The organism is Corynebacterium pollutisoli (assembly GCF_900177745.1).
GTDB classification, from domain to species: Bacteria; Actinomycetota; Actinomycetes; order Mycobacteriales; family Mycobacteriaceae; genus Corynebacterium; species Corynebacterium pollutisoli.
Window position 1 is genome coordinate 228,940 of sequence record NZ_FXAR01000003.1, and the last position, 46,203, is coordinate 275,142.

Annotated in this window: 45 protein-coding genes (1 of these 45 only partly in view); 28 read left to right on the top strand and 17 right to left on the bottom strand. The window is 69.2% G+C overall.

Features of this window, described 5'->3' with window-relative positions; genetic code table 11:
* The 5 genes from B9Y70_RS05955 to B9Y70_RS05975 all read right to left on the bottom strand — a co-directional run.
* A protein-coding gene (locus tag B9Y70_RS05955) for an FAD-dependent oxidoreductase (protein WP_085549396.1) crosses the window boundary here: on the bottom strand, positions 1 to 350 show its beginning. Its footprint begins 1,501 nt before the window's first position; 350 of the gene's 1,851 nt are visible here — the first part of the coding sequence; its start codon is at positions 348 to 350; the stop codon falls past the left edge of the window.
* Between the two features lie 124 nt (positions 351 to 474).
* Complete coding sequence (locus tag B9Y70_RS05960; protein ID WP_085549337.1) at positions 475 to 1,374, bottom strand: helix-turn-helix domain-containing protein; 900 nt, start codon at positions 1,372 to 1,374, stop codon at positions 475 to 477.
* A gap of 75 nt (positions 1,375 to 1,449) precedes the next feature.
* Complete coding sequence (locus B9Y70_RS05965; protein ID WP_085549338.1) at positions 1,450 to 2,010, bottom strand: inorganic diphosphatase; 561 nt, start codon at positions 2,008 to 2,010, stop codon at positions 1,450 to 1,452.
* A gap of 39 nt (positions 2,011 to 2,049) precedes the next feature.
* Positions 2,050 to 3,612: a hydantoinase B/oxoprolinase family protein gene (locus B9Y70_RS05970; protein ID WP_085549339.1), complete on the bottom strand. Its 1,563-nt coding sequence runs from the start codon at positions 3,610 to 3,612 to the stop codon at positions 2,050 to 2,052.
* Positions 3,609 to 5,573, bottom strand: coding sequence for a hydantoinase/oxoprolinase family protein (locus B9Y70_RS05975; RefSeq protein ID WP_085549340.1), 1,965 nt, complete (start codon positions 5,571 to 5,573; stop codon positions 3,609 to 3,611). Before B9Y70_RS05975 ends, B9Y70_RS05970 begins: the two co-directional genes overlap by 4 nt.
* Positions 5,574 to 5,621: 48 nt before the next feature.
* Between B9Y70_RS05975 and dacB the strand changes: the two genes are divergently transcribed.
* The 14 genes from dacB (at position 5,622) to B9Y70_RS12760 (ending at position 17,618) form a co-directional block, all read left to right on the top strand.
* Positions 5,622 to 6,896: a D-alanyl-D-alanine carboxypeptidase/D-alanyl-D-alanine endopeptidase gene (gene dacB, locus B9Y70_RS05980; protein WP_085549341.1), complete on the top strand. Its 1,275-nt coding sequence runs from the start codon at positions 5,622 to 5,624 to the stop codon at positions 6,894 to 6,896.
* A gap of 243 nt (positions 6,897 to 7,139) precedes the next feature.
* Positions 7,140 to 8,111 carry a hypothetical protein gene (locus tag B9Y70_RS05985; protein ID WP_143337548.1) on the top strand — a complete coding sequence of 324 codons (972 nt, stop codon included), beginning with the start codon at positions 7,140 to 7,142 and terminating at the stop codon, positions 8,109 to 8,111.
* Between the two features lie 124 nt (positions 8,112 to 8,235).
* Positions 8,236 to 9,117, top strand: coding sequence for a tRNA lysidine(34) synthetase TilS (tilS, locus tag B9Y70_RS05990; RefSeq protein WP_085549343.1), 882 nt, complete (start codon positions 8,236 to 8,238; stop codon positions 9,115 to 9,117).
* A gap of 10 nt (positions 9,118 to 9,127) precedes the next feature.
* On the top strand, positions 9,128 to 9,721 hold the full coding sequence (gene hpt / locus B9Y70_RS05995; RefSeq protein ID WP_420838434.1) for a hypoxanthine phosphoribosyltransferase: 594 nt from the start codon (positions 9,128 to 9,130) through the stop codon (positions 9,719 to 9,721).
* Between the two features lie 89 nt (positions 9,722 to 9,810).
* Entirely contained in the window at positions 9,811 to 12,246 is a 2,436-nt protein-coding gene (gene ftsH / locus B9Y70_RS06000; RefSeq protein ID WP_085549344.1) for an ATP-dependent zinc metalloprotease FtsH, read from the top strand.
* Positions 12,247 to 12,248: 2 nt separating this feature from the next.
* Positions 12,249 to 12,821: a GTP cyclohydrolase I FolE gene (folE, locus tag B9Y70_RS06005; protein WP_085549345.1), complete on the top strand. Its 573-nt coding sequence runs from the start codon at positions 12,249 to 12,251 to the stop codon at positions 12,819 to 12,821.
* A 4-nt stretch (positions 12,822 to 12,825) separates the two neighbouring features.
* Positions 12,826 to 13,677 (top strand): dihydropteroate synthase, encoded by an 852-nt coding sequence (folP, locus tag B9Y70_RS06010; RefSeq protein WP_085549346.1) that lies wholly within the window; start codon positions 12,826 to 12,828, stop codon positions 13,675 to 13,677.
* On the top strand, positions 13,670 to 14,062 hold the full coding sequence (folB, locus tag B9Y70_RS06015) for a dihydroneopterin aldolase (RefSeq protein WP_085549347.1): 393 nt from the start codon (positions 13,670 to 13,672) through the stop codon (positions 14,060 to 14,062). Before folP ends, folB begins: the two co-directional genes overlap by 8 nt.
* Positions 14,062 to 14,547: a 2-amino-4-hydroxy-6-hydroxymethyldihydropteridine diphosphokinase gene (gene folK / locus B9Y70_RS06020; protein WP_085549348.1), complete on the top strand. Its 486-nt coding sequence runs from the start codon at positions 14,062 to 14,064 to the stop codon at positions 14,545 to 14,547. The genes folB and folK overlap by 1 nt, the downstream gene beginning before the upstream one ends.
* Positions 14,547 to 15,014 (top strand): DUF3180 domain-containing protein, encoded by a 468-nt coding sequence (locus B9Y70_RS06025; protein ID WP_085549349.1) that lies wholly within the window; start codon positions 14,547 to 14,549, stop codon positions 15,012 to 15,014. Before folK ends, B9Y70_RS06025 begins: the two co-directional genes overlap by 1 nt.
* 10 nt (positions 15,015 to 15,024) lie before the next feature.
* On the top strand, positions 15,025 to 15,855 hold the full coding sequence (locus tag B9Y70_RS06030; RefSeq protein WP_085549350.1) for a DUF6779 domain-containing protein: 831 nt from the start codon (positions 15,025 to 15,027) through the stop codon (positions 15,853 to 15,855).
* A 26-nt stretch (positions 15,856 to 15,881) separates the two neighbouring features.
* The gene (locus B9Y70_RS06035; protein ID WP_159449787.1) at positions 15,882 to 16,559 is read left to right on the top strand and encodes a 6PGD fold domain-containing protein; all 678 of its coding nucleotides are present in this window, start codon (positions 15,882 to 15,884) and stop codon (positions 16,557 to 16,559) included.
* Positions 16,556 to 17,359, top strand: a complete 804-nt coding sequence (locus B9Y70_RS06040) for a pantoate--beta-alanine ligase (RefSeq protein ID WP_085549352.1) — start codon at positions 16,556 to 16,558, stop codon at positions 17,357 to 17,359. The genes B9Y70_RS06035 and B9Y70_RS06040 overlap by 4 nt, the downstream gene beginning before the upstream one ends.
* A gap of 121 nt (positions 17,360 to 17,480) precedes the next feature.
* Positions 17,481 to 17,618, top strand: coding sequence for a hypothetical protein (locus B9Y70_RS12760; RefSeq protein ID WP_159449788.1), 138 nt, complete (start codon positions 17,481 to 17,483; stop codon positions 17,616 to 17,618).
* Between the two features lie 122 nt (positions 17,619 to 17,740).
* Here B9Y70_RS12760 and B9Y70_RS06045 read toward each other — a convergent pair whose 3' ends face one another.
* The 4 genes from B9Y70_RS06045 to B9Y70_RS06060 all read right to left on the bottom strand — a co-directional run bounded on the left by B9Y70_RS06045 (position 17,741) and on the right by B9Y70_RS06060 (position 23,012).
* Positions 17,741 to 18,700, bottom strand: coding sequence for an ArsA family ATPase (locus B9Y70_RS06045; RefSeq protein ID WP_085549353.1), 960 nt, complete (start codon positions 18,698 to 18,700; stop codon positions 17,741 to 17,743).
* Positions 18,691 to 18,954 carry a cory-CC-star protein gene (locus B9Y70_RS06050; RefSeq protein WP_085549354.1) on the bottom strand — a complete coding sequence of 88 codons (264 nt, stop codon included), beginning with the start codon at positions 18,952 to 18,954 and terminating at the stop codon, positions 18,691 to 18,693. The genes B9Y70_RS06045 and B9Y70_RS06050 overlap by 10 nt, the downstream gene beginning before the upstream one ends.
* 2 nt (positions 18,955 to 18,956) lie before the next feature.
* On the bottom strand, positions 18,957 to 20,672 hold the full coding sequence (locus B9Y70_RS06055) for a carbon starvation CstA family protein (protein WP_085549355.1): 1,716 nt from the start codon (positions 20,670 to 20,672) through the stop codon (positions 18,957 to 18,959).
* A 246-nt stretch (positions 20,673 to 20,918) separates the two neighbouring features.
* Complete coding sequence (locus B9Y70_RS06060) at positions 20,919 to 23,012, bottom strand: PhoX family protein (RefSeq protein WP_085549356.1); 2,094 nt, start codon at positions 23,010 to 23,012, stop codon at positions 20,919 to 20,921.
* 211 nt (positions 23,013 to 23,223) lie between these two features.
* Here B9Y70_RS06060 and B9Y70_RS06065 point away from each other — a divergent pair, with 211 nt between their 5' ends.
* Entirely contained in the window at positions 23,224 to 24,399 is a 1,176-nt protein-coding gene (locus B9Y70_RS06065; protein ID WP_085549357.1) for a globin domain-containing protein, read from the top strand.
* Positions 24,400 to 25,016: 617 nt separating this feature from the next.
* Here the strand turns inward: B9Y70_RS06065 and B9Y70_RS06070 are convergent.
* From B9Y70_RS06070 to B9Y70_RS06080, 3 genes are read right to left on the bottom strand one after another with little or no spacing between them, the layout of a single operon-like run.
* Entirely contained in the window at positions 25,017 to 25,520 is a 504-nt protein-coding gene (locus B9Y70_RS06070) for a DUF456 domain-containing protein (protein ID WP_085549358.1), read from the bottom strand.
* Between the two features lie 9 nt (positions 25,521 to 25,529).
* Positions 25,530 to 25,724, bottom strand: a complete 195-nt coding sequence (locus B9Y70_RS06075) for a type II toxin-antitoxin system antitoxin (protein ID WP_085549359.1) — start codon at positions 25,722 to 25,724, stop codon at positions 25,530 to 25,532.
* Positions 25,725 to 26,687: an SPFH domain-containing protein gene (locus B9Y70_RS06080; protein WP_085549360.1), complete on the bottom strand. Its 963-nt coding sequence runs from the start codon at positions 26,685 to 26,687 to the stop codon at positions 25,725 to 25,727.
* Between the two features lie 115 nt (positions 26,688 to 26,802).
* Here B9Y70_RS06080 and lysS point away from each other — a divergent pair, with 115 nt between their 5' ends.
* Together lysS and B9Y70_RS06090 are read left to right on the top strand one after the other, a co-directional pair.
* Positions 26,803 to 28,371 (top strand): lysine--tRNA ligase, encoded by a 1,569-nt coding sequence (lysS, locus tag B9Y70_RS06085; protein WP_085549361.1) that lies wholly within the window; start codon positions 26,803 to 26,805, stop codon positions 28,369 to 28,371.
* Positions 28,372 to 28,869: 498 nt separating this feature from the next.
* Positions 28,870 to 30,291 (top strand): MDR family MFS transporter, encoded by a 1,422-nt coding sequence (locus tag B9Y70_RS06090; protein ID WP_275886735.1) that lies wholly within the window; start codon positions 28,870 to 28,872, stop codon positions 30,289 to 30,291.
* A 52-nt stretch (positions 30,292 to 30,343) separates the two neighbouring features.
* On the opposite strand, the gene B9Y70_RS06095 is transcribed toward B9Y70_RS06090, so the two are convergent.
* The gene (locus B9Y70_RS06095; protein WP_085549362.1) at positions 30,344 to 30,877 is read right to left on the bottom strand and encodes a CAP domain-containing protein; all 534 of its coding nucleotides are present in this window, start codon (positions 30,875 to 30,877) and stop codon (positions 30,344 to 30,346) included.
* Between the two features lie 226 nt (positions 30,878 to 31,103).
* Between B9Y70_RS06095 and B9Y70_RS06100 the strand changes: the two genes are divergently transcribed.
* Together B9Y70_RS06100 and B9Y70_RS06105 are read left to right on the top strand one after the other, a co-directional pair.
* Positions 31,104 to 33,827 carry an ATP-dependent Clp protease ATP-binding subunit gene (locus tag B9Y70_RS06100; protein ID WP_085549363.1) on the top strand — a complete coding sequence of 908 codons (2,724 nt, stop codon included), beginning with the start codon at positions 31,104 to 31,106 and terminating at the stop codon, positions 33,825 to 33,827.
* 158 nt (positions 33,828 to 33,985) lie between these two features.
* Positions 33,986 to 34,156 carry a DUF4236 domain-containing protein gene (locus tag B9Y70_RS06105; RefSeq protein ID WP_082028445.1) on the top strand — a complete coding sequence of 57 codons (171 nt, stop codon included), beginning with the start codon at positions 33,986 to 33,988 and terminating at the stop codon, positions 34,154 to 34,156.
* A gap of 101 nt (positions 34,157 to 34,257) precedes the next feature.
* On the opposite strand, the gene B9Y70_RS06110 is transcribed toward B9Y70_RS06105, so the two are convergent.
* Complete coding sequence (locus B9Y70_RS06110; protein WP_085549399.1) at positions 34,258 to 35,121, bottom strand: HhH-GPD family protein; 864 nt, start codon at positions 35,119 to 35,121, stop codon at positions 34,258 to 34,260.
* Between the two features lie 25 nt (positions 35,122 to 35,146).
* Here B9Y70_RS06110 and B9Y70_RS06115 point away from each other — a divergent pair, with 25 nt between their 5' ends.
* Both B9Y70_RS06115 and B9Y70_RS06120 read left to right on the top strand, forming a co-directional pair.
* Complete coding sequence (locus B9Y70_RS06115) at positions 35,147 to 35,770, top strand: carbonic anhydrase (protein WP_085549364.1); 624 nt, start codon at positions 35,147 to 35,149, stop codon at positions 35,768 to 35,770.
* A 72-nt stretch (positions 35,771 to 35,842) separates the two neighbouring features.
* On the top strand, positions 35,843 to 36,529 hold the full coding sequence (locus B9Y70_RS06120) for a hypothetical protein (RefSeq protein ID WP_085549365.1): 687 nt from the start codon (positions 35,843 to 35,845) through the stop codon (positions 36,527 to 36,529).
* 6 nt (positions 36,530 to 36,535) lie between these two features.
* Here B9Y70_RS06120 and disA read toward each other — a convergent pair whose 3' ends face one another.
* The 3 genes from disA to B9Y70_RS06135 form a co-directional block, all read right to left on the bottom strand.
* Entirely contained in the window at positions 36,536 to 37,600 is a 1,065-nt protein-coding gene (gene disA, locus B9Y70_RS06125) for a DNA integrity scanning diadenylate cyclase DisA (RefSeq protein WP_085549366.1), read from the bottom strand.
* Positions 37,601 to 37,611: 11 nt separating this feature from the next.
* Positions 37,612 to 39,000: a DNA repair protein RadA gene (gene radA, locus B9Y70_RS06130; protein ID WP_085549367.1), complete on the bottom strand. Its 1,389-nt coding sequence runs from the start codon at positions 38,998 to 39,000 to the stop codon at positions 37,612 to 37,614.
* A gap of 74 nt (positions 39,001 to 39,074) precedes the next feature.
* Positions 39,075 to 39,656, bottom strand: a complete 582-nt coding sequence (locus tag B9Y70_RS06135) for a hypothetical protein (protein ID WP_085549368.1) — start codon at positions 39,654 to 39,656, stop codon at positions 39,075 to 39,077.
* A 225-nt stretch (positions 39,657 to 39,881) separates the two neighbouring features.
* Between B9Y70_RS06135 and B9Y70_RS06140 the strand changes: the two genes are divergently transcribed.
* The 7 genes from B9Y70_RS06140 to B9Y70_RS06170 all read left to right on the top strand — a co-directional run.
* On the top strand, positions 39,882 to 40,460 hold the full coding sequence (locus B9Y70_RS06140) for a CarD family transcriptional regulator (RefSeq protein WP_085549369.1): 579 nt from the start codon (positions 39,882 to 39,884) through the stop codon (positions 40,458 to 40,460).
* Positions 40,461 to 40,485: 25 nt separating this feature from the next.
* Positions 40,486 to 41,217 (top strand): 2-C-methyl-D-erythritol 4-phosphate cytidylyltransferase, encoded by a 732-nt coding sequence (ispD, locus tag B9Y70_RS06145; protein ID WP_085549370.1) that lies wholly within the window; start codon positions 40,486 to 40,488, stop codon positions 41,215 to 41,217.
* Positions 41,210 to 41,692 carry a 2-C-methyl-D-erythritol 2,4-cyclodiphosphate synthase gene (ispF, locus tag B9Y70_RS06150; protein WP_085549371.1) on the top strand — a complete coding sequence of 161 codons (483 nt, stop codon included), beginning with the start codon at positions 41,210 to 41,212 and terminating at the stop codon, positions 41,690 to 41,692. The genes ispD and ispF overlap by 8 nt, the downstream gene beginning before the upstream one ends.
* Positions 41,693 to 42,161: 469 nt before the next feature.
* A complete protein-coding gene (nagB, locus tag B9Y70_RS06155; RefSeq protein WP_085549372.1) occupies positions 42,162 to 42,935 on the top strand; it encodes a glucosamine-6-phosphate deaminase in 774 nt (257 codons plus the stop codon).
* A gap of 21 nt (positions 42,936 to 42,956) precedes the next feature.
* Positions 42,957 to 44,351 carry a cysteine--tRNA ligase gene (gene cysS, locus B9Y70_RS06160; protein ID WP_085549373.1) on the top strand — a complete coding sequence of 465 codons (1,395 nt, stop codon included), beginning with the start codon at positions 42,957 to 42,959 and terminating at the stop codon, positions 44,349 to 44,351.
* 4 nt (positions 44,352 to 44,355) lie between these two features.
* Complete coding sequence (rlmB, locus tag B9Y70_RS06165) at positions 44,356 to 45,300, top strand: 23S rRNA (guanosine(2251)-2'-O)-methyltransferase RlmB (protein WP_085549374.1); 945 nt, start codon at positions 44,356 to 44,358, stop codon at positions 45,298 to 45,300.
* 90 nt (positions 45,301 to 45,390) lie between these two features.
* A partial coding sequence (locus B9Y70_RS06170; protein ID WP_085549375.1) for a hypothetical protein occupies positions 45,391 to 46,203 on the top strand: 813 nt, incomplete at its 3' end.

Below are 46,203 nucleotides of genomic sequence, written 5' to 3' on the forward strand. Positions count from 1 at the left end.
CGACGGTCCGGGCGCCAGCCCCACGTGGGGCGGCGGCCGATCTCCTCGCCGGCGACGGACTCGGCGTAGACAGTGTCGCCCATCTGCTCGTGGGGGACGGCCTCGGCGAGGACCTCGGCCTCGAGTCCGACGTCGCGGATGATCTCCATGGTGCGCTGGTTGGTGATGTGGGCGCGCGGGGTGTTCGCGGTCCAGCGGTACTTGGTGATCATGATGTTGTCGATGCCGTGCGTCGACAGGAACAGCGCTGCGGAGCTGCCGGCGGGGCCGGATCCGACGATGAGCACGTCCGTGGTGACGACGTCCTCGGGGATCTCGGTGTCGGCGATACCGTCGTGGAAGGCAGGCATGATGTTCATCTCCTTGGGGGTGGTTGACCTGGTGGAGATGAATGTATGCCCGGTCACTGGGGCGCGGAAGATGTGGCAGCAGTCACGTCCGGATCGGGACAAAACATGTCCGGTGTGGGCTAAATCACTGCTTCCGCCACTGCAGCGGCGTCATTCCGACCCGCTCGCGGAACACCCGCCCGAAGTGGCTCTGCGAGGTAAAACCGCAGCGCGCCGCCACCTCCGCGACGGACAGGCCCTGCCGTTCCGGGTCGCGCAGCACCCCCTGCGCGAGCTCCACCCGCTGCCCCTGGACGAACCTGCTTATCGACGCCCCCTCCACCGCGAAGTGCCTGCTCAGCTGGCGCTCGCTGAGCCCCACGGCCGCCGCCACCCGCCCCGGGGTGAGGTCCTGGTCGGCGAGGTGGCGGTCGATGTAGTCCTTGGCGGAGGCGAGGATGCCGGCCTCGTCGTCACCCCGCCGCAGGATGAGCCGCAGCAGCGACACGACGTCGCGCTCCAGGGTCGGCGTGATCTCCTGCGGGTTCTCCAGCGTGCGGCGGACCAGCCGGATGAGCGCCTGCTCATGCGCCCCGGTGGTGAAGTCGAAGACCAGCGGCAGCGGGGGAGTGTCGACGAGCCCGCGCGGCACGGTGAGCACCACCTCCCGTAGGCCCCGGGAGAAGCCGCGGGTGAAGGGGAGGTCGGCGTCGTAAAGCACGGCCTGGCCGGGCTGCAGCGTGAGGTGGCCGCCCCGGTGGAAGAAGAACGCCTCCCCCTCGAGCGCGAAGAACACCGCGATCATGCCGGTCGGGTGGTCGTTGATGAACGCCTCCGAGCGTTCCACGATCTGCGAGGTGCCCGTCACGTCGGCCATGCGTATCGACGGCAGGTGCAGGTTCGTCTGCCGCGAGCGCATCGGTGCCGACTCCAGGGTGCGGATGTCCAACGGGATGAGGGCGCGGGCGTTGTGCCCCTCCCACAGGTGCACGCGGGACTCCGGGGAGTAGTTCTCCGTGGTGAAACGCAACAGGCGGGCAGACATGATCTACCCACCATAGTGATCGGGATCACCCGAACGGAAGGCCCCGGGCGGAACCCCGGGGAGCCCCCGGGTGGACTATTTGTCGTCCTCGGTGAGCTGCTGCTCGACCTCGTTCTCCTTGTCCTTCTCCTCCTCGAGGCCCTCGCGGGTGTTGTCGCCGACCTCCTTGTAGCGGTCGATGGACTCCTGGAGGATGCGCTCGGCCTCCTCGCGGTTGCCCCAACCGGAGCCGGTGACCTCCTTGTTCGGCTCGAGGTCCTTGTAGTGGACGAAGAAGTGCTCGATCTCGTCGAGGGTGAACTCGGAGATGTCGTCGAGCTCCTGGAAGTGGTCGAAACGCGGATCGTCGAGGACGCACAGCAGCTTGTCGTCGCCGCCGGCCTCGTCGGTCATCTTGAACACGCCGACGATGCGGGCCATGACGACCACGCCCGGGAACACCGGCTCGGGCAGGACGACGAGGGCGTCCATCGGGTCGCCGTCCTCGCCGAGGGTGTGCTCGATGAAGCCGTAGTCCGCCGGGTACGCCATCGGGGTGAACAGGTAGCGGTCGAGGAAGACGCGGCCGGTCTCGTGGTCGACCTCGTACTTGTTACGCGAACCCTTCGGGATCTCGATGATGACTTCAACGCCCATGCGTCAGACTCCTTGTTGCAGTTTCAGGGGGATCGGTGATCATCCTAACCCGTAGCCACCTCCACCTGCGGTGCGGATCGTCACCGTTTCCCCCGCGGAGAGGTCGAAGCGGCTCATCGACGCCACGGTCTCACGGTCGCGGAGCACCTCACCGGGGGTGCCGTCGGCCCCGCCGTGCAGCCCCCAGGGGGCGGTGGTCACCCGCGATGTGGCGGCGACGACGGTGGCCTCCCCGTGGGCGAGCGTGAGGGTGCGGACGAGGCCGTCGCCACCCCGGTGAGCCCCCGCGCCACCGGTGCCGCGGGCGATCTCGTAGCGCTCCACCCGCAGGGGGTACTCGCGCTCGATGACCTCACACGGGGTGTTGCGGGTGTTGGTCATGTGGGTGTGGGTGGCGTCGGCACCGGCGCCGTCGGCGGAGGCACCCTGCCCGCCGCCGTAGGTCTCCACGTAGGAGTAGTAGCGGCCGTCGCGCGGGTCGATGCCGCCGATGGTGACGATGGACATGGACCCGCTCGACGCTGCCGGCACGATCCCTTCCGTGAACTGCTCGAACGCGCCGTACATGGCGTCGACGATGCGCTGCGAGGTCTGGATGTTGCCCTGCGCCACCGGGGCGGGGAACTCCGCGTGGACGAGGCTGCCCGGCCGGGTGCGGAACGTCAGCGGGCGGGTGAGCCCCGCGTTGGAGGGCAGCGTCGGGTCGGTGAGCGTCTTGAGCACGTAGGCGGCGCACGCCTGCGTCACCGCGAAGGAGCAGTTGACGGCGCCGCGCACCTGGTCGTCGGTCTGCGTGAGGTCGATGTCGATCTCCTCGCCCCGCACGGTGACGGTGACGACGATCGCCGTCGGCTCCTCCGCGTTGCCGTTGTGCTCGAGGTGGTCGGTGAAGGTGCCGGTGCCGTCGGGGAGCGCGGCGATGGCGGCGCGGGTGCGTCGTTCCGCGTAGTCGACGAGCGCGCGGCAGGAACGGTCGAAGCCGGCCTCACCCCACTCGTCGACAAGCTCGAGGATGCGGCGGGAGCCGAGGCGGTTGGCGGAGACCTGCGCCATGAGGTCGCCGCGGGTCTTGTCGGCGGTGCGGATGTTGGTGAGCAGCAGCGCGAGGACCTCCTCGTCGAGCTGACCGTCGCGGAACAGGCGGATCGGCGGGATGCGGATGCCCTCCTGGAAGATCTCCGTGGCGTGCGCGGCCATGGAGCCGGGGGTGATGCCGCCGACGTCGACGTGGTGCGCGATGTTGGCCACGACGGCCACCAGCTCCGCACCGTGGAAAACGGGGGTGATGACGCAGATGTCGGGCAGGTGCGGCCCACCCAGATAGGGGTTGTTCGTCAGCAGGACGTCCCCCGGGCGCAGGCGCTGCGTGCCGTACTCGGCGAGCGCGTTGCGGATGACCGTCGGCATGAGCCCCAGGTGCAGCGGGATGTGCTCGGCCTGGGCGATGAGCTCGCCGTCGGGCAGGTAGAGGCCGGCCGAGCAGTCGCGGCGATCCTTGATGTTGGGGGAGTACGAGGTGCGGATGAGCGCCATGCCCACCTCCTCGGCGATCGACTCCAGGCGGTTGCGGGCGATCTCGATCTCGACGGGGTTGAGCGTCATCGGGTCCTCCTCAGGTGCAGGAATCCGTGGGCGTCGACCGTGGCCTGCTGCCCCGGCCGGATGTAGGTGGTCGTGTCGAACTGGTTGAGGATCGCCGGGCCGTCCACCGTCGTGCCCGCCGCGAGGGACGCGCGGTCGAGCACCGGGGTGGTGATCCACTCGCCGTCGATGAACACGTCCCGCTTCTCGACGCCCCCGTCCCCACCGTCCCCGGTCAGCAGTTCCTGCGGTGTCTGCGGCTGGCCGATGGTGGCGGTGAGCCGGGCGACGATGACCTCCATCTCCGCCTCCGGGTCGGCGAAGCCGTAGCGCTCGGCGTGGAGTTCGTCGAAGGCGGCGCGCTGGTCCTGAGCGAGGGGGAGGGTGAGTTCGAAGGACTGGCCGAGGTAGCGGGCGTCGACAAGCAGCTGTTCAGCGAAGTCCTCCGTGCCCATCTCTGCGGCGGCGCGGCGGCGCAGCTCCGCGAAGACGTCCGGGCGGTCGGCGGGCAGGGCGAAGTCGTGGCGGATCGGCGCGTCGAGCATGCCGACGGCCGAGGCGATGCCGGGCAGCGGCGGGATGACCGCGGACTCCATGCCGAGCTCGTGGATGAGGTCGGAGGCGTGGAGCGGGCCGGCGCCGCCGAAGGCCATGAGGTGGCAGGAGCGGACGTCGACACCGCGCTCGACGCTCACCCGGCGGATGCCGCGTGCCATCGTCGCGGCGATGACCTGCAGGATTCCCTCCGCGGCCTCCTCGGCCGTGAGGCCCATCTCCGCGCCCCACTCACTCATGCGGGCATGGGCGGCGTCGCGGTCGAGGGTGAAGTGCCCGCCGAGCAGCTCCGTGCCCAGGCGGCCGAGGACGAGGTGCGCGTCGGTGACGGTGAGCTCCGTGCCGCCGCGCTGATAGGAGATGGGGCCGGGATCGGCGCCCGCGGAGTGCGGGCCCACGCGCAGAGAGCCACCCGAATCCCGCCAGGCGATCGAGCCGCCGCCCGCGCCGATGGTGTGCACGTCGACGCTCGGCAGGCGCAGCGGGAGGGAGTCGATCTCCCCGGCGGTCGTCTCGTCCGGCTCGCCGTCGCGGATGAGCGCGATGTCGGTCGACGTGCCGCCGATGTCGAAGCTGACGACCTTGTCCAGACCGAGGTGGCGCGCCCAGTTGCCCGCCCCGACCACGCCGCCCGCCAGACCCGAGAGCACCGTACGCGCCGAGTGCGTCGCCGCGGTCTCCGGGTTGAGCAGACCGCCGTTGGACTGCATGATCCACAGGCGCGAACCGATGCCCATCTCCTCGATGCCCGCCGCCAGACGCCCCATGTACCCGGACACCTTCGGCTGCACGTAGGCGTTGATCGCGGCGGTGGAGGTGCGGTCGTACTCCCGCATCTCGGCGGTGATGTCGGTGGCGGCGATGACCACCGGCGCCACCTGCTGCTCTCGCAGGTGGGCGACGGCCTCCTGCTCGTGGCGCGGGTCGACGTAGGCGTTGAGGAAACTGACGACGACCGCGTCGAGGTCGAGGTCGGCGAGGGCGGAGGCGGCGTCGATAAGTGCATCCGCGGTGAGTTCCGTGAGCACCGTGCCGTCGGCCGCGAGGCGTTCGTCGATGTCGACGATGAGCTCATCCGGGATGAGCGGCGGCACCCGGTGGACCCGGTTGTCGTACAGCGACGGCCGGGCCTGGTGCGCGATGGCGAGGACGTCGCGGAAACCGCGCGTGGTCAGCAGGCCGACGCGCGCGCCGGTGCGGGTGAGGACCGTGTTCGTCGCCACGGTCGTCCCGTGCACCAGTCGCGTCACCTGCGCGGGCTGCGCGTCCTCACGCTCCAGGGCCCCGGTGATGCCCGTGATCACCGCCTCATCCGGGGCGTGCGGTGTCGAGGGCACCTTCCACACCGCCAGCGAACCGTCCGCGCGGCGGACGCCGATGTCGGTGAAGGTGCCGCCGGTGTCGACGGCGATGTGCAGATCGGGCACGTGTCCTCCTGGTGGTTGTGTCTTCCCCACCAGGTTAGGGTGTACGGAATGATTGGTAAGAAGCTGTGGTGGTCCCTCGCCGCCGTCGTCACGGCGGTGGCCGTGTCGGGGGTGGCCGGTTTCGCGGTCGTCGCGGACCGTCACTACGGCGACCTCACCCACGCCCCGGCGTACGTGGCGGAGGAGCCGTCGCCGCTGCTCGAACCCGCCACCGCGGAGACCGTGGACAACGCGGCCCTGGGGGCGCGGCTCACCGCGCTGGCCGGGAACCCGGCGCTGGGCACCGTCCACGGGCGGGTCACCGACACCGTCACCGGGGAGACCGTGTGGGAGCAGGCCGCGGGGGAGGCCCTGCAGCCCGCGTCCGCGACGAAGATCCTCACCGGCGCGGCCGCCATCCTCGAGCTCGGGCCCGACGACACGCTGGTCACCGAGGTCGTCGAGGGGCCGCAGCCGGGCACCGTCGTCATCCGCGCGGTGGGCGACGTCTGGCTCACCTCCGGGCAGATGGACTCCCTGGCGGAACAGATCGGGGAGGCGGACCAGGTCATCATCGACACCTCCGCGTGGGACGGCGACCCCTTCATGCCCGGCTGGGACCCCGCCGACGTCGACGCCGGCTACATCGCCCCGCTCGAACCCGCCATGCTCTACGGCGCGCGCCTCGGAGAGACCGAGGGCGACGTCCCGCGCTCCCACACCCCGGCACTCGACGTGGCGCAGGCCCTGGCCGACCGCGTCGGTGCCGCGACCGTGGGCATCGGCCCCGCGCCGGCGGACGCGACCGTGCTCGCTTCGGTGGAGTCCCCGCTGCTCACCGAACGCCTCGAGGCCATGATGATGGACTCCGACAACATCATGGCCGAGGCCATCGGCCACGAACTCGCCGTCCACCGCGGCCTCCCCGGCTCCGCGGCGGCCGCCACGCAGGCCACCCTCGACGTGCTCACCGAGCACGGCTTCGACGTCACCGGCGTCTTCCTCGCCGACAACTCCGGCCTGTCCGTGCACAACCTCATCCCCCCGCGGCTTCTCGACGACGTGCTTCTCGACGCCGCCACCTCACCCCGACTCCGCCCCCTCCTGGCGACGCTGCCCGTCGCCGGCGGCTCCGGCACCCTCGTGCAGCGCTACGGGGACCTGCCCGGGCGCGGCTGGGTGCGCGCCAAGACCGGCACGCTGACGGGGACGTCCGCGCTGGCCGGTGTCGTGACCGCCGAGTCCGGGCGCGTCTACTCCTTCGCGCTGCTGGTCAACGGGGCGGAGATCCTCGGGGCGCGGGCGGCGCTCGACGAGTTCACCTCCGCCATCCGGGAGTCCTGAGGCCACGGCCAACGCCAACGCCAACGCCACGGCCAACGCCACGGCCAACGCCACGGCCAACGCCACGGCCAACGGGTGCGAATTCACCCGGTCGAATTCAGGGCTCCAACCCGCGCGGGGACCCTGAATTCGACCGGCTGAATTCGCCGGCCTGTGGATGGGGCTTCCGGGGTTATCCACAGATTCGGGCTGCGACGCGACCGGGGCTTTCCCGGGGCCCGCGCGTGGTCGACGATGGGGCCTGTGCAGCAGACCTGGAAAGAAACGCATCAGCTCATCGAACTCCGGAAGGTCCCCCTCACGAACACTGACGTCGCCGCGGGTGTGGCCTCCGGTCGCCTGCTCCGGCTCACCGCGGAGGTGGCGGTGCCGAGGGCCTACTTCACCGGGCTCCCACCGTGGGGGAAGGCCGAGGCCCGGGCCGCCGCAGTGGGGCTCACCGCCGATAAGGCGGTGGTGTGCGGGATGGCGGCGGGGAGGCTGTGGGGGTTGTCATTGCTCGGAGTGGAGAAGACGGTTGACCTGCTGTTGCCCGGGCGATCCCGCCCACCGTCGAAGCGTCTGTGGATCAGCGGGAGTACGTACCGGTCGGCGGCACTCCCCGAGGCGCAGATTACGACGCAGGGTGGAATCCGCGTGACCACCCTCCTGCGGACGCTCACCGACATCTGCCGTTATGAGGACCGGGACGAGGCGGTGGTGGCGGTTGATTCGGCGCGGAGGACATGGCCGACCTTCACTGCGGAGAAGTTCCACGAGCGACTGGAGCACATGGGGTCCTTCCCGGGGATCGAGTCCTTCCGGGAGACGGTCGCGATGTCACGGGAGATGATCGGCAGCCCCTGGGAGACCAAGGCCCGTCTGCTCCTGCTGCGGTGCGGGGACGCGGCCATCGTCAGCGTGGAGACGCAGGTGAAGTTCCACGACCCCGTCACCGAAAAGATCTACTACGTGGATATCCTCATCAACGGCTGGCTGGTCCTGGAGATCGACGGAAAGTCGAAGTACCTCGGGGTGTACGGAGATGATCCGGGGACGGTCATCCGCGATGAGCGCGAACGCGAGAAGGCCCTCCAGAATCTCGGGTCGGTGGTGCTGCGGGTCGGCAAGAAGGACGTGGAGGAACCCGCCGCGGGGTACTGCGCCATGGTGCAGCTGGTGCTCCGGGGTCTGCAGAACTTCCCCGCCCCGGTGTCGTTACCTCGCGTCGCCTGAGAGCCCCTCGAATTCACGCGGTCGAAGAGAGTAACCTCCGGGCCCGGTGGGGAGCCCTTTCGACGGGGTGAATTCGCCAGCGTGGAGGGCGAGGCGAGCACCGGGAGGGATTAGCATCATCCCCATGGAACCCTTCTGGCCCCGGCGCAGCCCGCACTTCCTGGCGTGCCGCCGCGCCGTGCGCCCCTTCCTCGCGCCGGGCGAGGTGGTGGTCGGCCTGTCGGGCGGGGCGGATTCCCTCGCCCTCGTGGCCGCCGCCCGGGCGGAGGGGCAGGAGGTGCACGCGGTCATCGTGGACCATCAGCTGCAGCCGGGGTCGGACGCGGTAGCGGAGAGGGCGGCCCGGCAGGCGCGCCGGCTCGGCGCCCGCGCCACCGTCGCCCGGGTCACCGTCCCCGCGGGCAACCTCGAGGCCAACGCCCGCACCGCCCGCTACGCCGCCCTCCGCGAGCACGGCACCACCGTCTGGGTCGCCCATACCCGCGACGACCAGGCGGAGACGCTGCTGCTCCAGGCCCTGCGCGGTAACCCGGGCGGCATGGCACCGGAGCAGGACGGGATCGTCCGGCCGTTCCTCACGGTCCGCCGCCGGGACACTGAAGGTGCCTGCGCGGAACTGCAGCTCGACCCCTGGCATGACCCGCACAACGACAACCCGGACTTCCAGCGCGTGGCCGTCCGCACCGCGCTCGAGCAGATCCACGGGGACCCGGTGGAGCCGCTGGCACAGACCGCCGAACGCATCGCCGCGGACAACGCGTTGCTCACGGAGCTGGCCGGCCCGCCGACGGACGACTGCGCGGAACTGGCCGCCCAGCCGGGGCCGCTGCGCCGCCGCCGCATCGCGGCGTGGCTGATTGAGCGGGACATCCGCCCGACGCGGGCGTCGATAAGCATGATTGAGGACATGTGCACCACCTGGCACGGCCAGGGAGCGGTGAAGGTGGGCGGAAGGTTGGAAGTCAGGCGCGTAGGTGGCAGACTGGCACTATCCGAGGAGGCCTAGGAAAGGTGTCATGACCGTGCACGACAACAAGGATCACAACGTACCGGCGAGCTGTTACGGCGAGGATGTGGAGGCGGTGCTCATCAGCGAGGAGCAGCTCGCCGCCCGCATCCGCGAACTGGCCGACAAGGTCTCGGAGACCTACCGCGACGCCGACGACGAACTGATCCTCGTGTGTGTGCTCAAGGGCGCGGTGTACTTCCTCACCGATTTCACCCGCGCGCTGTCCATCCCCTCTCAGATGGAGTTCATGGCGGTGTCGTCCTACGGCAACTCCACGACCAGCTCCGGCGTGGTGCGCATCCTCAAGGACCTCGACCGGGAGATCGAGGGCCGCGACGTCCTCATCGTCGAGGACATCATCGACTCGGGTCTCACCCTGTCGTGGCTCATGCGTAACCTCAAGGCCCGCAACCCGCGCTCCCTCGAGGTCATCACCCTGCTGCGTAAGCCCGAGGTGGTCAAGGCGGACATCGATCTCTTCGACGTCGGCTTCGACATCCCCAACGAGTTCGTCATCGGTTACGGCCTCGACTACGCCGAGCGCTACCGCGACCTGCCGTTCGTGGGCACCCTGCACCCGCGCGTCTACTCCGGGGAGTAGGGAACGAAAACGCACGCCTGTGCGTTGAGCAGGAAGTACGTGGGACGAAGACGAAAGGCACTGGTCGCGCTGCCCGGCGGCCGTAATACATGAGCAACAAGAGAATCCTCCAGATCGGCCTGATCTCCGCCATCGCGCTGGTCACCATCTTCGTGTTCAGCCTGCTCACCGACGACACGCGCGGCTTCCAGCGCGTGGACACCTCCGTGGCGATGACGCAGCTGCAGAACAGCAACGCCAGGGAGGTGCAGATCGACGACCGCGAGCAGCGGATCCGCATCGAACTGCGCGAGCCGATCACCTACGAGGAGCGGGAGGGCGTCGAGGAGATCATCGCCCAGTACCCCGCGCGCACCGCGCCGCAGGTGTTCGATGCCGTCCAGGCCGCCGAGCCGGACGAGTACAACACCAAGGTGACGCAGGACAGCTTCCTCATGAGCATGCTCGGCTTCCTGCTGCCGATGCTGCTGCTGTTCGGCCTCCTCTTCTTCTTCCTCACCCGCATGCAGGGCGGCGGCGGCATGTTCGGCTTCGGCGGCTCCAAGCACAAGGAGCTGACGAAGGACATGCCGACGAACACCTTCGCGGACGTCGCCGGCGCGGACGAGGCCGTCAGCGAGCTCGAGGAGATCAAGGACTTCCTCCAGGACCCCACCCGCTACCACGAGCTCGGCGCGAAGATCCCGCGCGGCGTGCTGCTCTACGGCCCGCCCGGCACCGGCAAGACCCTCCTGGCCCGGGCCGTCGCCGGTGAGGCCGGGGTGCCGTTCTACTCCATCTCCGGCTCCGACTTCGTCGAGATGTTCGTCGGCGTCGGCGCCTCCCGCGTGCGTGACCTGTTCAAGCAGGCCAAGGAGAACAGCCCCTGCATCATCTTCGTCGATGAGATCGACGCCGTCGGCCGCCAGCGCGGATCCGGCATGGGCGGCGGCCACGACGAGCGTGAGCAGACCCTCAACCAGCTGCTCGTGGAGATGGACGGCTTCGGCGACCGCGAGGGTGTCATCCTCATGGCCGCCACCAACCGCCCGGACATCCTCGACCCGGCGCTGCTGCGCCCCGGCCGCTTCGACCGGCAGATCCCGGTGACCAACCCGGACCTCAAGGGCCGCGAGATGATCCTCTCCGTCCACGCGAAGGGCAAGCCGCTGGGCCCCGACGCGGACCTCAAGGCCCTGGCTAAGCGCACTGCCGGCATGTCGGGCGCGGACCTGGCCAACGTCCTCAACGAGGCCGCCCTGCTCACCGCCCGTATCGGCGGCAACGTCATCACCGCCGACGCCCTCGAGGAGGCGACCGACCGCGTCATCGGCGGCCCCCGCCGCGAGGGCAAGGTCATCTCCGAGAAGGAGAAGAAGGTCACCGCCTACCACGAGGGCGGGCACACCCTCGCCGCGTGGGCGCTCAAGGACATCGAGCGCGTGTACAAGGTCACCATCCTCGCCCGTGGCCGCACCGGTGGCCACGCCATGACGGCGCAGGAGGACGACAAGGGCATGTACAACCGGGACGAGCTCTTCGCCCGCCTCGTCTTCGCCATGGGCGGCCGCGCCGCCGAGGAGCTCGTCTTCGGCGAGCAGACCACCGGCGCTTCCGCCGACATCGAGCAGGCCACCAAGATCGCCCGCGCCATGATCACCGAGTACGGCATGTCGCCCACCCTCGGCATGGTCAAGTACGGCGAGGAGCAGGGGGACCCCTTCTCCGGCCGCCCCGGCGGCGGGACGCTCGCCGTGTCCCCGGCGGTGGCCGCCAAGATCGACGACGAGGTGCACCTGCTTCTCGACGCCGCGCACCGCCAGGCCTACGACATCCTCCACCGCTACCGCGACCACCTGGACACCCTGGCGGAGAAGCTCCTCGAGAAGGAGACCCTCCGCCGCCCGGACCTCGAGGTCATCTTCGACGGCATCGAGCCGATGGACGCGCCGGACATCTTCCCGCACGCCGAGAACCGGTTCCCGCAGCAGGCGGACCGAGAGCCGGTGAAGACCCCCACCGAGCTGGCCATCGAGCGCGGCGAGGAGCCGCCGAAGCGCTTCTCCCTCCTCGAGGCGTCCCAGCAGGCCCGCGCCAAGCGCCTGGCCCAGCTGGAGTCGCAGAAGGAGGCGGGGGAGAAGGCGGGGGAATCGGAGGACACCTCCGACACCCCCGACACCTCCGACACCTCCGACACCTCCGACACCGAGGGCCGCCACCGCGCCCCCGAGCCCGCCCCCACCGGCGCCCGCTACGGCGGCACCCCGCCGCCGGCGGACTGGACCGCGCCGGGCTGGCCGCCGAAGGACAACCCCTACGCCTCCGCCGGGGAGCACCCCGGCATGAAGAACTACGGCCCGGCCCCCGCCCCGCAGCAGGGACCGGAACCGGAGCGTCAGCCGGAGGCCGAGACCGAGGTCATCGGTTTCCGCCTGCCGGACCATGAGCGCCCGGAGTACGGCGCGGAGCGCACCGAGGGCCAGCCCGAGGAACGCCCCGCCCCCGCGGCCGACGACGTCGCTGACCCGGACCACCATAAGGAGTAGACATGACCAACGCTTTCGACCAGGAGCGCGCTGAGGCGGCCGTCCGGGAACTGCTCATCGCCGTCGGCGAGGACCCGGACCGCGAGGGCCTGAAGGACACCCCGGCGCGGGTCGCCCGGGCGTACCAGGAGGTGTTCGCCGGGCTGCACTCCGAACCGACGGACGTCCTCGAGCGGACCTTCGCGGAGGACCACCAGGAGCTGGTCCTCGTGCGCGACATCCCGATCTACTCGACGTGCGAGCATCACCTCGTGCCCTTCTACGGCAAGGCCCACATCGGTTACATCCCGGGGAAGAGCGGGCACGTCACGGGTCTGTCGAAGCTGGCGCGGCTGGCGGACATGTACGCCAAGCGCCCGCAGGTGCAGGAGCGGTTGACGTCGCAGATCGCGGACGCGCTCGTCGATAAGCTGGGCGCGCAGGCGGTCATCGTGGTCATCGAGTGCGAGCACCTGTGCATGGCGATGCGGGGCATCCGCAAGCCGGGGTCCACGACGACGACCTCCGCGGTGCGCGGCGGGTTCAAGACCTCCGCGGCGTCCCGCGCCGAGGTCCTCAGCCTGATCCGGGGGTAGGGGGATGCGGGTCGCAGATCTCACCGTGCCGGGCCGCTGCCTGGTGATGGGCATCGTCAACGTCACCGAGGACTCCTTCTCCGACGGCGGGCGCTGGCTGGACATCGACGCCGCCATCGCCCACGGGCGGGAGCTGGTGGAGCAGGGCGCGGACATGATCGACGTCGGCGGTGAGTCCACCCGCCCGGGTGCCACGCGTGTCGACGCCGGGGTCGAGGCCGCCCGCGTCGCCCCCGTCATCGCCGCCCTCGCCGAGGAGGGCATCCCCACCTCGGTGGACACCATGCGCGCCTCCGTGGCGGCCGCCGCGGCGGAGGCCGGGGTGCACATGATCAACGACGTCTCCGGCGGTCTGGCGGACCCGGACATGTACCGCGTCATGGCGGACACGGACCTGCCGGTGTGCCTCATGCACTGGCGCACCGTCCAGTTCGGTGACGCCGCCGGGCAGGCCGACCACGGCGGGGATGTCGTCGCCGACGTCCGCGATACCCTGGCCCGCCTGGTCGACAACGCCCTGGCCGCCGGGGTGGCCAGGGACAACGTCGTGCTGGACCCGGGCCTCGGGTTCGCCAAGTCCCGCGAGGACAACTGGGCCCTGCTCAACCATCTGCCGGAGTTCCTCGCCGGGGAGTTCCCCGTCCTCGTCGGTGCCTCGCGCAAGCGTTTCCTCGCCGGGGTCCGCGCCGACCGCGGCCTCGAGGGTGTGCCCGCGGACGCCGACCCGGCCACCGCCGCCGTCACCGCCATCTCCGCCCAGATGGGCGCGTGGGGGGTGCGGGTGCACAACGTGCCCGTCTCCCGCGACGCCGTCGACGTCGCCGCCCTGTGGAACGCGGGGGGCGACCGTGGCTGACCGCATCGAACTCACCGGCCTGGAGTGCTTCGGCCACCACGGCGTCTTCGACCACGAGAAGCGGGACGGCCAGCCCTTCATCGTCGACATCACGTGCTGGCTGGAGTTCAGCCCCGCGGCCGCCGACGACGACCTCAGCCTCACCGTCAACTACGCGGAGCTCGCCCAGCTGGCCGTCGAGGTCGTGGAGGGGGAGCCGCGGGACCTCATCGAGACGGTCGCCGTGGAGATAGCGGAGCGCGCCATGGCGGGTTTCGACATCCTCCACGCCGTCGAGGTGACGATCCACAAGCCGGAGGCCCCCATCCCGCACGCGTTCCAGGACGTGGCGGTGGTGGCGCGGCGCTCACGGAAGCGTCGAGAAGCCCGGTACAGGTTCGCCTGATGCGCGCCGTGCTGTCGATCGGGTCGAACATGGACGACCGGTGGGCGCTGCTGCGCGGGGTCCGCGACGAGTTCGCCGCCGAAATCGTCGCCGCCAGCCCCGTGTACTCCACCCCGCCGTGGGGCGTCACCGACCAGGACGAGTTCCTCAACGCGGTGCTCATCGTCGACGTCGACCAGACCCCGCTGGAGCTGCTGCGCCGCGGGCAGCGCCTCGAGGAGGCGGCCGAGCGGGTGCGCGTGCGCCGCTGGGGGCCGCGCACCCTCGACGTCGACGTGGTCACCGTGTCCGACCCCGAGGAGATCACCTCCGACGACCCGGTGCTCACCCTCCCGCACCCGCACGCCCACGAGCGCGCCTTCGTGCTCGTCCCGTGGCTGGCGGCGGACCCGGAGGCGACGCTGGGCGGACGGGGCGTCGGGAAGCTCCTGGCGACGCTCGACCCGGACGAGGTCGCCGGCATCGTGGAAGTGGGGGAGCTGTAGTGCAGAAGACGTCGATCGCCGGGCTCATCGCCGCCGGCGGATTCACCGCCGCAGTCGCAGCCATCCTCACGTGGCGGTTCTACGGGTCGATGACGACGATCCCGGTCACCGTGTCCGTCACCCTGTGGGTGCTGGCGTTCGTGTGCGTCGTCCTCGCGTGGCGGGTGCGCGACCGCAAGGAGGACGGCGGCATCGGCCAGGACCGCTCGCAGCTCAGCCCGGTGACGGCGGCGCAGTTCCTCGTCGTCGGCAAGGCGGCGGCGTGGACGGGGGCCATCATCGGCGGCGCGTACGTCGGCATGGCCACCTATATTCTCCCGCGAGCCGACGACCTCATCGCCGCCTCCGATGACCTCCCCGGAGTGCTCGCCTCGGCGCTCGGCGGCATCGCCGCGTCGGTCGCCGGCGTGTACCTCGAGCGACACTGCGAGACGCCGCCACCCGCCGACGGGGAACTGGCGGGTTAGAGTGGGACACATGACTGAGGAGCAAGGTGGTGTGGACCGCGGCCAGGTGATGCTGGTCGTGTTGATCGCTCTCGCGTTCATCGCGAGCATCGTCATGCTGTTCACGGACAGCGACGGGGCGCTGAAGATCGCGCTGCTCGCTGCGCTGTGGGCGGCCATCATCGGGTTCTTCCTCGTCTTCCGCTACCGCCGTGACGCCGAGGCCGCCCGCCGCGAACTCGCCCACAGCACCGAGCTGCACGACGCAGAGGTCGCCCGCGCCGAAGCCGAGCGCGAGGCCCGCATGGAGGCCCGGGAGCTGCGCGAGGCGCAGCGCTCCCGGGACACCGCCGTCCTCGAGGACATCCAGCGGGAGCTGGCGGGTATCCGCGCCCAGCTGGAGAATCTCGCCGGCCGCGAGTTCGAGTACGAGCCCGCCGCCCTGCGCGCCGAGGCCCGCCGCATCCGTGAGCTGGAGAGCGTCACCCTCGACGAGGAGGTGGACGAGCCCGCCGAGTCGGAGGTCCCCGAGCCGGACACCACCCGCTACTTCGGCGCCCCCTCCCCGGACGCCGTCGCCGGCCGCCTGGGGCAGCAGCCCTCCCGCCCGCAGGCCAACCCGCTGGCGGACCTCATCAAGGAGAAGCAGGTCGCCGAGACCCGCACGTTCGACACCGGGTCCTTCCAGGCCGTGTCCTGGGAGCAGGGCGGGGACCGTCATGTGGCGGAGGAGCCCGCGGTCGTCGAGAAGCATGAGGCGCCGGAGGCCGAGCACCGAGGCCGTCGCCGCCGCGACGAGAACACCGGCGGCCTCACCGTCGCCGAACTGCTCGCCCGCGCCCGCGAGAACAAGGACTCCTAGTGCGGGCCCCGCGGATGCGGGTGGGCGTGTACGGCGACTCGCGGACGTCCTCCCTGCCTGACCTGCTGTCGAAGGTCGGCCATGACGTGTCCTATATGGACTACGACCCGGCCCCGCCCGCCTTCGAGGAGCTCGACCTCGTGGTCCTCGAGGTCCGCGACACCCTGCTGGAGTCCGCGATCGAGCGACTCGCGGAGCGCGCCCGACGCGGGCAGATCTTCATCCACACCTCCCTGCAGCACGGGGTGCTCGTCATGGACCCGCTGGAGGTCACCGGCGCGGTCGTCATCGCGATGGGGGAGCTCAGCCCCACCCGCTGGGCCGTGACCACCGTCGACGAACTCGGGGACACCATCGCGGAGCTGCTGCTCGGCGAGCTCGGGGCCAGCGGGGTGCGGTGCCTCGACGAGGACCGCGTCCGCCTCGCCGCCGCCATCACGTACGTGGAGGCCGTCAACTCGCTCCACTGGGACGCCGTGCGCATGCTCGGTGAACTGGTCGGCGACACGCAGGAGGCCGACGACATCGCCGCCTCCCGCGGCAACCTGTCCCGGCTCCCCGACGCCGCGTCCCTGCGCGCCCAGTGGCAGGCCATCGACAACCCCGGCCAGGCGCGCGCGTTCCGGCAGGTGCTGCGCCGCGTCGCCGAGACCCGGCACAACCAGGACATCGAACTGTGGGCCATCCAGGAGGAGAAACTGTGAGCTTCGAAGCAGGTCAGGCGCGGGAATTCACCGTGGAGCAGGTCGGGGTGCTGGCGCGCGCCATGCGGAAGACGGGCCGCCCCGTCGTCCTCGTGCCGCTGGGCACCGGCCTCCACGCCGGGCACCTCGCGCTCATCCGCGCGGCGCAGCGCATCCCCCGCGCCGTGGTCATCGCCGCCTACGCCGGCTCCGACCGCACCCTGCTTGTCGACGCCCACGTCGACGCCATCTGCACCTACACCCAGGATGAACTGTGGCCACGCGGCCTGCGCACCCTCGTCCAGCCCGTCGACCACGACCTCGAGTCCGTCGAATCGCTCGCCATGCAGCTCACCCTCGAGCTGACGCTCATCAACGTGGTCGGGCCGACGGATGTCGTCGTCGGTGAGAAGGACTACGAGCAGATGCGGGCCCTGCAGTCCGCCATCACCGACCTGCACCTGCCGGTGAAACTGCACGGGGTGCCCACGGTGCGCATGCCCGACGGTCTGGCCCTGTCCCTGCGTAACACCCGCGTGGAGGAGTCCGCCCGCGACCAGGCCCTCGCCCTGGCCGCCGCACTCACCGCCGGGGCGCACGCCGCCGAACACGGTGCCGACGCCGTGCTCTCCGTCGCCCGAACCGTCCTGGAGGAGGCGGGTGTCGACGTCGACTACCTCGAGATCCGCGGCCTCGACCTCGGCGACGCCCCCGCGCAGGGGGACGCGCGCCTGTTCGTCTCCGCCGTGGTCGGCGGGGTGCGGCTCACCGACAACGTGGGCCTGCCGCTGGGCATCGGCTTCCGCAACATCGAGGGCTGATGATGATCGGGCTGACCGGGTTGACCGGGCTGGCCTTGGCTGTCACGGTCGTCGCGATGTGGGGCGACTGGCGGTGGCTCTTCGCCGTGGGGTGCGTGGGGCTGCTCGCCCTCGTGGTGGCGTGGCCTCCGTGCTGTGGGCCCGGACGGTGCCGGACAGCACCGTCTTCCACCCCGTCATCGCCTCCCACGTGCTGGCCCTGCTGTACACGGGTCTCGCCGTCTCGGTGGCGGCGTGGCGGTGGGCGGGGCGTCGATAAGCGGCAAGAAAGGCCGCGAAGCCCCTGATCCGTTGCTGGACAAGGTGCTTCGCGGCCTTCTTTGCCGCCCCGGGCTTCCTGCTGTGGAACCACCAGCCCGGCGGGACCGGTGTGACTGCCGGCTAGAGAAGCCCGGCGAAGGCCTCCACCTCGTCGAGCCCGCTGACATCGCGGGGGAGGAGGGGGAGCTGGATGACGGGGACGTCGATACGCAGCTTCTGCAGGGCCGCATCCTCGAGGGAGCGGCGCTCCGCGAGGAACTCCCCCTGGTCCGCGGGGGAGCGGCGGTTGACCACCAGGCCGCCGACGCGCACGCCGGCTGCCTGCAGTTCCGCGTGGAACTCCCCGGTCTCGAGCACCGGGAGACGTTCCGCGGTGAGGACGATGAAGAAGACGCACTGGGCGGGGTCGCGCAGGACGTCGCGCAGTTGGGTGAACCGCTGGCGGCGCTTGAGCAGGATGGAACGCAGCTGCTGGTTACGCCGGTCGACGGGATCCTCCGCGGCGGCGACACGGTCGCGGCCGGTGGGGGACAGGCCGCGGACGACGGCCGAGAGGTGCTCGGACCTGTCACGGCGGTCGAGCAGTCCGTCCGTCCAGGCGGCCATCAGCTCGGGCAGCTCCATGAGGCGGGAGGTGTGGCCGGAGGGGGCGGTGTCGAAGACGACATGGTCGTAGTCCTCGGACCCCGCGACGATCTCCGCGATGCGCTCCAGCACCGCCGCCTCGTGCGTGCCCGGCGACTGGGCGGAGAGCTCCAGGTGCTTACGGACCTCGCCGTGGAGGTGCTCCGGCATCATCTGCCGCATGGTGTGGCCGACTGCCTTGAGGTGCGCGGCGGTGGTCTCCGCCGGGTCGAGCTCGAGGACGTCGAGGTTGTCGCGGACGGTGGTGACGCGGTCGCCGATGCGCTGCTCCCACAGGTGCCCCAGGTTGTGCGCGGGGTCGGTGGACACCAGCAGCACGTGGCGGCCCGCGGCGGCCAGGGCGGTGGCGGTCGACGACGCGATCGTCGTCTTGCCGACGCCCCCCTTGCCCCCGAAGAAGACGATGCGGGTCGAACCGATGAGGTCTAGCAGCACTGTATGTTCTCCAGGGGTGAATGCTCCATGCCCATGCGGCGGTGCCAGGCGTGGAAGTCCTCGTAGACGATGGGCAGGAGTTCCAGGGTGTAGTAGCTGGCCGGGTTCGGGACACCGAGGGCCTCGGAGAGGACGAGCATCATGAACAGGTCGTCCTCCTGCTGGCGTGCCTTGATGAAGGTCGCCCGGTACGGGCCCGCGTAGTACTCGGTGAGCCCGTCGCTGAAGGCCTTCAGTTTCTCCCGGAACGACACGGCTACAGTTTCTTCGCAGCGACGACGGGGGCGGGGGCGTCGGTGTCGTCGTCGGACCAGACGACCGGTTCCTCGTTGCGGGCGCGGTTCATGGCGGCGAAGGCCTCGACGGTTACCCAGATGGCGCAGACGATGATGACGAGGTCGATGACCAGCAGCAGCCAGTTCTGGGTGTCCCAGAAGCCGCGGACCTGGACGATCGCGGCCCACAGGGACACGGTCATGACGAACACCAGCGGGATGAGCACCGGCCACGTCGGGCGGCGCAGGCGGGTGAGGATGACCGTGATGATCGCCAGGGACAGTGCGGCCATGAGCTGGTTCGTCGTGCCGAACAGCGGCCAGATGAGCATGCCGCCGGAGCCGTCGCCACCCGCGGAGAAGGTCAGGGCCAGGGCCACGGCGATGACGATCGCGGTGGCGGCCAGGGCACCCAGTTTGACGCCCATGATCTCACCGATCTCCTGGACGACGAAGCGCTGCAGGCGCACGCCGGTGTCCATGGTCGTGGCGGCGAAGAGGACGGCCATGGTGGCCAGGATGGTGGCGGACAGGGAGGTCGGGATGCCGAGGCCCTCGTTGATGAGGGCACCACCACCGGCGACGAAGGCATTGACGCCGCCGTCGTTGAAGGCCTGGTAGATCTCCTCCCAGTCGGCGAGGGTGCGGAAACCGGCGGTGGTGGCGATGATGGTGCCCAGAGCCAGCAGGCCCTCACCGACGGCGCCGAAGTAGCCCACGAAGCGGGCGTCGGTCTCCTTGTCCAGCTGCTTGGAGGAGGTGCCGGAGGCGACGATGCCGTGGAAGCCGGAGATCGCACCGCAGGCGATGGTGACGAACAGCAGCGGCCAGATCGACGGGGTGCCCTCCGGGACGTTGGTGTTGATCGCCGGTGCGACGATGGTCGGGGCGGTGAGCAGGAACGACAGGTAGAGGATGCCGAGGCCGACGAAGAGCTGCAGGCCGTTGATGTAGTCACGCGGCTGGAGCAGGACCCACACCGGCAGGAGGGAGGCGATGCCGCCGTAGATGAACAGCAGGATGATCCACACGGCGTTGGGGGCCAGGCCGAAGGTGGACTCCGGCAGGGTGATCGGGAACATGTCGCCGATGATCATGAGCGCGTAGAGGACGACGACGCCGACCACGGAGACGAGCGGCAGGTTCCACTTGAAGCGGTAGATGGCCTGGCCGATGAGCAGGGCCACGATGATCGCACCCCACGTCGGGATGACGGCGGTCGGGGTGGACACCAGCAGGTTGGAGATGACCACCGCGAACGCCGCGACGACCATGAGCAGCAGCAGGAAGATGACCACGAGGAACAGGTTGCGGCCCCGGTTGCCGATGTAGCGGCCGGACAGCGTGCCGATCGACTGGCCCTTGTGGCGCTGGGAGGCCCACAGGGCGCCGAAGTCGTGCATGCCGGCGATGAAGACGGTGCCGATGGTCACCCACAGGAAGGCCGGGAACCAGCCCCAGATGACGGCGACGGCCGGGCCGACGATGGGGGCGGCACCCGCGACGGAGGTGAAGTGGTGGCCCCACAGGACGTACTTGTTGGTGGGAACGTAGTCGACGCCGTCGGTCATGGTGTGCGCGGGCGTCTTGTACGCATCGGAGAGCTGGTAGACCCTGTTCCCCAGGAAGCGGGAGTACAGGAGATAGCCTCCGATCATCATGCCGACGCCGATGACGGCCAGGATCAGTGAGTTCATGGAACTTCCCTTAAGGGGTCTCAGGGCGGCTTTGGGGGTGTCCCGGGGCCGCCGGTCATCATTGTTCGGAAAATAGATTCTCATATGGCTGTGGTGAAGGTCACTGGAAGGGTGGTCCGGTGGTCCGGGATCGGATGCCCATTCCTGCGTTTTTGCTGCATAAACGCGGTGTTGTCAGACCAAAGGGGCGGACATGAAAACACCCCCGGGGGTGCCGGGGGCGGGAACTTTCAGGCTGGTGCGTCGTTAAGCCTTCTCGACGCCGATCTCGCCGCCGTCCTGCTTCCACACGACCGCGGTCGCCGGGCGCGGGACAGCGGAACCGCCGTCCGGCCAGTGCGAGGACGGGGACTCGACGGTCGCCTCGTCCGTCTCGCCCGGGTGCTGGACGTTGACCAGGACACGCTGCTTGTCGACGATCGGGCCGCAGGTCTCGGCCGCGTAGGGAACCGTGAGGAAGCACTTGAGCTCACCGCGGTTCTCTCCCTCGACGGCTAGGGCGTACAGTCCGTCGTTGGAGCCCAGGGCGTTGCCGTCGGTGGAGATCCACAGGTTGCCGTGCTCGTCGAAGGCGAGGTTGTCCGGGCAGGAGATCGGCGAGACCTTCTCCTTGTCGAAGCCGCCGAAGTAGGTGTACGCCTCCTCCGGGTCACCGCAGACGAGGATGAGGTTCCAGGTGAAGGCCTCACCGGCGTGGTCGTCGTCGATCTCCATGACGAGGCCGTTCTTGTTCTCCTTGACCGGGGCGTGCTCCATGACGTCCTCCTTCGACTTCTCGGCGGCGCCACGGTACTTGTTGTTGGTCAGGGCCATGTAGACCTTGCCGGTGACCGGGGAGGCCTCGACGTCCTCCGGGCGGTCCATCTTGGTCGCGCCCACGGCGTCGGCGGCCTCACGGGTGAAGATGGCGACCTCCTCGGCGGTGAAGCCGTCGACGTGGGACTCGGCGTTGCCGTCCTCGTCCACGGTGAGCAGCTTCTCCCAGCGGCCCTCGCCGTCGAAGGCGCCGTCCTTCGGCAGCTCGCCGGACCCGTCGATCTCGGACTGCGGGGAGTTGCCCTCCATGACGGCAACGTAAAGGGTGCCGTGGTCCATGAGGGTCATGTTGTGCGCGAGGTTGCCCTCCTCCACCTGGCGGGAGGAGACGAACTTGTAGAGGTATTCGAAGCGGGCGTCGTCACCGGAGTAGCAGACGACGGTGCCGTCGTCGGTGATGTGGATGTTGCCGGCCTCGTGCTTGAAACGCCCCAGGGCGGTGTGCTTGATCGGGGTGGACTCCGGGTCCATCGGGTCGATCTCGATGACGTAGCCGAAGCGGTTGACCTCGTTGGGCTCTTTGGCGACGTCGAAGCGGTCGTCGAAAAGCTCCCACTTGCGCTCGGAACCCTCCTCCGGGATACCGAGGCGGTCGAGGGAGGCCTTGGTGCGCTCGTCCTCGACGGAGGCGGAGTTGGCGAAGTACTGGTCGAAGTTCTCCTCGCCGGAGAGGATGGTGCCCCACGGGGTGACTCCGCCGGCGCAGTTGTTGAGGGTGCCCAGGACGGTCACGCCCTCCGGGTCGGCGGAGGTCTTGACGTAGTCGGAGCCGGCGACCGGGCCGACGAGCTTCATCGGGGTGGTGGCGGTGATGCGGCGGTTGAGCGGGCCGAACTCGCGCTTGAGCTCGCCGGTGTCGCCGACCTTGGAGACCTCGAGGACGGTGAGGCCGTGGTTGGCCCAACCGATCTTGACCTGCTCCTCGGTCGGGTTGTCGGCGTCATAGCCCGGGTGCATGTGTGGCTCGGTGGTGTACTCGTGGGAGCAGACGTAGACGAGGCGGTTGTCGTTGGTCGGGTGGGGGAGCAGGCCCGCGAAGTCGTTGTTGAAGCCGAACTGCTGCTCGGCGGCCGCGGCGGTCTGGTTGTCGACGTCGAACTCCGGTGCGCCCTCGATGACCGGGTCGCCCCAGGCGATGAGGACGGACTGGGCGTAGCCGGCGGGGACGACGAGCTCGTCCTTCTCGTTCGGCTCGACCATCTCGAACTGCAGGCCCTTGCCGGAGGTGTGCTCGGAGCTGGAGTCGGATGCGGAGGAGGAGGCGCCCGCGGCGGTGGTGGAGGACGAGGCGGCCTCGTTGGCCGGGGAGCAGGCCGCGAGGGCGGCGCCGCCACCGACGGTCAGCACGGTGAGGCCACCGGCCTTGAGTGCGGTGCGGCGGGACATGAGGTCACCGAAGTAGGGGTTGTCGGACTTGTTGTCGCACTCGCCGAAGCAGGCGTTGCCGCACTTGTAGGTGCAGGTGATGGAGCTGCGCGAGGAGGTGAACTTGCTGCTGAAAAGGTTCAGGCCCTTGAGGGACATGACGACTCCCGATGACTCTAGAGAGATTGATATGACCTCGGAAAATATAGGGAGCTCGGATGTCTGTTCGGCAATAGTGGGATGAATTGTCGTTGAATTTCCAGTGAAGTGTGTGGCGCGAATCTCAGGCGTTCGGCTATTAACTACGGAAAAAACCGTTTAATATCGGTCGGCAGGACAGAGATCCCGACCCCTCACCCAAGGAGCCCTCTTGTACACCACCGCCGTCCCCACCGCCCGCGACCGCAAGCTCACCCCGGAGCACGAGGAGATCGTCAAGGCGACGCTGCCGGCCGTCGGCGCCAACATCGCCACCATCGCGCAGACCTTCTACCGCACGATGTTCGGCAACCACCCCGAGCTGCTGGCCAACACCTTCAACCGCGGCAACCAGAAGTCCGGCGAGCAGCAGAAGGCCCTGGCTGCCTCCGTGGCCACGTTCGCCACCATGCTCGTCGACCCCAACGCCCCCGACCCGGTCGACCTGCTCGCCCGCATCGGCCATAAGCACGTCTCCCTCGGCATCACCGAGGACCAGTACCAGATCGTCTACGAGAACCTCTTCTCCGCGATCGCCGAGGTCCTCGGCACGGACGTCGTCACCGAGGAGGTCGCCGCCGCCTGGTCCGAGGTCTACTGGATCATGGCCGACGTCCTCATCACCTACGAGAAGGAGCTCTACGCCTCCGACGGCGTCGACAACGGTGACGTCTTCCGCGAGGTGACCGTCGTCGACAAGCAGGAACTGACCGACACCGTCACCACCTACACCCTGGAGGGCGACCTCACCGAGGCCCGCCCCGGCCAGTACACCTCCATCGGCGTCGTGCTCGCCGACGGTGCCCGCCAGCTCCGCCAGTACTCCATCATCGGCCAGGAGCCGGGCCGCTACACCATCGCCGTCGAGACCGAGGGCGAGGTGTCCACCCACCTCCGCGAGAAGGTGCAGGTCGGCGACACCATCCAGGCCACCCTCGCCGCCGGCGACCTCGTGCTCGTCGACGACGACACCCCCGTCGTTCTCGTCTCCTCCCGCATCGGCTCCACCCCGATGGTCGGCATGCTCTCCCACCTCGCCGCCACCGGCTCCGGCCGCCGCGCCACCTACCTCCACGCCGACGACTCCGAGGCCGCCCACGCCCAGCTCGGCCAGACCACCGCCCTGCTCGAGCGCCTGCCCGAGGTCACCGTCGCCCACAGCTACCGCTCCAACGGAGAGCTTGTCGACGTCGCCTCCCACGACATCGCCGGCTCAGACGTCTACCTCTGCGGCGGCACCGAGTTCCTCCAGGCCATCCGCCGCGACCTCGCCGCCCTGCCGTCCGAAAAGTCCCCGAAGTCCGTCCACTACGAGCTGTTCTCCCCGAACGACTGGTTGCTCGGGTAGGGCGCTTCACCTCAGTGTCATGTGCGGGACTGGCGATATTAATCCCGTAGTCAGTTCCGTTTAACAACGCGCACGTGCCTTCACGGTGTGGCCGTACCTCGGGATGAGGATCCCGATCGGCCCGGTTTCTGCGAGCCTCGAGCTCGCATTTTCCATGTCGTCCTTCGAACACTGATCTAAGGAGGCACATGTCCGCGTTCCGTCGTATTCCCCGTACAGTTCTCGCCACCGCCGCAGGTGCGGCCCTCGCAGTCGGCCTCGTCGCCCCGGCCGCCGCCTTCCCGGGTTCCTCCGCCCTCGGCTCCAGCTCCACCGACATCTCCAGCCAGATCATCGGTGCCGGAGAGCCGAACAACATCATCTACATGATCGGTGACGGCGTGGGCTACAACCACGTCGCCGCCGCCAACCTGTACGACTCCGGCCAGACCCGTTACCAGGTCGAGGGCGAGGTCGGCTCTTCATCGACAAGGTCACCGTCGCCGAGCTCACCCTCGACAAGTGGTGGGCCCGCGGCTAACACCCGCCGCTGTCCATCTGGACCTGACGTTAATCGCCCAGATCCGGCTCTTCCTGGGATTTTGCGGATCCAGTGTCAGGTTCAAATGGACGGCCCCCTAGGTGAGGTGCACGATCGCACCGACCACGAAGGCGAAGGTGGCCAGCGAGGCGCAGGCGCACTCGAGCAGCATGCCGAATCCCATGGACTTCATGGCCTCGACGGACGATCGCCACGCAGCGGACAGATCCCTCCGGCGGGCGTACTCGGCGAGCAACAGGCCGAGCGCGAAACCAAGGAACAGCCCCACCACCGGCACGATGAACATGCCGACCACACCGACGATGACGCCGATGATCATCGGGCCCCGCGGGATCTGCTCCCGGCGCATTTTCCGGCCGGTGAGGATGGCGGAGGCGCTCATGCCCACCACGGCCAGTGCGATGCCGATCAGACCGGCGGTCCACGACGCCGTCGACCCCAGCACCCACGCCCACACGAGCAGGGTGCCGATGGTCAGCAGGGAACCCGGCAGAATCGGGAAGATCGTTCCCATTACGCCCACGATCAGCAGGAGCGCGGCCGCGCCGGTGGTGACGGCTTCGAGAGTGGTGGTGTCCATGCCCCGAGGTTAATCCTCTTTCGGGGGCCGACCGCGGCGGGGCAGGTCGCCGACGTTGCGGGGGAGGCGCCCGGCACGTCGGAGGGAATCGCGCAGCATGACCTCGATCTGGGCGTTCACGCTGCGGGCCTCATCGCCCGCCCACCGGGCGATGGCCTCGTGCACCGCCGGGTCGATGCGCAGGGGGATGTTCTTGCGGGCCATCTAGGTGTACAGGCTACCCGTGTTGATCATCGGCTGGGCGTTGGTGTCGGAGCACAGGACGACCAGCAGGTTGGACACCATCGCGGCGCGGCGCTCGGGGTCGAGATCGACGATCTGCTTCTTCTCCAGCTCGTCGAGGGCGGACTCGACCATGGAGACGGCACCGTCGACGATGGTCTCGCGGGCGTCGACGATGGCACCCGCCTGCTGGCGCTGCAGCATCGCCTGGGCGATCTCGGGGGCGTAGGACAGGGCGGAGATGCGGGCCTCGAGGATCTCCAGGCCGGCGATGCGGACGCGGGCGGCGACCTCGTCGGCGAGTTCGCGGGAGACCAGGTCGGTGGAGCCGGAGAGGGAGGGCAGGTGGGCGGTGCCGCCGTCGTAGGGGTGGCTGGTGGCCACGTGGCGCAGGGCGGACTCGGACTGGGAGTGGATGAACTCCTCGACGTCCTCGACGGAGAAGGTGGCCTTGGCGGTGTCGGCGACCTGCCAGACGATGATGGCGCCGATCATGATCGGGTTGCCGTTGAGGTCGTTGACCTTGATCTGGTTGGTCTCGAAGTTGCGCACGCGCACGCTCACTTTCCTCGAGGTGGCCAGCGGCGGCACGAGGGACAGGCCGGTGTGGTGGTTGGTGCCCAGGTAGCGGCCGAAGAACTGCACGACGTGGGTGTGGCCGGGTGAGATGACCCGGATCATCGGCAGGAGGATGACGGCGACGAGGATGGCCAGGATGCCGAGGATGATGAACGGCACACCCGTCTCGCCGGAGTCGGCGCGGACGCCGCCCCAGATGGTCAGTGCGGTGCCTCCGACCAGGAGGGTCAGCGCTGCGACGAGGACGAGGGCGGCCAGTCCGGTGCTGCCGGACCAGGCGGGGCGTTCGGTGATCTCCACCTTGCCGCCGTCGTGTCCGACGGGGCGGTCGGCGACCTCGGCCTCGGGGACGTGCGGGGTGCTCATGATGACTCCTTCCGGGGTGACGTAATCTGATATCAGAATAAAGGAATCTGATATCAGATTACAAGGGTCGCCACGATTCAACCGCCACCCTGCCCATCGACTACCCTTGGAAGCCGTGACCGAGCAGAAGAATCCCCAGGACCTCCCCGAACAGCTGCGCATCCGTCGTGAGAAGCGTCAGAAGCTCATCGACGCCGGCGTGGAGCCCTACCCCGTCGCCGTCGACCGCACCGTCTCGCTGCGTGATCTGCGGGCGAAGTTCGAGGTGGTGGGGGAGGACGCGGACGTCGATAAGCGGGACGGCGTGACCTACCTCGCCCCGGGCGAGGAGACCGACGTCGAGGTGGCCGTCGCCGGCCGCCTCATCTTCATGCGCAACACCGGCAAGCTGTGCTTCGCCACGCTGCAGGACGGCGACGGCACGCACCTGCAGGCGATGCTGTCGCTGGCCGAGGTGGGCCAGGAGGCGCTGGATTCCTGGAAGGCCGACGTCGATCTCGGCGACTTCGTGTCCGTGCGGGGCCGGGTCATTGCTTCCCGACGCGGCGAGCTGTCCATCATGGCCTCCTCCTGGCAGATGGCCGCGAAGGCGCTGCGCCCGCTGCCCGTCGCGTTCGCCGACATGTCCGAGGACACCCGCGTGCGCCACCGCTACACGGACCTCATCATGCGTGAGCAGGCCCGCACCAACGCCATGACCCGCATCAAGGTGATGCGCGCGCTGCGTAACCACCTCGAGGGGGAGGGCTTCGTCGAGGTCGAGACCCCCATGCTGCAGACCCTCCACGGCGGCGCCGCGGCGCGCCCCTTCGAGACGCGGTCCAACGCCCTCGACATCGACCTCTACCTGCGCATCGCGCCGGAGCTGTACCTCAAGCGCTGCGTGGTCGGCGGCATCGACAAGGTCTTCGAGGTCAACCGCAACTTCCGCAACGAGGGCGTCGACTCCTCCCACTCCCCGGAGTTCGCCATGCTGGAGACCTACCAGGCGTGGGGCGACTACAACACCGGCATGCGCACCATCCGTGAACTCATCCAGGCCGTGGCCATGGACGTGTTCGGCACGCACGTGGTCACGCTCGCCGACGGCACCGACTACGACCTCGGCGGTGAATGGCCGGAGATCGAGATGTATCCCTCGCTCAACGAGGCGCTCCAGCGCAAGTACCCCGGCCAGCCGGAGGTCACCATCGACTCCACCGTGGAGGAGCTCAAGGCCATCGCCGACGCCATCGGCCTCGACGTGCCCGTCAAGGGCGGCTGGGGCCACGGCAAGCTGGTCGAGGAGATCTGGGAGCTGCTGTGTGAGGACCAGCTGGACGGTCCCATCTTCGTCAAGGACTTCCCGGTCGAGACCTCCCCGCTCACCCGCCAGCACCGCTCCAAGCCCGGTGTCACCGAGAAGTGGGACCTCTATGTCCGTGGCTTCGAGCTGGCCACGGGCTACTCCGAGCTCGTCGACCCGGTCATCCAGCGCGAGCGCTTCGAGGATCAGGCCCGCCTGGCCGCCGGCGGTGACGACGAGGCCATGGTCCTCGACGAGGACTTCCTCGCCGCCATGGAGCAGGGCATGCCGCCGACCTCCGGCATCGGCATGGGCGTCGACCGCCTCCTCATGGCCCTGACCGGCCTGGGCATCCGCGAGACCGTCCTCTTCCCGATGGTCAAGCCGGAACAGAAGTAGGCCGCGGGGCGCTCAGGGCCTGCCCTGACCCCGCCCGAGGGCGGCTGGTCGGAGAGTTCGCTGAGGGCGGGGGCAGCGTCGACAAGTACAGGACCGGCATGGATCCTGATGTCTGACCACGCACTCGCGGCGCCGCCTTCTCCGTCGAGCGCCTGACCACGAACGCCAAGACCCGGTGCAGCATCACACTCGAGGTGGTGTGCGGCACCGCGCGCGATCCCGGGCACGCCGCCCACCTACATCTGCATTTACTGGTGCGCCGCGCTGTCGCTCGTAGCGTGGGGGTGGCAATCTCTGAAACCTAGCGGAACGGCACCGACTCCTGCTGGGGCGTGGTGGTCTTCCGCATGCCGGACTTCATCGGCGTGGAGGCACCGCGTTACAGCAGTTTCCTCAGTTCATCGGGGGTGGGCATGGGTCCAGGCTACGTCGATTAGCGCGGAGGCGCGGCAGGCGTTAGTCTGTTCCTCTTTCATATGGATACATAGAGAGGTTTGCGTGAGCACCGCTAAGAAGCAGGCCCTGCCCGCCGACGTCAAGATCATCCTCATCGTCCTCGTCGGCGCGGCACTTGTGATGTTCCTCAACGAGACCATCCTCTCGGTGGCCCTGCCGTCGATCATGGCGGACTTTTCCATCCCCGCGACGACCGCCCAGTGGCTGACCACCGGCTTCATGCTCACCATGGCGGTGGTCATCCCGACAACCGGCTGGATCCTGCAGCGCTTCACGACGAAGCAGGTGTTCCTCGCCGCCGTCACCAGCTTCCTGGTGGGCACGGTCGTCGCCGCGTGGGCACCGACCTTTATCGCGCTGCTGGTGGGCCGCATCGTCCAGGCGACGGGCACGGCGCTCATCATGCCGCTGCTCATGACCGTCGCCATGACCGTCGTGCCCGCCAACCGACGCGGCTCCATCATGGGCGTCATCTCCATCGTCATGTCCGCGGCCCCGGCCCTCGGGCCCACCGTCTCCGGATTCATCCTCAACCGTTTCACCTGGCACTGGCTGTTCTGGCTGGTCGTCCCGCTCATCGCGGTGGCGCTGGTGGTGGGCGCGGTGTTCATCCGCAACATCGGCGAGACCTCGCGCTCGCCGCTCGACCCGCTCTCCGTCGTGCTGGCCGGCCTCGGTTTCGGCGGCCTCGTCTACGCGCTGAGCACCCTCGGCACGAACCCGACCGTGGCCGTCGGGGTGGCCGTCGTCGGTGCGCTCTCCCTGGCGGTGTTCGTGTGGCGCCAGATCCGCCTGGAGACGCCGCTGCTCGACCTGCGCCCCTTCACCATCCGCAACTACACGCTCTCCGTCATCGTGGCGCTGCTGCTCATGGGCACCCTCCTCGGCGTGGCCATGGTGCTGCCGATCTACCTGCAGACCGCCCTCGGCGTCACCGCCCTGGTCACCGGCCTGCTCGTCATGCCCGGTGGCCTCGCCTCCGGCATTCTCGCCCCCTTCATCGGCCGCCTCTACGACCGCGTCGGCCCCCGCCCGCTGGTCATCCCCGGTGCGCTGCTGCTGTTCGGGGCCGTGTGGGCGATGACCCGCCTCGACATCAACTCCACCACCACCGAGGTCATCATCATGCACATGGTGTTCTCCCTCGGCCTGGCGCTCATGATGACCCCGCTCATGACCACCGCTCTGGGGTCGCTGCCGAAGCACCTCTACGGGCACGGCTCCGCGATCCTCAACACCCTGCAGCAGCTGGCCGGTGCGGCCGGTACCGCGATCCTCATCGCGGCCCTGTCGTTCGGCACCCAGGCCGCGATGTCCGGGGGAGCGGACCTGGCGCAGGCCACCGCCGACGGCGCGCACTCCGCGTTCATCGTCGCCGGGGTCATGGCGGCGCTGGTCCTCGTGGCCAGCCCCTTCGTGACCAAGGTCGCCGAGGAGCAGCAGGAGGAGGGGCAGGCCTCCTGATTCCTCCCGGCGCCGCGGTGAGGGCCGGTGCCGCGGTGAGCGCCGGGGAGCGTCAGAACGCGGCGAAGTTCTGCGTGGCGTAGACCTCGCCGCGCGCGCTGACGGCCCAACCCACGCCGATATGCGTGAAGTTCGGGTTGTCCAGGTGCTGACGGTGCGACGGGGAGTTGATCCACGCCTGCAGCATGTCGCGCGCCGCGACCTCCCGGCTGAACATGCCGACGTTCTCCGCGGCCTGCCGCCAGGCCGCCGGGTAGGCGTCGCGGTAGCCGGGGTTGTGGCGCAGGGTGCGCTGCTGGGCCATCGTCTCCGACCACGACTGGGCGACGCCGTCGAGGGTCGGGTGGGGTGCCAGCGGGGCCAGGCCCTGCGAGGCGCGGTAACGGTTGGTCTCGTCGAGCAGCGCCTGCTGCATGCCGGAGGCGCTCGACGTCGCCGGCACGGTCGGCAGGCCGGCGACCGAGGAGCCCGGGAACGGCAGGCCGGGGAAGGCCGGGAATGCGGGTAATGCGGCGGCCGGGGCGGCCTGGGTGGACAGGGCGAGGGCGGCGGCCAGCACCGGGACGGCGAGACGGCGGATGCGCATTGCAGGACTCCTTATATCGCTTTTCCGCGATGGTAACAGAGAGATAACGCAACGCGAGGGGCCCGTGTGGCGCGTGGGACTCGGGGCTGTTCGCTAAAGGCGTACATGCCTCTGACCTGCGGTTTCATGCCGGTACTGGCACTTGAAACAGGAGAGTGCAAATAGATTGGTCGTCCCGCGCGTTAGAGTGGGTGACAAGTTAGACACAAAGGTTAGGGGTACGGACATGTTCGAACGGTTCACCGACCGTGCGCGCCGCGTCATCGTTCTGGCGCAGGAGGAAGCACGGCTGCTCAACCACAATTACATCGGCACCGAGCACATCCTGCTCGGACTTATCCACGAGGGTGAGGGTGTCGCCGCGAAGGCCCTGGAGTCCATGGGCATCTCGCTCGACGCCGTGCGCCAGGAGGTCGAGGAGATCATCGGTCACGGCACCCAGCCGCACACCGGTCACATCCCCTTCACCCCGCGCGCCAAGAAGGTCCTCGAGCTCTCGCTGCGCGAGGGTCTGCAGATGGGCCACAAGTACATCGGCACCGAGTTCCTGCTCCTCGGCCTCATCCGTGAGGGCGAGGGCGTGGCCGCCCAGGTGCTGGTGAAGCTCGGCGCGGATCTGCCGCGCGTGCGTCAGCAGGTCATCCAGCTGCTCTCCGGCTACGAGGGTGGCCAGGGTGGCTCCCCGGAGAACACCCCCGAGCAGGGTGCGGGCCCGGTCGGTGCCGGCACCGGTGCCGCCCGCGGCGGTGCCCAGCAGGGCGGCCCCGGCGACCGCTCCAACTCGCTGGTCCTCGACCAGTTCGGCCGTAACCTCACGCAGGCGGCCCGGGACGGCAAGCTCGACCCGGTCGTCGGCCGTGAGAAGGAGATCGAGCGCATCATGCAGGTGCTCTCGCGTCGTACCAAGAACAACCCGGTCCTCATCGGTGAGCCCGGTGTGGGTAAGACCGCCGTCGTCGAGGGCCTGGCCCTGGACATCGTCAACGGCAAGGTCCCGGAGACCCTCAAGGACAAGCAGGTCTACTCCCTCGACCTGGGATCCCTCGTCGCCGGTTCCCGTTACCGCGGTGACTTCGAGGAGCGCCTGAAGAAGGTGCTCAAGGAGATCAACCAGCGCGGTGACATCATCCTGTTCATCGACGAGATCCACACTCTGGTCGGCGCGGGTGCCGCTGAGGGCGCGATCGACGCAGCCTCCCTGCTGAAGCCGAAGCTGGCCCGCGGTGAGCTGCAGACCATCGGTGCCACCACCCTGGACGAGTACCGCAAGCACATCGAGAAGGACGCCGCCCTCGAGCGTCGTTTCCAGCCGGTGCAGGTGCCGGAGCCCTCCGTCGAGATGACCATCGAGATCCTCAAGGGGCTGCGCGACCGCTACGAGGCGCACCACCGCGTCTCCATCACCGACGGTGCCTTGGCCGCCGCCGCCAACCTCTCCGACCGCTACATCAATGACCGCTTCCTGCCGGACAAGGCCGTCGACCTCATCGACGAGGCCGGTGCCCGCATGCGCATCAAGCGTATGACCGCCCCGGAGGGTCTGCGGGAGATCGACGAGCGCATCGCCGACGTCCGCCGCGAGAAGGAGGCGGCCATCGACGCGCAGGACTTCGAGAAGGCCGCGGGTCTGCGCGACAAGGAGCGCAAGCTCGGCGAGGAGCGCTCCGAGAAGGAGAAGCAGTGGCGCTCCGGTGACCTCGAGGAGATCGCGGAGGTCGGCGAGGAGCAGATCGCCGAGGTCCTCGGTTCCTGGACCGGCATCCCGGTGTTCAAGCTCACCGAGGAGGAGTCCTCGCGTCTGCTGCGCATGGAGGATGAGCTGCACAAGCGCATCATCGGCCAGGACGAGGCGGTCAAGGCCGTCTCCCGCGCCATCCGCCGTACCCGCGCGGGCCTCAAGGACCCGAAGCGTCCCTCCGGTTCCTTCATCTTCGCCGGCCCGTCCGGTGTGGGTAAGACCGAGCTGTCGAAGGCCCTGGCCGAGTTCCTCTTCGGCGAGGACGACGCCCTCATCCAGATCGACATGGGTGAGTTCCACGACCGCTTCACCGCCTCCCGCCTCTTCGGCGCGCCCCCCGGCTACGTCGGCTACGAGGAGGGTGGCCAGCTCACCGAGAAGGTCCGCCGCAAGCCCTTCTCCGTCGTGCTTTTCGACGAGATCGAGAAGGCCCACAAGGAGATCTACAACACCCTCCTGCAGGTCCTCGAGGACGGTCGTCTCACCGACGGCCAGGGTCGCGTCGTCGACTTCAAGAACACGGTGCTCATCTTCACCTCGAACCTGGGCACGCAGGACATCTCGAAGGCCGTCGGCATGGGCTTCTCCGGCTCCGCGGAGACGGACTCCGACGCCCAGTACGAGCGCATGAAGAACAAGGTCCACGACGAGCTGAAGAAGCACTTCCGGCCCGAGTTCCTCAACCGTATCGACGAGATCGTCGTCTTCCACCAGCTCACCCGCGAGCAGATCGTGGAGATGGTGGAGCTGCTCGTCGGTCGCGTCGAGAAGGCCCTGGCCACCAAGGACATGGGCATCGAGATCACCGACAAGGCCAAGGCTCTCCTGGCCCAGCGTGGTTTCGACCCGGTCCTCGGTGCCCGTCCGCTGCGCCGCACCATCCAGCGCGAGGTCGAGGACGCCATGAGTGAGAAGATCCTCTTCGGCGAGCTCGGTGCCGGTGAGATCGTCACCGTCGACGTCGAGGGCTGGGACGGCGAGTCGAAGGACACCGACGGTGCCTCCTTCACCTTCACCCCGCGCCCGAAGCCGCTGCCGGAGGGCACGTTCTCGGAGATCTCTCCGGAGGCCGCCGAGGCGGTGCGTGACGTGGAGGCTGACCCGGAAACCATCACCCCGGACGTCCCCGACGTCCCGGAGATCACCGATGACCTGTCCACCGGCCCCGACGAGGGTCCGGCCGGTGGGGCGGCCCCGGCCCCGCAGTCCTAAACCGCTTATCGACGCCCGCTTCCCACCCCAGGGGAGCGGGCGTCGCTGCCGTTTCTGCACGAGCTCACCTGCACGGTGTTCAATTCTCTGCAGAATCCCTGTTCGCCACTTGTATGTACGTCAGGTTTTGCATACGGGGTCGAACTAGACTGGCCGCCATGGGCATCACGTACCGCAAGCGCAAGAAGATCGGCAAGAACTCCTGGATCAACGTCTCCGGTTCGGGAGCCTCCGCCTCCACCCGCATCGGCCCGGTGACCATCAACTCCCGTGGCGGCATCTGGGTGAAGCTGCCCGGCGGCCTCAACTACCGTGGCAGGTGGAAATAACCGCCCTCTGACCACGAGGGTATTCGAGTCAGGGCATTTATCGAGTAGTCGAACCCCGGCACCCGGTTAATGCCCCCACTCGAATACCCCGTGAGCGGCAGCTACCGCGGCAGGTGGAAATAACCCCGTTCGTCCTGCTCGGCCAGACCGTCCTCCAGCAGGGAGAACAGGGCGCGGGAACGTTGGACATCGTCGGGCCACACGACGTCGATCGCTGCCTGCGGCACCGCGACGTCGGATCCCCGCAGCACGTCCATGATGAGCCCACGCACCTGGCGGTCGGTGCCGGTGAACTTCTGCACCTTCTTCTTCGCCAGTTCCTCCGCGCTGGGTGGCGGGGAGCCGGCGGCTACCCAGGCGCAGTCGTCGAGAAGCGGGCACCCCCCGCACGCCGGTGACGTCGCGGTGCAGACCAGGGCCCCCAGCTCCATGAGCGCGGCCGAGAACCGTGGGCCCCGCTCCGGGGGCAGCAGCGCGGCCACCGCGACCAGCTCCGCCTTCGACGCCGTCCCGGCCAGGTAGCGTCCCTCCACCGCGCGGCGCACCACGCGCCGGACGTTCGTGTCCACGACCGGCACGTTGCGCCCGTACGCGAAGCACGCCACGGCGCGGGCGGTGTAGTCGCCGATACCCGGCAGGGCCAGGAGCTCATCGACGTCGCTGGGTACCTGGCCGCCGTGAAGCGCGACGATCTGCTGCGCGCACTCCAGCAGCCGCAGCGCGCGGCGCGGGTAGCCCAGTTTTCCCCAGGCGCGCAGCACCGTGGCGGGGGAGGCCTGTGCGAAGGCCTCCGGGTCGGGCCAGCGTCGCATCCACTCCCGCCACACCGGTTCAACGCGGGCGACGGGCGTCTGCTGGCTCATCACCTCGCTGAGGAGAATGCCCCACGCGGAGGTACCCGGCTCGCGCCACGCCAACGGGCGTTCGTGGAGGTCGAACCAGGGGAGCAGACGTGAAGCGAACATGGTGAGCAAGTATAGAATTGCCGTCATGCCCATGAAAGATGTCGCCAAGAACCCGCAGGCCGTGTGGGAGGCCCTGCAGGCCGGCAACAAGCGTTTCGTCCATCAGCAGCAGGAACGTCCCAACCAGGACATCCTCCGCCGCACGGAACTGCGCGCCGGACAAAATCCCCGCGCGGTCGTCCTCTCCTGCTCCGACTCCCGCGTCCCCGTCGAGCTGATCTTCGACGTCGGTCTCGGCGACCTCTTCGTGGTCCGCACCGCCGGGGAGATCCTCGACCCCGCGGTCCTGGCGTCCATCGAATACGCCATCAAGAGCCTCGGTGTGGAACTCGTCGTCGTCATGGGCCACGAATCCTGCGGCGCCGTCGCCGCCACCGCCGAAGCCCTCGACGGCGGCAAGATCCCCAACGGACTGGAGCGCATCCTCATCGAGAAGGTCGCCCCGTCGATCCTCGAGGCCCGCGCCCGCGGCCGCAACGACCGCCCCGGGTACGAGCGCCAGCACGTCATCGAGATCGTCATCCAGATCAAGCACCGCCTCTCCGCCCTGCAGGAGCGCATCGCCGACGGCCGCGTCGGCATCGTCGGCCTGCGCTACCTGCTGTCCGACGGCTCCACCGAGCAGGTCATCGCCGACGGTGTCGAATAGGCGCCGAGTAGCAGACACGCGGGGGCGGCAGGTTCCCACCTGCACTAACCGTGCGCAATTAAAGTGAGGGACGTGACCAACCGCAGCCCCCGCCGACTCCCCGAAGAGATCTACGTCCGCCGTCGCGTCGCCGCGGCCGTGGTCATCCTCATCCTCGTCGGACTGCTGGTGTGGGGCCTCGTGGCCTTCGCTGGCCGAGGCGGCGACGACACCGAAACCACCACCGCCGCGCAGACCACCACGGCGGAGACGTCGGCGGTGACGTCGGCGGTGACGTCGGCAAGCAGGACGACGGAGACTTCAGCCGCGGAGACCTCCGAGCCGGAGGAGACCGAGACCGAGTCCGCTGAGCCGGAGGAGCCGAAGAACTCCTGCGAGCTCTCTGATCTGCGGATCGTCGCCAGCTCGGACCGTCCCTCCTACGGTGACGGCGACCAGCCGACCTTCTACATGACCGTCGAGAATCCCACCGCCGCGGACTGCGAGCTCAACCTCGACGACGAGGAACTGCGCTTCGAGGTGTACAACCTGGAGAACAACGAGCGCGTGTGGGCCGACACGGACTGCTACCCGTCGGTGCTCACCGGCGAGGAGACCTTCGAGGCCGGCGACGAGCGCCGCTTCCAGGCCGTGTGGTCGCGCCTCGGCTCCCAGCCGGGCCAGTGCAACAACCGCCAGGATGTCGGCACCGGCGCGTTCTTCCTGCACGCGGTGATCGGCGACAAGGCCTCCGACGCGCACACCTTCAACCTGGGGTAGGCCCCGTCAGGTAAGCCGCCGCAGCCCCTCGTGGACGTGGCGGGCCCACAGGTTGCCCACGTTCTCCACACCGGCGAGATCCTCCTCCGTGGCGTCGAGCAGCGTCTTGACGTCGCCGAAGGCTGCGATGATCTTGTGCTTGAGGAACATCTGCACCCGCGGCACCCGGCTGAGCACCCGGTAGCCGCGCGGCACGATCCACTGCGTGAGGGACTCCTCCGTCGCGGGCAGCCCGAGGATGCGGGCGACGTTGGCGGGCTTGAGCAGGTCGGCGTCGGCGAGCTGGTCGAGGGCCTGGGTGGCGGCGCGGACGTCGTCGTCCGAGGGCGGGCCCTCGGCGATGAGGTAGTCGCGGATGAGCAGGTCGATCTCCCGGTCGTTGTCGCCGCGCAGCTCGGTGAGCTGGAGGTTGAGCTGCCGGCCGTCGGTGCCCAGCTCGAGGACGTTCTGGTCGAGTTCGATGCCGACCCGCTTGACCAGCAGTTCCCGCTGCATGACGGCGACGACGTCCTGCACGGTGGCGTAATTGTTGATCTCGGAGACGAACAGGCGTTGGTTGGCGTGGTCGAGGCGGGTGCGGTAGCGCTCGAGGGTGCCCAGCGCCTGGTTGGCGCGCTGCAGGATGGCGGCGGGGCTGTCAAGCACGTACCGGCTGCCCTCGACGTAGAGGGTGATGACGTTCATAGACTGGCTCACCGCGATGACGGGTCGCCCGGTCTGCTGGGCGGTGCGTTCCGCGGAGCGGTGGCGGGTCCCGCTTTCCGACGTCGGGTAGCTCGGCGACGGCACCACCTGCACGTTCGCGCGGCGGATGCGGGTGGCGTCGGTGGAGAGGATGACCGCGCCGTCCATCTTGCACAGTTCGCGCAGGCGGGTGGGGGCGAAGGGGACGTCGAACTCGATGCCGCCGTCGCACAGGTCGGTGACCTCGGGGCCGTCCCCGATGACGAGGAGGGCGCCGGTGCGGCCGCGGACGATGCGGTCGAGGCCGTCGCGGAGTTCCGTGCCCGGGGCGAGGTGTTCGAGGGTTTCCCGCAGGGTGGCGGGGACCGGGGTGGTGGCGGGGCTCATGAGGGGCGATTCTACCCCTGGGACACCAGTGCTATCGCCTCGCGCAGCGTGGAGGCCTCCGCCACCCGCATCCCGGGCACGGTGAGCTTCTCCCCGGCGGGCACCACCGCGTACTCGTAGCCGAGGCGGGCGGCCTCCGCGAGGCGGCGCCCCAGGTTGGGTACGCGCCGCAGTTCGCCGGCCAGGCCGACCTCGCCGATGACGACGGTCTTCGGCGGCAGGGGGCGCTCGTGCAGGGAGGACCACGTGGCCAGCGCGACGGCGAGGTCGGTGGCGGTCTCGGTGATGCGGACGCCGCCGACGGTGGCCACGTACGCGTCCTTCTCGTTGCTGCGTTCCCCCGCGCGGGCCTGTAGCACCGCCAGCACCATGGGCACGCGGTTGGTGTCCAGGCCGGTGACCACGCGGCGGGGGTTCTTGGCCACGGGATCGACGGTGAGGGACTGCACCTCGGCGAGCAGCGGGCGCACGCCGTCCATGGCGACGGTCACCGCCGACCCGTCGGGCGTGCGCCCCCGGTGGGAGAGGAACAGTCCGGAGGGGTCGGGGACCTCGCGGATGCCCTCGGCGGTCTGCTCGAAGCAGCCCACCTCGTCGGTCGCGCCGAAACGGTTCTTGATGCCGCGCAGCATGCGCAGCGAGGACTGCCGGTCGCCCTCGAAGTTGAGCACCACGTCGACCAGGTGCTCGAGCACCCGCGGGCCGGCGACGTTGCCGTCCTTGGTCACGTGCCCGACGAGCAGAATGGGGATGCCGGACGTCTTCGCCAGGGTGGTCAGCGCGGCGGTGACGGCGCGCGACTGGGCGACGCCGCCGGCCACGCCCTCCACGCCGGGGGCGTGCATGGTCTGCACCGAGTCGATGATGAGCAGCGATGGCTTGACCTGATCCACATGCCCGAACACGACGTCCAGGTTCGACTCCGCCGCCAGGTACAGCGTCTCCTTGAGTGCCCCGGTGCGCTCGGCGCGCACGCGCACCTGCCCGGCGGACTCCTCCGCCGTGACATACAGCGCCTTCCGCCCGCTCAGCGACGCCCACCTGCTCGCCACCTCCAGCAGGAGAGTGGACTTGCCGACGCCCGGCTCACCCGCCATGAGCACCACCGACCCGGGCACCACGCCGGACCCCAGCACCCGGTCCAGCTCCGCGATCCCGGAGGGCACCGACGTGGCCACCGAGCCGCTGATCTGCGTGATGGGGGTGGCCGGGGCGTTCGGGGTCAGGCCCGTGGGCACCGACCCGGAGACCGCCGCCACTGCCGCGCCACCCGCCTTCGGGGCGAGGGCCGACTCGACGAGCGTGCCCCAGGAGCCGCAGTCCGGGCAGCGCCCCAGCCACTTCGGGGAGGAGTAGCCGCACTCGGAGCAGGTGTGGACGGAACGGGGTTTACGGGCCATGCCGACAACCTTAACCACCGGAACGGCGAACGCCCGGCTCTCGGGTGAGAACCGGGCGTCGACAAGCGGGGGGACTACAGGTTGGTGTAGTCGGACTCCGAGCCGGGCTCGCGGGAGAAGGAGCCGGCCGGCAGCTGCGGGCCGGAGATGGTGGCGTAGACCTCGATCTCACCGGAGTCGAAGGTGAAGGTGACCGGGACGTTGCCGCCGATGGCGAAGTCGTCGTTGGACAGGGTGGTCTCGGTGTACTCGATGCAACCGATACCGTCAGCCTGCGGGGTGGTCTCCAGGCGGTCGGCGGAGTCGCCGACGAGGACACAGTCACGGGCCAGCGAGGTGGAGTCGAACTGAACGTCGTTGCCGTTGACGTCGATGGACTCGAGGGTGTGCTCGGTCATCGAGGTGTCCTGGTTGATGGCGGTGAACTTGAGAGCCGCCTCGCCTGCGTCGTCGACGATGATGGTGACGTCGCGGACCGCGACGGTGCCGTCCTCGGAGTTGCCCTCCGCGCCGTTGACTGCCGCCACCTGCGTGGAGGTCTGGGTAATCTGGCCTGCAGAGCAGGAGGCCAGTGCCAGCGCAGACAGAGCGGCGGCGGAGATGATGCCGCCGCGACGGGCGGCCGACTTCAGGGACTTCACTTCGGTGTCCTCCATCAGTTCATGGTTCACAAGGATGTTTCGGAAGCTTACCTTAGTCTCTTTGACCCCTGAGCACACAGTTCCCGGGGATCCGGTTTCGCCACAGGGGGGAAGCGGGGGCGATCGGGGGTAGACCTTAGATGGAGATCACCGGCCGACGGCCCGCTCGGGCCGCGTGCTAAAATGCTGGGTCTAGTGTGCGTCTAGTGTGCTGCCAACCGCGCGCAACAAGGAGTGGGAATGGATTTCAAGGTCGGGGACGTCGTCGTCTACCCGCACCACGGTGCCGCCAAGATCGCCGACATCGAGCATCGCGTGATGGGAGGGGAGGAGCTGGAGTACCTGGTCCTGCAGATCAACCAGTCCGACCTCGTCGTCCGCGTCCCGTCCAAGAACGCCGAGCTCGTCGGCGTCCGCGACGTGGTGGGCGAGGAGGGCCTGCAGAAGGTCTTCGGCGTCCTGCGCGAGACGGATGTGGAGGAGGCCGGCAACTGGTCCCGCCGCTACAAGGCCAACCAGGAGCGTCTCGCCTCCGGTGACGTGAACAAGGTCGCCGAGGTCGTCCGTGACCTGTGGCGCCGCGACCAGGACCGCGGCCTGTCCGCCGGCGAGAAGCGCATGCTGGCCAAGGCCCGCCAGATCCTCGTCGGCGAGCTGGCCCTGGCCGACACGGTCGACGAGGCCAAGGCCGACGAGTTCATGGTCAAGGTCGAGGCCCACGTGGAGGTCGACGCGGAGGACACCCGTGACCTCGAGGACGGCGACATCGACGTCGACCTCGACGACCTCACCTTCGACGACGAGGACGACGACCTCTAGACCCGGGCCCCACCGAGGAGGAACAGTGCGCGTCGTCGCCCTCATCGCCGCCGCCGGGCAGGGGACCCGGCTGGGGGCCGCCGTCCCGAAGGCGTTCGTCCGCCTCCGCGGGCGCACCCTCGTGGAGCGTTCCGTCGCTGCGATGCTCACATCCGCGGTCGTCGACGAGGTGGTGGTGCTCGTCAGCCCGGACATGGAGTCCTACGCCCGGGAGGTGCTCTCCCGGGCCGGGCTTCTCAACGCCGCCGTCCCCGTCCGCCTCGCCCACGGCGGCGGCGAACGCGCCGACAGTGTGTGGGCCGGTCTGCGGACCATCACTGACGACGAGGCGGTCGTGCTCATCCACGACGCCGCCCGTGCGCTCACCCCGCCCGGCATGATCGCCCGCGTGGCGCGCCGCGTGCTCGAGGGCGCGCCGGCCGTCATCCCCGTCATTCCGGTCGCCGACACGATCAAGCAGGTCGCCGGGGACGTGGTGGAGGGGACCCCGGACCGGTCGACGCTGCGCGCCGTGCAGACCCCGCAGGGTTTCCTGCTCAGCGGCCTGCGCGCCGCGAACGAGGCCTACTTCGGGGCGGAGGACCCCGGTTTCGTGGCCACCGACGACGCCTCCCTCATGGAGTGGCACGGTGTACCCGTCGTCACCGTGCAGGGTGATCCCATGGCGTTCAAGGTGACCACGCCCATCGACATGACCCTGGCCCGCACCATCACGGACGAGGCCGAACCGACCATCTTCGAGGTGCCCCATGACTGACCCGATCGTGCCCCGCGTGGGTATCTCCACCGACGCCCACCAGATCGAGGCGGGCAAGCCCTGCTGGATCGCGGGCCTCCTCTTCGACGGCGTCGACGGGTGCGAGGGGCACTCCGACGGCGACGTCGTCTCCCATGCACTTGTCGACGCCCTCCTCTCCGCCGCCCAGCTCGGCGACCTGGGCACACTCGTCGGGGTGGGGCGCAGGGAGTACGACGGTGTCTCCGGCGCGCAGCTGCTGCGCGAGGCGAGGGAGGCGGTCGAGGCGGCGGGCTTCGTCATCGGCAACGCCGCCGCGCAGCTCATCGGGCAGACTCCTAAGATGGGGCCGCGTCGCGGGGAGGCGGAGCAGGTGCTCTCGGACATTCTCGGGGCCCCGGTGTCCATCGCGGCCACCACCACCGATCACATGGGCTTCACCGGACGCGGGGAGGGGCGGGCCGCGGTCGCGACCGCCGTCGTCTGGAAGGTGTGAGGCACCCCACAACCAACCCCGAATTGAGGGGTTTCCGCGCCGTTGATGTCCGCAACCCCCTAAGCCCCTCGGTACAGGTGGGACAGTAGACGCATACTCAGGCAGTCCCGGCTCTGCGGGTGTTCAGCAACAGTGCCGTGCGCTCAACAGATGCCCGGTGGGGCCCAGGGGAGGGCCAGACGTACGAGGGGGCGGGGTGGGCCACCACCCTCATCGCCCCTTCATCTCCGCCACCGAAAGGTCCATGCTCCGCCTCTGCCTGCCGCGGTCAACACCGTCGGCTCCCAGGGGCCGCCGCCGACCGTACCTCCACCACCCCCATCAGGGTGTTCGACGTAGGTGACCACATCGGGGACATCGCGCCCTGCCACCGGGGCCGTCGCCCTCGATTCCCAGGGCGCCGTCCACGACATCATCCACCGAGGAATTACCATTGAACGCAGCTGATCCGTCCACGCAAGGAGCCGACATGGACATTCTCATCCGTTCCGACGCGGAAGGCGTCGCTGCTGCAGCGGCGGACATCCTCGCCGACTACGCCCGCCGCGGCGCCACCCTGGGCCTGGCCACCGGGTCCACCCCGCTGGGCACCTACCAGGAACTCATCCGCCTGTACGAGGCCGGGGAGGTGAGCTTCGCCGACTCCACCGCCTTCCTCCTCGACGAGTACGTCGGCCTCACCCCCGAGCACGAGCAGAGCTACCATCACACCATCCGCCACGAGTTCACCGCCCACGTCGACTTCGACGACTCCCGCGTCCACAGCCCCGACGGCACCGCCGCCGACCCGTGGGTCGCTGCGCAGGAGTATGAGCAGGCCATCATCGACCACGGTGGCATCGACGTCCAGCTGCTGGGCATCGGCACCAACGGCCACATCGCCTTCAACGAACCCGGCGCCGCCCTCAACGGCCCCACCCACGTCGACACGCTGCAGCCGCAGACCATCGCCGACAACTCCCGCTTCTTCGACCGCCCGGAGGACGTGCCCATCCACGTGCTCACCCAGGGCCTGGGCACCATCCAGCGCGCCGGGCACCTGCTGCTTCTGGCCACCGGCGAAGGCAAGGCCGACGCCATCGCCGCGCTCGCCGAGGGGCCGCTGACCACCATGTGCCCCGCCTCCGTCCTGCAGTCGCACCCGCGGGCGACGGTCATCGTCGACGAGGCCGCCGCCTCGAAGCTCCACCACCGTGACTACCACCGCTTCGTCGAGGAGAACAAGCTGCCGCGGAAGAACTAGGGGCGTCTAGGATGGTGAGTTGTGACTCTCCGTATCTTTGACACCGCCACCCGGTCGCAGCGCGAGTTCGTCCCGGTCCGCCCGGGGCACGCCTCGATCTACCTGTGTGGTGCGACGCCGCAGTCCCAGCCGCACATCGGCCATGTCCGTTCCGGCGTGGCCTTCGACATCCTGCGCCGCTGGTTGCTGGCCTCCGGTCTCGACGTCGCCTTCGTGCGCAACGTGACGGACATAGACGACAAGATCCTCACCAAAGCCGCCGAGCACGACCGGCCCTGGTGGGAGTGGGTGTCCACGCACGAACGCGCCTTCACCTGGGCGTACGACCAGCTCAATGTCCTGCCCCCGTCGGTGGAGCCGCGCGCCACCGGGCACGTCACCCAGATGGTCACCTACATGCAGCGCCTCATCGAACGCGGCTTCGCCTATGAGGCCGCCGGGTCCGTCTACTTCGACGTCGCCGCGTGGGTCGCCGCCGAGGGCTCCGACTACGGTTCCCTGTCCGGCAACCGCGTCGAGGAGATGGAGCAGGGCGAGACCGACAACGCCGGCAAGCGCTCCCCGCAGGACTTCGCCCTGTGGAAGGCCGCCAAGCCCGGCGAACCGTCCTGGCCCACCCCGTGGGGCGAGGGGCGTCCCGGCTGGCACCTCGAGTGCTCCGCCATGGCCACCTGGTACCTGGGGGACACCTTCGACATCCACGGTGGGGGTCTCGACCTCCAGTTCCCCCACCACGAGAACGAGATCGCCCAGGCCCACGCCGCCGGCGACGGCTTCGCCAACTACTGGATGCACAACCACTGGGTCACCATGTCCGGCGAGAAGATGTCGAAGTCGCTGGGCAACGTCCTGTCCGTGCCCAACATGCTCGAGATGGTGCGCCCCGTCGAGCTGCGCTACTACCTGGGGTCCGCCCACTACCGCAGCGTGTTGGAGTACTCCGAGGCCGCGCTGCAGGAGGCGGCCGCCGGTTACCGGCGCATCGAGGATTTCCTCGACCGCGTCGGCCCCGTCCCGGTGGGGGAGTGGACCGCGGATTTCGCTGCGGCCATGGACGACGACATCGCCGTCCCGCGCGCCCTCGCGGAGATCCACAACGCCGTCCGCGCCGGCAACACCGCCCTCGCCTCCGGCTCGCGTGACGACGCCGCCCGCATCGCCGCCTCCGTCCGCGCCATGACCGCCGTCCTCGGCGTCGATCCGCAGGATGAGACGTGGGCGGAGGGGGCGTCGACAAGCGACGGTGCCATGGCCGCCCTCGACGTGCTCGTCGACGCTGAACTCCAACGCCGCACCACCGCCCGGGCCTCCCAGGACTGGGCCACCGCCGACGCCGTCCGCGACCGCCTCATCGCCGCCGGCATCGACGTCACCGACACCCCCGACGGCCCCCAGTGGTCGCTGAAGAAGGACTGATTCCATGGCTAAGCAGGGACGACCCGGCGCCCGACGCACCAACAAGAAAGGCGCCGTCAAGGGCTCCGGCGGGCAGGTCCGCCGCGGCCTGCGCGGCAAGGGCCCCACCCCCAAGGCGGAGGACCGCGAGTACCACGCCGCCCACAAGCGTAAGAAGGCCGCCGAGCGCCGCGCCTCCGGACGTCACGTCCAGGAGAACCCGTACGAGCTCGTCGTCGGCCGCAACCCCGTCGTCGAGTGCCTCCACGCGAAGGTGCCCGGCTCGCTGCTGTACGTCGCCGAGGGCACGGGTGCCGACGACCGCCTCAGCGAGGCCGTCCAGATGGCCACCACCCGCGGCATCCCCATCCAGGAGGTCCCGCGCTTCGAGCTGGACAAGATGACCGGCAACGGCCTCCACCAGGGCATCGGCCTGCAGATCCCGCCGTACAAGTACACCGACGTGCACACCCTCATCGGTGACGTCGCCGCCACCGGGGATCCGGGGATGTTCGTCATCCTCGACAACATCACCGACCCACGTAACCTCGGCGCCGTCATCCGCTCCGTCGCCGCCTTCGGGGGCCATGGCGTGGTCATCCCGGAGCGTCGTTCCGCGGGCGTCACCGGCGTCACCTGGCGCACCTCCGCCGGCACCGCCGCCCGCCTGCCCGTGGCGCGGGAAGTCAACCTCACCCGCACCATCAAGGAGTTTCAGCGCAACGGCTACCAGGTCGTCGGACTCGACGCCGGGGGTGAGCACACCCTCGACACCTACGACGGCGGCGTTGAACCGGTGGTCATCGTCGTCGGCTCCGAGGGCAAGGGCATCTCGCGTCTCGTGCGGGAGAACTGCGACGTCATCATGTCGGTCCCCATGACCGACTGGGTGGAGTCCCTCAACGCCTCCGTCGCCGCCGGCGTCGTCCTATCAGAATTCGCCCGCCAGCGTCGGGCCGCTCGCAGCTGATCGGCCGTTTCTGTGGATAGGTGGGGGTTGTCCACAGGTCGGGTTGGTTGCTTGTCGACGCCCGCGTGATTCCGGTTTATCGTCCGGGGCATGGACATCGATGAGGCGTTGCAGGCCCTGCGGGGCATGCGGGTGCTGGAGGAGCTTTCCTCCGGTCGCCTGTCGACGTCGCGCATCGAAACACTCGGGTTCAAGGATGCCGGGGCGTGGGACCGGTTGGCGGGGGTGTACTTCGGCCCCACCCGGCACAAGCGACTGCAGGCCGCCGCAAGGGTGGCAGCCGACGGGCTGTCCCTGGATGCGTTGGGTGTGGTGGAAAAGCACACCCGCAAACTGCTCAAGGGTGCCGCAGTCACCGAGTGGGAACTACGTGTCGAGTTGTGTGGCCTGCGGGGCACGGTGGGGGAGATCGACCGGGCGGCTGCCGCCCGGGTGCGCGACTACAACCGCACGGTCGATGATGTCGAGCAGCAGGCCTACGGGCGACGTTCCATCAAGGGTGGGAAGAACACCGACTCACAAGGCTTGCGCACGATCACCATCACCGGCCCGGAACGCCATATCACCGGCTTCCTGGGCCGGCTGCGCCCCACCGCGGGCAGGTTGCGGCGGGAGAATCCGAAGCTCGGTTACGAGCAGGCGCTGTATGACGCGTTGATGCAGGCCGGGCCGGTGGGTGGGGGCCCGGTCGCCCCGGTGCCGCAGGTGGTCGTACATCTGCCGGACTGGGTGCAGATCCTGCGCGGGGAGGGCTCCGACACCGTGCTGGGATTGACGGATGGGACAACGATGACGGGTGCGCAGATGCTGGAGCAGGTCACCGCGGACTACTACTACGTGGGGTTGTATCACCCGGTGGAGGGGCCGGTGGATCTCTACCGGTCGCAGCGCACCGCGAGCCTG

What these genes read in the sequence shown, in the direction of transcription:
- B9Y70_RS05960 (WP_085549337.1), bottom strand. Translation starts at nt 1,374, where the DNA reads ATGTCTGCCCGCCTGTTGCGTTTCACCACGGAGAACTACTCCCCGGAG.
- B9Y70_RS05965 (WP_085549338.1), bottom strand. Translation starts at nt 2,010, where the DNA reads ATGGGCGTTGAAGTCATCATCGAGATCCCGAAGGGTTCGCGTAACAAG.
- B9Y70_RS05970 (WP_085549339.1), bottom strand. Translation starts at nt 3,612, where the DNA reads ATGACGCTCAACCCCGTCGAGATCGAGATCGCCCGCAACCGCCTGGAG.
- dacB (WP_085549341.1), top strand. Translation starts at nt 5,622, where the DNA reads ATGATTGGTAAGAAGCTGTGGTGGTCCCTCGCCGCCGTCGTCACGGCG.
- tilS (WP_085549343.1), top strand. Translation starts at nt 8,236, where the DNA reads ATGGAACCCTTCTGGCCCCGGCGCAGCCCGCACTTCCTGGCGTGCCGC.
- hpt (WP_420838434.1), top strand. Translation starts at nt 9,128, where the DNA reads ATGACCGTGCACGACAACAAGGATCACAACGTACCGGCGAGCTGTTAC.
- ftsH (WP_085549344.1), top strand. Translation starts at nt 9,811, where the DNA reads ATGAGCAACAAGAGAATCCTCCAGATCGGCCTGATCTCCGCCATCGCG.
- folE (WP_085549345.1), top strand. Translation starts at nt 12,249, where the DNA reads ATGACCAACGCTTTCGACCAGGAGCGCGCTGAGGCGGCCGTCCGGGAA.
- folP (WP_085549346.1), top strand. Translation starts at nt 12,826, where the DNA reads ATGCGGGTCGCAGATCTCACCGTGCCGGGCCGCTGCCTGGTGATGGGC.
- folK (WP_085549348.1), top strand. Translation starts at nt 14,062, where the DNA reads ATGCGCGCCGTGCTGTCGATCGGGTCGAACATGGACGACCGGTGGGCG.
- B9Y70_RS06030 (WP_085549350.1), top strand. Translation starts at nt 15,025, where the DNA reads ATGACTGAGGAGCAAGGTGGTGTGGACCGCGGCCAGGTGATGCTGGTC.
- B9Y70_RS06055 (WP_085549355.1), bottom strand. Translation starts at nt 20,672, where the DNA reads ATGAACTCACTGATCCTGGCCGTCATCGGCGTCGGCATGATGATCGGA.
- B9Y70_RS06060 (WP_085549356.1), bottom strand. Translation starts at nt 23,012, where the DNA reads ATGTCCCTCAAGGGCCTGAACCTTTTCAGCAGCAAGTTCACCTCCTCG.
- B9Y70_RS06070 (WP_085549358.1), bottom strand. Translation starts at nt 25,520, where the DNA reads ATGGACACCACCACTCTCGAAGCCGTCACCACCGGCGCGGCCGCGCTC.
- B9Y70_RS06075 (WP_085549359.1), bottom strand. Translation starts at nt 25,724, where the DNA reads ATGGCCCGCAAGAACATCCCCCTGCGCATCGACCCGGCGGTGCACGAG.
- B9Y70_RS06080 (WP_085549360.1), bottom strand. Translation starts at nt 26,687, where the DNA reads ATGAGCACCCCGCACGTCCCCGAGGCCGAGGTCGCCGACCGCCCCGTC.
- B9Y70_RS06095 (WP_085549362.1), bottom strand. Translation starts at nt 30,877, where the DNA reads ATGCGCATCCGCCGTCTCGCCGTCCCGGTGCTGGCCGCCGCCCTCGCC.
- B9Y70_RS06100 (WP_085549363.1), top strand. Translation starts at nt 31,104, where the DNA reads ATGTTCGAACGGTTCACCGACCGTGCGCGCCGCGTCATCGTTCTGGCG.
- B9Y70_RS06105 (WP_082028445.1), top strand. Translation starts at nt 33,986, where the DNA reads ATGGGCATCACGTACCGCAAGCGCAAGAAGATCGGCAAGAACTCCTGG.
- B9Y70_RS06110 (WP_085549399.1), bottom strand. Translation starts at nt 35,121, where the DNA reads ATGTTCGCTTCACGTCTGCTCCCCTGGTTCGACCTCCACGAACGCCCG.
- B9Y70_RS06115 (WP_085549364.1), top strand. Translation starts at nt 35,147, where the DNA reads ATGCCCATGAAAGATGTCGCCAAGAACCCGCAGGCCGTGTGGGAGGCC.
- disA (WP_085549366.1), bottom strand. Translation starts at nt 37,600, where the DNA reads ATGAGCCCCGCCACCACCCCGGTCCCCGCCACCCTGCGGGAAACCCTC.
- radA (WP_085549367.1), bottom strand. Translation starts at nt 39,000, where the DNA reads ATGGCCCGTAAACCCCGTTCCGTCCACACCTGCTCCGAGTGCGGCTAC.
- B9Y70_RS06135 (WP_085549368.1), bottom strand. Translation starts at nt 39,656, where the DNA reads ATGGAGGACACCGAAGTGAAGTCCCTGAAGTCGGCCGCCCGTCGCGGC.
- B9Y70_RS06140 (WP_085549369.1), top strand. Translation starts at nt 39,882, where the DNA reads ATGGATTTCAAGGTCGGGGACGTCGTCGTCTACCCGCACCACGGTGCC.
- ispF (WP_085549371.1), top strand. Translation starts at nt 41,210, where the DNA reads ATGACTGACCCGATCGTGCCCCGCGTGGGTATCTCCACCGACGCCCAC.
- nagB (WP_085549372.1), top strand. Translation starts at nt 42,162, where the DNA reads ATGGACATTCTCATCCGTTCCGACGCGGAAGGCGTCGCTGCTGCAGCG.
- rlmB (WP_085549374.1), top strand. Translation starts at nt 44,356, where the DNA reads ATGGCTAAGCAGGGACGACCCGGCGCCCGACGCACCAACAAGAAAGGC.